The organism is Caballeronia calidae, assembly GCF_900044055.2.
GTDB classification, from domain to species: Bacteria; Pseudomonadota; Gammaproteobacteria; order Burkholderiales; family Burkholderiaceae; genus Caballeronia; species Caballeronia calidae.
The window spans coordinates 1-40,848 of the sequence record NZ_FCOX02000060.1 but is presented as its reverse complement, the minus strand read 5'-3'; the positions used below and the strand labels follow the sequence as shown (position 1 = coordinate 40,848).

Genomic DNA, 40,848 nt, shown 5'->3' with positions numbered 1-40,848 from the left:
GGTTTGCCGGTCGAGCCGGAGGTGTAGATCACGTAGGCGAGGTGACGGGAGTTCAGGTCCGGCACGATCGGATCGTGGTCGTGGTTGCTTTGGGCGGCGGCATCATGGAAGGACACCGGATCGAGGACCGGCAGATCGCCGGTATCGCCGAGCGCTTGCCGCCCGGGTGCATCGGCGATAAGGAGCACGGGCGCGGCATCGTCGAGGATGTGGGTGAGGCGCTCGCCCGGATAGGCCGGATCGAGCGGCACATAGGCGCCGCCCGCCTTGAGAATGGCCAGCAGCGCGACGATCAGCTCGTGGCTGCGCACCAAGCACAGGGCCACACGGGTCTCCGGGCGCACGCCCAGACCGATCAGGTGATGCGCAAGCCGGTTGGCGCGCGCATTGAGTTGCGCATAGGTGAGTGACACGTCTTCGAAGACGACTGCGGTTGCATCGGGCGTCCGTTGAACCTGCTGTTCGAACAGCTGATGGATGCACAGATGTTCGGGATAAGCCGCAGCCGTGTCGTTCCAGCGCTCGAGCAGCAGCGCTCGCTCGCCGGGCAAAAGGAGATCCATCCGATTCAGCGGCGCTTCCGGCGCGTCCAGAATCTCGCCGAGCAGATGCGTGAAGCGCCGCAAATGCGTCTCTACCGACTCGCGCGTATAGAGCGACGGATTGGCTTCGAACTGCAATTCAAGGCCACCGTCTTCTCCTTCGTCATGCACGATCAGCGACAGATCATCGGGCGTGCCGGCAAAACAGCGATTCGAAGCGATCCGGCAGCCCGCGAAATTCAGCGCACTGGTGAATTCGGGCATGATGTTCACGATAGGCCCGAACAGCAGCTCGCCCGCATCGAGGCGCCGTGCGTCACGGCGCATATCCTTGAACCGGTAGCGTTGGTGACGCAGCACGCGACGGCTCTGCCGGGCGACATGCTCGAGCAGATCCGTGATGCTTGAACCTTCACTCACGGCCAGCCGCAGCGGGAGGATATTGGACATCATGCCAGGTACGTTCCTGGCGACTCGTCCGACGCGGGCCGTAACGGGCAACCCGAGCACGACTTCCGGCTGATCGCTCATGCGCGCCACGAAGGCGGCCATGACAGCCGTGACGAACTGTGGCCCGGTGGCGTCGTTGCGCCGGGCGGTCTGGCGCAGGCGCATTGCGATTTCCGGCGACAGGCGCGTCTGCGCGGCCGCCGACACCGCATCGGACGAGGCATGCGACGCGCGCGCGGTCCGCTCGGCAAGGGTCGCCGGCTCGGGGCATCCCGCCAGATAGTCGCGCCAGAATTGCTGGTCCTTTTCGAGGGCAGGGGAAGCACGATAGGCCGCATCGTCTGCGATCAGATCAGACAGACGCCCCCAACCGGACGGCGCAGGCAGATGCCCGTCGATCAGCGCCGAATAGACGCTTGCGAGCCGCTGCGTGAATAGAAGGAAGGAAAACCCGTCGAACGCGACATGGTGGATGCGCTGGAACAGAAAGAACCTTTCCGAGGCGGCCTTGTACAGCAGGATTTCGAACAAGGGCCACTGATTCAGATGGATGGCAGTGCTCATCGCGGTTCTGACATGTGCCTCGACCGCCTGCAACGGATCGGCGGCGTCGCTGACATCGATAACCCGCAGCGTGAAGTCCACTGGCTCGTCCAGCACCTGGCGGGGCAATGCATGCGTATCGAGCAGCCGGACCTGCATCGCCTCCGTGTCCGAGATGGTCTGATGCAGCGCCGCTTGCAGGGCATCGACATCGAGCGGTCCGACGATCTCTGTCAACTGGGCCACGTTGAAGCGCGGATCACGCAAATCGACATGCTGCCGAAAGAAGATCCCCAATTGGGCGGGAAGGAGCGAAGGATTTTTCATGGGCCAGTTGAAACGCCTAAGTTGCGCAACAGGGCGAGAAATGGTTGACGGCCGACGACAGTCATCACCACACCGGACTAACAACGAAGCCAGTGTGACGCCGGTTTGTTAGCGGATAGTGAGGGCCACGGCGACGTCAGGACGCGCTACCACAGCAATGCCTGTTGGCAAGGGGAGGTTCATCGACCGGCCTGTTTCCCCGGCCGGTCGCGACGGTCATTGCGATACAGCGAACGACGACGGCAGTGACACAGGTGGACCACCATCGTGCTGCGCGCGGCGTTCGCGTCCGGTCGAATCGTGGAGCAGGCCGCGCCGGGGTTGATTGCTGCTACCGGTAGAGGGCATAGCGTGTCAATCCTCATATGAAGACGGGCGTCATGGAGTCGCTTACTTACGTGCTGGCTGTGCGGTTATTGCTCGACGGGGCACGGTGTGCAACGACTACGAGATCGAATCGGACACGAACCGCAAGGCGCGGCCGCAGTGTCTCGTGGCGAACCGCATCACAAAGCGGTGTCGTTCGAAGACATCGTTTCACTTCCTGCAATCTGTTCTTGGAAGGAGCCTTGGCCGAAGGCCCGTGAGCGTCGGGCGTTGCGACACACGCCGGTGGCCGAATTCGCTCCTGACGTTCATAGTAGGCGGTCGCCACGTGTTCCGCGAGAAGCGTGACTTCTGAACCGGCGGCTTTCGCTACAGGCAACGGCACTTAGATGTGCGTCGCATCGAGCGATGCGCGGCCGGGGAAGATTTCGAGTCCGAGGTGCGGAAAAACGCGAGCCTGGAAGCACAGTGCTTATGCATGCCGCATGTCGACGATGCTCGTGAGTGTCGGCCAAAACATGCGGTAACTTTATTTGATATGCGCGGCTTCGGATCATCGTCGCGACGCGGCGCATCTGCCGTTTCGACAAAACTCCGACAACGCACTTCGATCGGATGGCTTGCCACGCACCAACGCGCGGTTGGAAAAGAAGAGCCGGCAAACCAGCGGCTGATGTTAACTCGCCGCTAATGCTTGCGCGTCAGACTGCTCTACATGGCTGCCGTCCGGCCTGATGCACGCCGGCGTATCTGCCGGAACGCGCAACTTGCTTCAAGCGAAATCGTCACGGTGACGTGCCGACGAGAAAAGACGACAATCCGACGTAGCGATGAACCGGCCACGACCAGCGCCACGGATGTCCCTATCCACTCATAGCCGATCCTCGCAGGAGTCTTCATGACCGATGCCGCTGCGCGACCCCGAAGGGTTGCTCCGCTTTTCGCTTTGCTTCCGTTCCTGCGCCCTTATGCGGGACGCTGGGCGTGCGCGTTCCTGGCGCTCCTGACGTCGGCGGGTGCGACGCTGGCGATTCCGGTGGCGTTCAAGTACCTGATCGACCGCGGCTTCGCGAGCGGCAACCGCACGCATATCGATCGCTATTTCATCGCGCTTTTCGTCGTCTCGCTGATCTTCGCCGCCGCTGCCGCGCTGCGCTTCTATTGGGTGTCGTGGCTCGGCGAACGGGTCACGGCCGATTTACGGCGCGCCGTCTACGACCACGTGATGAAGATGAGCCCGCAATTCTTCGAGACCACGCAGACGGGCGAGGTGCTGTCGCGGCTCACGACCGACACGACGCTGATCCAGACCGTCGTGGGTACGAGCCTGTCGCTTGGACTCCGCAATATCCTGCTGATCGTCGGCGGCGTTGCGATGCTGTTCACGACGAGCGCGGAGCTGTCCAGCTACATCGTCGTTGCGCTGGTCGTGGTGGTCGCGCCCATCGTCATCATCGGACGGCGCGTGCGGCAACTTTCGCGCGCGAGCCAGGACAAGGTCGCGAGCGCAAGTGCGCTGGCGGGCGAAGTGCTCAATGCGATGCCGACCGTGCAGTCGTACACGCACGAGACCCATGAGGCGAATCGCTTTGGCGGGGCCGTGGAAGCGGCCTTCGATACGGCGCTCGCACGCATTCGGGCACGCGCCTTGATGACCGCAGTCGTGATCGTGTCCGTCTTCGCCGCCATCGTGTTCGTGCTCTGGCTCGGCGCTCAGGAAGTGCTGGCTCGCCACATGACAGCCGGCCAGCTCTCCCAGTTCATCCTGTATGCAGTTTTCACGGCGGGTGCCGTGGGAGCCGTCGCCGAAGTATGGGGCGATCTGCAGCGGGCTGCGGGCGCAACGGAACGGCTATTGCAAGTGCTGGCCGCGCGCTCACCCGTGGTGGAAGCCGAGTCGCCCGTCCCGTTGCCGGCGCGTGGGAACGGCATCCGGTTTCACGACGTAGGCTTCTCCTATCCGTCGCGTCCCGGCATCGCCGCGCTCTCCAGCTTTTCACTCGATGTGCGCCCGGGTGAACACGTCGCGCTGGTCGGGCCGTCGGGCGCGGGCAAGACCACGCTGTTTCAACTGCTGCTGAGGTTTTACGATCCGCAGTCCGGCGAGATACTGATCAACGGTGTGCGGACCGATCAGGTATCGCTAACCTCATTGCGCGAGGCGATCGGCGTCGTGCTGCAGGAATCGGTGATTTTTTCGGGCAGTGTGCTCGACAACATCCGCTACGGGATGCCCGACGCAACGCTCGCTCAAGTGCAACGCGCCGCGGAGATGGCTGCCGCCGCCGGCTTTATCGAGGAACTGCCGCAAGGTTACGAGACGTTTCTGGGCGAGCGGGGAGTGCGGCTCTCCGGCGGCCAACGTCAGCGCCTGGCGATCGCGCGCGCGATTCTCAAGAACCCGCCAATCCTTCTGCTCGACGAAGCGACGAGCGCGCTCGATGCCGCGAGCGAGCGGCTCGTACAGACCGCGCTGGACAACGCCGCGCTGAACCGCACTACGCTCGTCATTGCTCATCGCCTTGCCACTGTGCAGCGAGCGGACCGCATCGTCGTGCTGGATCACGGGCGCATTGTCGCGCAGGGGCGTCACGCAGAGCTTCTGCAGAGTTCCCCGCTTTATGCGCAGCTCGCGGCACTGCAGTTCGGAGAGATACCCTTGGCCACGACGGGCCCTGACGTCTTTCGCGATCAGATCGACTCTTTGCGAGCCGGTTCAGGAGCGTTGGGTTTGTGATGTGATGGACGGCTCCCGTTACATTCGGGTCTGCCGTCCATCGAATGAGCAAGGGCGCTTGCCAGGCCGGATGACCGAAGGACCATTCGATCCGAACCTCGCTCGTCGACTTGCTCATCGCTCCACTGCCATCCCCCGGAAGGTTTTGTCGCTGGTCGTTTTCTTCTTGTCGGGACCTTTCTTGCAGATGCGCTGTTCGTCGCCATCGTCGCTCAACAGATAGATCTTCCGCGTGCCTGCGATCTCGAACAGTCCCTCCGCATGAAAGGTGGACGGCTCGATGTCCTTCCAGTGGCTGGGCTTCGCGTGCGGCGAACCGTTCCACCTGAAGATGGAGAATCGCGATGCGGGATCTCCGGGCGTGCCTGCGTCGAACGGCCCCGCGACGATGAAATACTCGCCGTCGATGAGCTCGATACTCCGCACGCCCCGCTTGCCGAGATCGAGCCGGATCAGATCGCCGAATTCGGGTTTGGCGCCGCGTTCCAGGACGTCGGCCGGATTCTTGAGTTCGAGCACGAGCGCCTCGCGCCCCTTCCGACTGCCGCTCTTCGCCACGAGCGGGTTTCTGAAACCGATCAGCAAGCCGCCATTGCGAGTGGCGGCCAGTCCTTCGATGTTGAAGCCGTGATCTTCTTCCGCGCCCTTGCTCATTGCCCTTTTCAGTTCTTCGAAGCGGCTGTCCGAGGCAAGTGCGCTCAACAGCTTGTCGTATGGCTTCGTATCGAGTGGTACGACGGTGGGCACGGCGTCCTTCATGACGATACGCGTCGCGAACAAGTGCTGCCGCGTTGGGCGTGGCTCGCCGTTCTTCCCCGAGTGCGACGTTATCCAGTAGATCCGGTCGCCGATTCTCGCGGCGCCTTCGATATCCGCTTCGTCGTCCTTGCTGGCCGCGCCGTTGAGGTAATCGCCGATCTTGACTTCGTCGACGACGTCGGGCTTTCCGTACTGATAGACGACGAGCGAGTCGATATCGTCATCGCCCACAACGAAGTGGCCCGCCCCGATATCGACACCCGCCGATGCGTTGCAGATCCCGCGATAGGTCGTGACAGGCTCCGCGTGCGCGGGCGAAACGAGGGCATCGATCGTCCATGCGGCGCAGACAGCCGCAAGCCACGCCGACACGGCGCGCCACCCCTGCCGATCGAACCTGTGACGCGCACATAGGGATGATGTCCTGGCAACGTTCATGTCACTCACCCGATTCCCGTCGATTCGCATCCGTTTCATCGCGAGGCGCGCGACGCTCAACCAAGCGTATGTCAGGAAAGCAAAACGTCAACTCATTTCGCACGCGCTTCCTCACGGTATCCGATCATCGCCGGATTGATGAGAGCGATCTCTCGTGAAGGGAAAAACATGTATCGGCCCGTTGATCGTCGCGGCTGAACGGCAGCTCGTCTTCCGATTCATGACGCTTCCTTCGCGAGGTGCGTTGCTTGCGGCGATGAAGCATGGATGTGACAGCGGCGAACGTCAGGACAGTGCCATTGAGAAAGTCAGTCGAAGCGGAGGCCTGTCTGTCTTTATCGAACTTAAGCAGACGTACGAAAAAAGGATGAACTGTTCTGCGTCGCCATGGTCACGCAGATTCAGCGCCATGATGCAGTTCGCCGCCTTTCATTAAACGCTGCGCGATGTCGGCCGTTTGCAGAGCCTTGCGTTCAGTGGGCGAATGGGCCGCGAGATAACGGGCGACCGCAACAATGATATGGCGGCCTTCTACGGTATTGCCCCACACCGACAACTGCCGAGTACCTGCCTCGAGCATTTGATAGGCATGGAAGCCTGCATCTTCGCGGAGTGTCGCGAAGGCAAGCGTGGCGATCAGCGCTTCTGGCGAATGGCCGAGCGTGAGATGCCGAGCCACCAGTCGTGCCGCCAGATCGACCTGTCGCTGTCGGTCGAACGCGTCGAGCAAGGCGGTGCGGATCGTGTGCTCATCGACGGGAAGGTCGTCGAGTTCATCTTTGTCTTCACCCGGGATGCGGGCCGGCGGCACATTCAAATAACGGGCGAGGTAGAGCGCCATGGCTCCGTGCATGATCGCCCGCGCAGCCGTGACGTAACCATCGATGCCCGCGTCGCCGATCCGCCTGAGCATCTGGTGGAGCGCATTCGCATGAGTGAAGACATGGTGGGCCGTTTCCCAATCTGCGTGCTCATTGGCATTGCCGAAGCGGGCGACGCGCAGCGCTGCCCCAAAAGCGAGGGATTGCCCCAGATCGGTCGGAGCGGCGCCTGCGCGGATCGCCGCCTTGAGCGCGTCGACGATCTGTATCGGATCGTCTCCAAGCAGCGCTCGCGCGAGCGCCGCGTGGTTCGACCAGCCTTGAAAGCCGTGGCCGGCCGCGAATAGTTGCGACATCTGGCCCGCTGATTCGTCGCACAGCGCGACAAGATCGACGGGCTGACGCCACGCAGTCGACTCCTCGGCGCCACGGGCGGCCACCATCTGCGCGACGATCGTAGGCAACACGGTCGACGCATGCTCCCATCCGATGAGATCGAGACACTCGAACGCCTTGTTGATGAAGTCGAGCGCATGGCCGGTGTCGGCGAACGTCCGCTCCGTTGCGGCCGACAGCAGTGCTTCGGCGAGCACAGCCGGTGAGAGACCAGCGGCGATCGCTGTCATCAAAGTGCGTTCGGCCGCGTCGCGATGGCGCACATCGGTCCAAAGGCGCAGCCAGCGTTTGAGCGCGGCCGGCTCCGGCCGGCTTCCAAGGGGCGCACGTTCCCGCCGCGACGCTTCGCCGTCGCAGTCCATTGCCACATGACGCGCGCCGTGGAACAGCGCAAGATAGGCGTCCTCTTCCGGCAGCAGGGGCAAGAGATTGGCGAGGGCCGTCAATATCGTGAGACCGACACCCCAGCCATCACGGTTGTGGGCGCCGAACAGCGTCACCTGCTGCACGATTGCGGCCACCGGTACGCCCGCTGCGAGCTGACCCTGCACGGCCTTGGCAATGACGAGTGCGAGGTCATGTGCGAGGCCGTCCGCGAGCCGCTGATGCCAGTACGCCGCCGGATCGGCATGACTGAACGTGGTCGCCACCCAGATGTCGCCATCGCGCACCTCGACCGCGCAGTGGGGTACATCGTCGGCCCAGAGATCGAAGGTGCAGCCGCTTTCCAGGTCGAAGCGCGCGTGGTGCCAATGGCAGGTCAGGATGCCGTCCTCGACCGTCCCTCGCTCGAGCGGGAAGCCCATGTGCGGACAGCGATTGTCGAGGGCAAAGATGCGCCCGCGGTCGTAGACGATGAGGATCGGACGATGACCACCCTGCACGACCAGTCGTCCCTTCGCTTTCAGCGCTTCCAGGCTACCCGCGAGCACGTATTCCCGATCCGCTGCATCCATGCGCCTGCCCCGGTATGTGTCCTGTTCCGGACGTCGTAGGTCCGCCCGGTCCCTTCGAAATCTCAGCATACTCTTCAGTCTGGTCAGCAGCCTGCAAACCACCCGGCGCTTCAGGCGACGCAGTGCTGAGAACGGTAGGCCGTGTCGGCGGTGCCCCTTCAAAGCGTCGATCGCGGTGAGTCTCGGCGGCCGGTTATCTCGTCGTCGCTGGAACCAAAGACCGAATGCGCGCGCCGATGGGTGATTGTTCCAATGCCGAGCGACGTATCATATTGACGATGGCGCGGGTAAATTCCCGTGAGATTCCGACCCATGCATGTCGCATGCAACCGATCGTTGCTGATGGAACGCCTTTGGAGCGGGCTGTCATGACCACCAAGCCAAGCAAAGTAGGCCATCTCGAATCTGCTGCATCGCATCACGAGCAGGCAGCGCTATTTCATCGGGAGGCCTCGCAGTACTATGAAGCGGCCAAGAATTTCGAGCATGCCGCCTATCTGGCTGTGCTGGCGCACGGCCATGCGCAACATGCCATCGACGAGGTGCATGTCGCCGCGAAGCATGCGAGCGCACCCTCATCGGCGGGCTCCGTCGAGAGTGACCTGACGGCCGCGCAACATCATGCAGCGGCGTCGGCACTCCATACTCAGGCGGCACAACATCTGCGGCACGCGGTCAAACTTTTCGATGCCGATCGCAGCGCAGTGGCTCATGAGACGCAGTTGGCCCTCGCTCTGGCGTTACGCGCGCTGGTGCATGGCAACGAGGCGGCCAAGCAATTTGTTACGTCGCTGCGGGCAAAGGGCGCGTCCTGAAGCGCGTCGACGGTGCTTGCGCCCGTGATAGTCATACTTAGGAACGCATATTCAAAGTGCTACCGCTAGTTGCCAGTGTCGATGGAATGACGGCGGTCCTCCGCGGGCCGATGTTAGACTAACGGGCTTAATCCGGCCTCGTCATCGCGACGAAGGCAATCCTTCGCTATCGAATCGAGCGGCTATCTGTGCCCGTTGCATCGGGCACATTTTCAGGTCTGACGTTTCGTTCGCATCTTCACACGAGGAGGAGAGCTTAGATGGACGAGCAAGGCGCTCGTGGCCCTAATTTCACGGGAACATGTGCGCGCTGCGGCAACAAGGTATCGGGGGCGACTTCGTCCTGTCCCTATTGCGGTGCGCCTGCGCGGTTCGTGTTCGGCGATCATGCCGCAGAGAGGAAGCCCGGCATGGCAGCGCCGGCCCCAACGAGCGAGCGTGCCGACGCTTCGCAATACAAACCGCTGTGGCCGCGACAACCGACATCTTCTTTCGCGTCGAACGACTCCGTTTATCCAGATGACGAGGTGCGTCCGCCGTCGCCTCGCGCTGCCGGTCGTCCGCGTGCGAGAACGGGCGCGGTGCTCACGCTGATGACGGCCATCGTGCTCCTCGGCGGAGCGGTACTCTTCTGGCATGGGGATAAAAACACGCATGAACCGCAGGTGAGATCGATCGACGCGCGAGGGATCGTGACGTCGAACGAGGCGAGTCAGCCCAGCCAGCCCCCAACGACGCAACAGCCTCCGACGACCCAACAGACCCCGACGACGCAACAGCCCCCGACGGTTGCCCAGGGCTCGGACGCGACGACTTCGAGTGACAAGGAATCGGGCGACAAACGTCGCAAGTCGATGGCGCTTGCGCTTGCACGAGCGCGCGACGGTCTCGGCCAGAACAACTTGCATCTGGCCCGATCAGGTATCTATTGGGCGCTTTCGTTGCAGGCTGACAATCCCGAGGCGCTCCTGCTGAAGCAGGATTTGCTTTCGCGGGAAAAGGCGCGCAATGCGGCATTGATGGCGGCACGCGGTTGCGTCGTACAGGGGCGTGAGCAGTGTGCCTGGCAAAATGCCAATCGCGCGCTGTCGATCGATTCGAGCAGCAACGAAGCGAAGGGACTCATGGCGCGTTCGGTCGTCGATTCCGGCAAGGCGGTGAAGCCCGGTGGACCCATGCCGCGGTAGTTCCGCGAAAGTCGAAACGGCATTGGCAAGGCTGACGGGACTGCGCCTGCCTGCCGACCGCGCGGCGATGCATGCGGCCAGAAGCGCGATGAATGGCCTGTGTCGCCGGAAGACCGGCACAGGGGACCGCGCCAAAGCGGGGACTCGATGCGCGGCGCCCGCGCGCCAGCCTGATAGTCATGTGGCCCGCTTCGCGAACACGTCCTTGAACACGGGCATCGCCGAGAAGACGTTGGGCCATCCCGCGTAGAACGCCAACTGCGTCAGCGCCTCGGACGCTTCGTCCTTTGTGAGTCCATTGTCCATCGCGCGGTTCAGATGATAGGGAATCTGCGCAACCTGACCGTTTGCGACGAGCGCGCTCACCGTGATCAGACTGCGATCGCGAGGCGCCAGTCCCGGACGCAGCCAGAGATCGCGAAACAGCACATCGGTCGTATACTGGACGACGCCCGGAGCGACCGCGCCGAAACTATCCTCGACCATCTGCGCGCGCTGCCGCTCCGCTGCTTCGTTCAGCGGCAGCGGCGTTACATCGGCGGGGGCGACTCGATCCGATCCGATGCCGCGCTCATCGAAGATGCGTTTTGCAATGCCCGATGCGGCGGTTGCATTGGCCCATCCGGCATAGAAGGCCAGATGGGCGATCATCTCCGAGATCTCCGCTGGTTCCACGCCGTTATCGAGTGCGAGTCCGATATGAAACGGCATCTCGACGCTCTGATTGCGGGCGATCAGCACGGAAAGGGTCACGATGCTGCGGTCGCGCGGCGAGAGTTGCGGTCGCTTCCAGAGACCATCGAGCACCGTCTGCGCGGTGTATCGCTCGAAGGCGGGCGACACCGCTTTGAGATCGGCGAGGGACGGGGCGTCTTGCATGGTTGAGTTCCTTTGCGTTTGTGCGCAGGCAGACAAGAGAACGGTCGCTGCTGCCGCCGCAAACAGCCACGTCGAGCGGCTGCCTTTTTCGTTACGGCTGACGGTATTGCTCATCCGTGACTTGTTCCAGCCAATCGACGTTTTGGCCATCGAGCGCCTCCTGGAGTGCGATATGCGTCATGCCCGCGGTGGATGCGGCACCGTGCCAATGCTTGACGCCCGCCGGAATCGAGACGACATCGCCGGCGACGATCTCACGCCGCTCCTGGCCCCACTGCCGGATCCAGCCTGTTCCGGACATGACGATCAATGTTTGCCCCAGCGGATGCGTATGCCACGCCGTACGAGCACCGGGTTCGAACGTGACCATGCCACCCGACAGGCGCGAAGGCGATTTCGCCTGGAACAGCGGATCGATGCGCACCGAGCCGACGAAGCGCTGACTTCCGCCCGGCAGAGACGGCTGTGATCGCTCGTGCGCGATCGTTATGACGGGAGACTCACCGGCAACCGCCGATGCTGCCGGCGAGACGCAGAACGCCGCCGAGACGATGATGGCTGCGGAAAGCCTGATCATTTGTGCTCGCCGGTGCCGAGATACTGCTCGTCACTCACTTTCTCCAGCCAATCGACGTTCTTGCCGTCGAGCGCTTCCTGAATGGCGATATGCGTCATCGCGGTCGTCGATGTCGCGCCGTGCCAGTGCTTGTGGCCGGCCGGACACCAGATGACATCGCCTGCGCGTATCTCGACGCGCGGCTCGCCTTCGCATTGCGTCCAGCCGCATCCGGCCGTGACGAACAGCGTCTGCCCGAGCGGGTGCGTGTGCCACGCGGTGCGCGCGCCCGGCTCGAACGTGACGCTTGCGCACGATACGCGCGCGGGCGGCGGCGGAGCGTTCAGCGGATCGATCCGCACCGTCCCGGTGAACCATTCCTCAGGGCCTTTCATTGAAGGCTGCGAACCCGCGCGCTTCAGTTCCATGATTCTTCTTCCTCGGTCGATATATGTTGCTGGCGTGGTGCCATACGACGCTAATCTAACGCCTCGCCATTCACGCGACTAGATGGCAAACTCGGCATGCACTTATGCTGTGGAGCATGAATCGATGGAAGACTTCAATGATCTGGTGGCGTTCATGGCGGTCACGCGCGAGCGGAACTTCACGCGGGCTGCCGCGCAACTGGGCGTCTCTCAATCCGCGCTGAGCCGCACGGTGCGAGCCTTGGAGGAACGCATGGGGCTGCCGTTGCTTACGCGCACGACTCGCAGCGTTTCGCTGACCGATGCCGGCGAACGCCTGATCTCGTCGGTCGGTCCGCGGTTCGAGGAGATCGAGGCGGAGCTCGAATCCTTGCGGGCAATGACTGACCGGCCGGCAGGAACGGTGCGGATCACGACCACGGACTACGCCGCGAACACCTATGTCTGGCCGCGGGTGCAGGCCGTTCTTCGCGAGTATCCCGAGTTGAGAATCGAACTGGTGAACGACTATGGCTTGTCGGATATCGTGGCCGATCGGTACGACATCGGCGTGCGGCTCGGCGACCAGGTAGCTAAAGACATGGTCGCGGTGCGCATCGCACCGGATATGACGATGGCGATCGCAGGCTCCCCGGACTATCTGCAAACAAGACCGCGAGCCAAAGCTCCAGCGGATCTGACGCTTCACAATTGCATCAATCTTCGCCTGCCCACGCGGGACTCGCTGCTGCCGTGGGAGTTGAGCAAGGGGCGGCGCGAACTGCAGGTGCGCGTCGAAGGTCAGCTCACCTTCAATAATGTCTATCAGATGCTCGATGCGGCGCTCTGCGGCTTCGGACTCGCCTACATGCCAAAGGATCTCGCTGAGCCGCATGTCCAGGCTGGACGACTCGCCTGGGTGCTGGAAGACTGGTTTCCCACTTTCGTCGGACATCACGTCTACTACCCGAGTCGCCGTAAATCGTCGCGCGCAGTCGAACTCGTCGTGAATGCGCTGAAGCTGGGCTATCGACGCCGGGCGCAGTGACATTGAAAAACGCATGTCTTGCGCTTGCGGACAGCAGTTCGTGCACACCGAACAGACGCTGAACCAGCCTCCGTGTTGATCGCGGGCGACGAAGCCTTGATCAGCTTGTGCTTACGCTTCCGATAAGACAGCCGGCGGAGCCTCCCCAGCGCTGGGCACTTTGCGTCACTGACAAGGAAACCTGCCTGCGCTCATTTTCTCGAGCACACGGCGATAACCGCTAAAATTGCGGTTTTAGCCGGGAATACATGCATGTCTTTTGCCTCGCTTGGCCTGATCGGTCCGTTGCTGCGTAATCTACAGGACCTCAATTACCAGACACCGACGCCGGTGCAGGTCAAGGCGATTCCTGCTGTGCTCAGCGGCAAGGACGTCATGGCTGCGGCACAGACGGGCACTGGCAAAACGGCGGGTTTTGCGCTGCCGCTCTTGCAACGACTGGTGCAACACGGCCCGGCGGTGTCCAGCAACCGCGCGCGGGTTCTGGTGCTGGTGCCCACGCGTGAACTGGCTGAACAAGTACTGCAAAGCTTTATCGATTACGGCAAAGGCCTCGATTTACGCTTTCTGGCTGCCTACGGCGGTGTAAGCATCAACCCGCAGATGATGAAGTTGCGCAAAGGCGTGGATGTGCTCGTTGCCACGCCGGGCCGTTTGCTGGATCTCAATCGCCAGAACGCAGTGCAGTTCGATCAGGTACAAACGCTGGTGCTGGACGAAGCCGACCGCATGCTCGATCTGGGTTTTGCGCGCGAACTCAACGCCGTCTTTGCTGCCTTGCCCGCTCAGCGCCAGACCCTGCTGTTTTCCGCCACGTTCTCCGATGATATCCGCGCCATGGCTGCGAGCATTCTGCGCGGCGCGGTCAATATCAGCGTCAGCCCGCCCAATGTTATGGCCAGCAAGATCAGGCAATGGGTGGTGCCGGTGGATAAAAGGAACAAGCCTGATCTCTTCATGCACCTTGTGGCCGAGAACAACTGGAAGCATGCGCTGGTGTTCGTCAAAACCCGCAAGGGCGTGGATTACCTGGCGGCCATGCTGGATGAAGCGGGCTATGCGGTCGACACCATCCACGGCGACAAACCGCAACCCGCGCGCCTGCGTGCGCTGGAGCGCTTCAAGGCAGGCGAAGTACACATGCTGGTAGCCACCGATGTGGCTGCGCGCGGGCTGGATATCGACGACCTGCCGCTGGTGATCAACGTCGATCTGCCGATCGTGGCGCAAGACTATGTGCATCGTATTGGCCGTACCGGCCGCGCGGGCGCCAGCGGCGTGGCCGTGTCCTTCGTGTGTGCCGATGAAGCGCCGCAACTGGCCGCGATTGAAGCGCTGATCCGGCAAACGCTGCCCCGTGAAGAAGAGCCAGGTTTCGAAGCCGAACACCGCGTGCCGCAGACCAGCGCGACGGGTCAGCTCATCAAGAAACCCAAAAAGCCTAAAAAGCCCAAAGTGCCGCAAGCTGCGCCGAGCGCCACGCAGGTGCTCACCCAAAAGCCGCGTCCGCAAGGTGGCGAGAACAAACGCAGGCCTGCGGCGCAGCGCGATGTGGCCACAGGCAAAGGCACGACCTTGCCCGGCGGTAATCCATTCAGTGTGCAAAAGCCGGGCAGCAAATCCGCCGGCAAGGGCAAGCCAGTTGCGGGTTCACGTAAGCCGGCTGGCAAACCCGCTGGTGGCCGCGGCTAACGCTAATCCTGATCCGCGGGAATGAGCAATGGCGGCACTGGAACAGGCTGGAGGTTGGCGGCCCGCTGGCAGGCGCGGCGCGGCTTCACCGTACGTCAGGTCGGCTTTTGCCGGCGCGATAAATATGGAAGTCTTAACAATGCCGAGGGCCGACCGGACATTGAAATCGTGAAGTGAGCGTCCGGCCGAGGTCTTCTCTGGCGAATGAAGAGATCCTGGCCGGATTCAGCGCATTGCGCATCGATGACAAAGCCCTGAAAGAAGCCGACGCATCCCGCGGCATTAAGGAACTTCAGGAAAACACGGCTCGCGGCAGATCGAGCTGAACGCGTCAACCCAAATAAGGCATGCTCGTCTCAGTTTTTTGGTTTTTCTGCCGTAAACGAGCCATGTCAGATCGTCTTCGCCTGGGAGAAGGCTCAACGAGCGCATGCGTGTCGACCTCATCACCCTTTACCTGTTAGCAATCGGAACGCTCCTCGCCAGCAGCGCCCTGACGCTCTGGGAGCGCCGGTCGTATCCACGGCGCAGGCGCGAACTCGGCGTGCTCGCAGCAGGTTACGCTACGCTCGCGCTCGGCTGCGCCGCCGCCGCGATTCGGCATAGCGTGCCCGGCCTTCCCGGCGTCGTGGGCTCCGCGCTGGCGAATCTCATCATCGTCGGCGGGTACCTGCTGAACCTGCAAGGCGTCGCGCTCTTGAACGGACGCCGCTACGGCCGGATCTCTCTCGGCATCGTGTCGATGCTCGCACTCGCCTGGGCCATCGCGGGCAAGCGCGGCGAAGCGGTCATGTGGGCGTACCTCAGCGCCATCCCGATCTCCGTGGTGTGCGGACTGACCGCGCGCGAACTCCTCGGCACGCGCGATTCGAAATGGAAGCAGTCGCGCAACATCGCCGTGGCCGTAACGGGCGGTCACGCGCTCTTCTACGCGTTCAGGGTCACCATTCTGCCGTGGCTCGCGGCATCGTTCGGACCACATTTGCTGGCGATCATCGGCCAGGCGACGATGTACGAAGGGGTGCTCTATTCCGTCATCCTGCCGATGACGCTCCTGCGCCTCGCGCGCGACGAAGCCCACGCCGATCTGCGACGCGAATCGCAGACCGATTACCTCACCGGCTTGGGCAATCGCCGATGGTTTTTCGAAGAAGGCGCACGCGCCATCCGCGAAAACAACGCCTTTCCGCCAGTGTCCTGTCTCGCGCTCGATCTCGACCACTTCAAGGCGATCAATGACCGCTTCGGCCACGAAGCCGGCGATGAAGTGCTGAAGTCGTTCGCCAAGATTCTACGCAGCGTGCTCGGACGCGATGTGATCCTGGCGCGCATCGGTGGTGAAGAGTTTGCCGCGCTGCTGCCGGGGCACGAAAGCGCCCGCGCGAAAGACCTGGCCGAAGCCGTTGTTCGCCGATTCGCGCAGACGGTCACGCGCACGGCGGACGGCGTGGAGATCGAGGCAACGGTGAGCATCGGCATGGCGCGCTTCGGAACCGATGAAAACACGCTGGCAAAAGTGCTCGCCGCCGCGGATCGCGCGCTTTACGGCGCCAAATCGCGCGGTGGCAACCGGCTCGAGATCGCGCGAGCCGCAACGACCCGCGCGAATGCAGCGTCCGCACCGCATCAGTTGCCGGCCGATCATGCGCCGACGGCACGCGAATGCGGCCGCTGAGGCATACTCGCCCGGGCACCGGCGACTCAGGGCCGCGACGAATGGATGAGGTCGTCAGCCGGCCACGGCGTTCGGGGCGAGTCGGGATCGTGCAGCGAGACTGACTGACGCCGTGCCGGACGAGTCCTCGCCGCCGGCGATACGTCATCAGTGCGTTGCGGTCTTTACGTTCCACGTATGTGCTTTGATACGCAACGCGGACCCTTCTATCCGTGCGAGGAGCAGGAAGTTTCCGGTAATGTCCATCGTCCGGCCTTCCGCTACATTGATATTGCCGGCCCAGGTTCCGGATTCCCAGGCCACGCTTCCGTCCGATGTACAGAACCCGGGCTGGATTTCCAGGTGATTCCAAACCTTCGACGCCACTTCGGCCCATTCCTCGATGCCCTTTTTGCCGGTCACAACCTCGTGGTCTGCCGGAATGAGTATGGCGTCCTCGGCAAATAACGCGACCCATTGAGGCGTATCGTGCGAGTTGACGGTCTCCGCGAACCTACGGTTCAGGGTGACGAACGCTTCCTGGATATCCATGTTCGACCTCCGCGTGATAAGGCGCCGCGTGCGCAAAGTCGATGACGACGAGCGTAGAACGGGGCGCCACAGGCCCGGTACTTCGTTAGCGGCAGAGAACGGCGGGCTCCAACAGTAGTGGTGAAGTACCGGCGGACATGTCGCGGGCGGCGTTTTCCCCTGTTTATCGTGGCTTTCCGTTCTTCTTTACCGTTCACTGCGAATAGATCAACGCGTACCTTCAAGATTAGTACGCACCATGCAGCACATCAATCATCGACTCGATGCATCGGGAAGGATGGTGGTTTCCGACGGTCCGTAGCTGCGTGATCTGCCTATCCACTTTCGTCGCAGCTTTGCGGTCGCGGACAGCCCACCCGTCGCAGCGGGTCGACTGTTGCCGGCCCGGGCGGGTGGCAAGGGCGTGCAGCGAGCCTATACTTCTGTCACACGCGGCCCGATGGGTTCGGCCGCCACCTACGTGACCGGATGACAGATCGTCATGGCCATTCGTACGACGCGCGAAGCGCTATCTCGCATCTTCTACCAGCGCTGTTTCTGGCTGTTCGTCGTGCTGCTCACGCTCATTGGTGCAGTGTCGTTCGTGCCGGCGAGCGACAGCGGTCGCCTCGTACTGAACGTCATAAATATGTTCCTCGTGATTGCGACGGTGGCAGCAGTCGGGCGCACGACTCTGCCGTTCCTGATCACGCTGTTACTCGCCATTCCGGCTATGTGGTTTCAGTACCTCGGCCTGTGGCGCGACGACGACAACAGCCTTGCTGTGTCCTGGATGTTCAGCGCTGTACTGTATTCGCTCACTGTCGGATATCTTCTTCGCTACGTTTTCCAACCTAAGATCATGACACCGGACAAGCTGTTTGGCGCGGCGGCGGCGTATCTGTTGATCGGGGACCTCTGGGCGTACATCTACGCGAGCATCGGATACTTCTATCCGCAGTCGTACATGATCGTTGGACAGCCGGGTCGGCTCGTTTATGCCGATGCACTCTATTTCAGCCTGACCGTGCTAACGAGCACGGGCTTCGGCGACATCACGCCATTGACGCGCCCGGCACGCGGCATGTGCATGGTTGAACAGATCACCGGCAGCTTGTTCGTCGCTATCCTGATCGCGCGTCTCGCCGGCGTTTATCCCCCCCGAGACAGCTATACCGACGACACATCCCCGAAATGAGGACGCTTTGGGCTCCTCTACGCGACAGACATCTGCCGACGACCCCATCGATGTACGTTGACCTGCGGCTTACGAGGCGTAAGCCTCCATGCGTATCCGCGGATTGAAGCGTCGACCGTCTTCCGACGCTTTGTCCGCGCTCCGTTACCGGTAACGAATCAAGCAGACTGAGCAGATGCGTCGCATCGGCACCGCATTCGACGCGCCCCGGAAGGAGCGTGCTGCGATGAAGTCACGCCAGTGCCTCTCGATAAGAAAAACGAACGGAGACGACTCGATGTTCCGTAAAGGAATGCGGGTGAGAGCCGCGCTCGCGCTCGCAGGCGCAGGTCGCCGTCATGCCGGAACGGCGCTCGCATCGAAGCGTTGTTCCGTATTCACAGGCGAGCGCCGCGCGAAGCCCGCCACGAACAAACGTTCACACGACGGCCCGTTACCCGCGTCGCGGGCTAACCCCGCACGACCACGACGCTCGCCGCCATCTCCATGAAATACGCCAATCCCGGCGTGACGCGCTGCGCGTCCTTCGCTTCGTCGTCCCAGCGGCGCAGCGCGATAGCATCCCGCGCGTAGGGCTTCGCGAGGAAGGCTTGCGCGGCTTCATCGTCGAATATGCCGCCTTGCAATCGCAGGCTGCGCACCGAATCCGCCGATAGCCGCGCGTGATACGACGGATCGATCGCGCACAGGCAGCGCTTCGCATCGACATGCAGGCGAATCGGCTCCAGCACGGCGTCGGAGAAGAGCGGGCGCAGGAACGGCAGCGCGAAGTACTGATGCAGATCGTCGACGCCGCGTTCGGTCGGCGTCTCGCCCTGAACATTCAGCAGATGCCCGACGTCGTGCAGCAACGCCGCGACGATGAGTTCGCGGCTCGCGCCCGCCGCCTCGGCGAGCGTCGCGCACTGCAATGCGTGCTGAAGTTGAGTCACCGGCTCGCCGCTGTAGGCGATCGCGCCGTGCTTGTCGAAGAGATGCAGGATGTCGTCGAGTGAAAGGGCCATCGTAAGGAAACGGTCGAGCAGGTATGCTGAAAGCGTGAAAACGCGCGATTGTCGCCGTGTTTCGTGACGCGATGATGGCCATGCGCCGACGGATTCGATACCGATGCCCTTCCTTTTCAGCCGACGTCCCGAACTCGCCGGACTCGATCGCGCGTCACGCCGCGACGTGCGGCGCATCGCGTGGCATTTCGCGCAGCGGCACTGGACGCTGCACGCGCCTGCGTTCGCGTGGATCGTCTTCGTGCTGCTGCATACGCGCTATCACATCGTGCCGGACCGGCGCGAGTACCTGCTCATCACGGCCGTGATCTTCGTGCTGGCGGTCGTCAATATCCGGCTTCATATCGCGCGCTATCTGAAGCCGGCGCGCGCCATTTACGATCGGATCGGAAGCGCGGCCGCTCGCACGCTCATCGGTCGATGAATTGTTGTGTTGCGATGCCGCAATTCGCGAAGAGACCCCGTTTTTAGCGTGTTACGATGCTCGGCGACCCGTATCCACCGAACGCAAGAATGGCAACGCTATACGAAACGCTCGGCGTGGACGAGCACGCCACCGACGAAGAAATCAAACGCGCATACCGCAAGGCGGCGATGCGCTGCCACCCCGACCGCAACGCGGGCAACGAAGATGCCGCGCGCGCGAAGTTCCAGGAAATCAAGGAAGCCTACGCCATTCTTTCCGACCCCGCGCAGCGCGAGGTGTACGACCGCATCTATGCCGAAGAGATGCGCCGCTGGGAAGAGCACATGCGTCAGGAGGAAGCCGAACGCGAGGCGCGCGAAGCGAAGGAGCGCGAGGCACGCGAGGCGCTCTATGCCGAGCGCGTATCGCTCGCGATGCGTTTCGCGTCGCAAGGCTACAACCGCGATGTCGTGCTCGGCGTGCTGCTCGGCGCGCAATGCGACGAGCCCACGGCGCGGCAGATCGCGGACAGCGTGACTGCGCTGCACGAATCGCGTCAGGCGAAGGCGGAACAGCAGGAACGCGCGGACGAACGCGGCGCGAACAAGGAAGAAGAGAAGGAAGCCGCCACCGCCGACGCTGCGAATCCGCTCGGCGCAATGTGGTTTCAGTTCCTCAACAATCTGCGTTTCTAGTCGTTGACTGCTTTCGTGAGGAACGCCCTGTCTTTCGGCGGGGCGGCGAAAATCGTAGTCGAATCCCGAAGTCCAATCAAACCATCGAAGAGCGCGCCTGCATCAGGCCGCGAGCCGTTCGCCGCGCATCTTGCTTTGTCTCGGTGCGGGCGGAAAGACACACCAGTGTCCGTCGTCGTGACGGAAGAAGAACAGCGCCCGTGATACCGCGCCATTCAGCGCCTCGACACACACATAACGATGTCCGTCGGAACGCGTGCGGCTGAACTGCCTCACATGCACCGGTACGCTGCCCGGCGCGAGCCATTTTTCGACCTGATAACGAAGGGACCGCTCGTTCGCACATTTCATTTCAGTCTCCAGCACGCGGCATTCATGATCGGGTTAACGGCCAGACACGCCGATGTTTAAAGCCCCGATCAGTGAAACCCCTGCCGCAACGCATCACGTTCCTGACAAAGCACTTTAACTCTACGCTTCGAATCCAGAGCCGTGCCCGTTTTTGCGAAATAGCAACAGCGCGCTTTTACACGTCTTCCGCATGCTTTGTTCATGAAAACGCGTTACGCCGATGGACTCATCGTCATGCAACGTGATGCCCGGGTATGTGCGCGATCGGTCATATGAAAAGTCCGATGCGTACGCTACCCGTCACTTCATCTGAAGCGAACGCCGTGCCTACGTCGCGAAGATCAAAGCGGGCGCGCGAAGCTCAGTTCGTGGCCGTCGGGATCGGTGAGATGGAAGTAGCGCTCGTTCCAGGGCGCGTCGCGCGGCGCGAATTGCGGCTCGATGCCGTGCGCCAGCACTTTCCGGTAGAACGCGTCCACATCGGACACGTAGATGATGACGCGGCCCCAGAAGTTGATCGGGCCGTGCGTCTCGCTGGTGAGATTGAGATATGAACTGCCGAGCGCGAACGACGTGAACGCGTCATTCGCGCCGCCATACAGCATGCGAAAGCCGAGCGCTTCGTAGAAACGCACCGCGCGCGCCATGTCGTGTGTGGCGAGCGTGATCGCGCTCAGGCTTTCGACGTGCGCGTCGTGATCCGAAGGTTCCATGCGTTCGATCGTCATCCCGGATGATGGTGATGCGACACGAGCGACAGCACCGAAAGATCCGGATGCGTGCCATCGACGATGCTCTTGCCGATATGCCGCGCATCATCCACCGCGTCCGACGCGGTCTTGTAGGCATCGTCGCCGTCGGCGTGGAAATGCACCGCTTCGCCGGGCGTGTCCGCATTCGCGCCGGGCCTGCACACGTGACCGATATACACGTAGCGATCCACCTTGTTCGGCGCTGCGTGTTCGGGCGTGGGCTTCAGCTGGGGCAGCACGTGGATCTCGAATCCTTCGTAGTCGAAGACGTGCCATTGAGCGGGTTCGTCGGGCATGATCGCCTCCTTGGTGTCGTGTTCGCTCGTGCGTCAACGTTACTCCTGTTGACGCGATCAAGCTACCGCGGAGGCGCTCGTGCCCGACTCGCCGAACGCGAAGCGATGCGATGCGATCAGAACGCGAGCGTGGCCGTGGCCATCACGCTGGGCGTGCTCTTCAGCCGGCGCGTGCTGGCGACGCTCGGAATCCAGCGCACGCTCGCGGAAAGCGGGCGCTTGCCCGCGACGACGGTGTCGTACGTGACGATCGGGCCGAGCGACAGATCGTGCCCTTCGAAGCCGTCCAGACGGTCCGCGGTCGGCCCCGAGTCCTTGCCGAGCTGCTGAACCGTGCCCATCACGAGACCCACGCCCACGCCATTGGCGAACTTCTTCAGACCCATGACGTCGAGCGTGAAAAGCGGCGCGTTCTGATAGTCGGTCGCGGGGTTGCGCGTGTAGAACTGCAGTCCCGCCACGGCGTCGAATTCGAGGCCGTATTTCGGCACGTATTTCGTGTAGGCGACTTGCGGAACGAAGGTCCAGTTGTTCAGGCTCGTGTTGGCGAGCGAGTTCTTGTCGTAGCGGCCGGTGGGCGCCCAGAAGTTGAAGCTCAACGCGACGTGGTCCGTCTGCGAGAGATGGTAGCCCGCGACCACCGGCGTGATGTACAGGTCGAAGAGATTCGATGCGCTATCGGTCTGCGACGCGCCGACATATCGCGAGGAGAGATTCGCGGTCACTTCGGTCCACGCGTAGGGAAGCGTGATGCCCGAGGCGAAATCCCAGCCTCCCTTGCCGCCCCACACCTTGAGCATCGTGGCGAGCGTGAGCGCGATCTTTCCGTCGACGCCGACCGCGGTGGTGCCCGCGATGGGAACCTGCCGGCTGCCGCCGACGGAGCCGTCGATATAGATCTGCTGAAGACTCACGATCGTCACCGGTTCGGGCGGCACCACGCCGACATTCGGAAGCACGCTCGTTCCCGCGATGGGACGTCCGAGCGCGCCTTCGGTCGCGTGGGCGAAGGGCGCTTGCAGAGCGATGGCGGCGAGAAGCGCCATGCTCCAGACGAGCTGCGGCGATTTCGGCGGTTTCGCCAAAAGCGACGGAAGGGTATTCATGAAAGATGAGCGCACGTTCGAAGTGTTCATGGGTTTTGACGATTCGCAAGTTCAGAAAACGGTGATGCTTTCACGGAAGTACATTTGCCGGACAAAACAAAATGATGATTTTGTTTTGGCGAATAAATGTAATGGACGGAACCGGCTCGGCAAGGGGAACCGGTTATAACGAATTAATCGCCGGAATCGAACGGCGACCCTCGATCGACGGCCTTTCCGCGCCCATGGCCTGAGCGTCGGCAGTGCGTGCTCGTTATGGTTCGGCGGATTCGAAATCGACGATCGCGAATAAATAAATTTGCAGTCTCGGAAGTCTCGTTTGTTAAGAATGACTCTCTAATGGAAGTTTTCCTAATTCTAGTTGCGAAAGGAAATTGTCAATGTAATTTTGTTTGAATCAAAAGCGCAGGTCTCAATGCGAGTCGCGCGCCGAATAATTGCCGCTTATCAGGTTTCGTGCAGCGCGATGCCGTGGATCGCCAAAGTCCGCCGCTTTTCGGGGCGTCGGCGTGTGCACGAAATTGACATCGTCTTCACGCACGGTGGATACTTTTTGGCGCACTTGCGCGCTCTGCGCATCCGTCAGCCGTTTCTCCCTTCCGGGAGGCGCCGTGAAACCAGCCACGACACATCGCACGGTCCTCGCGCGCGCCATGCCGCGCGCGGCCGCGCTCGTCGGCGACATCACGGCGGGCACCGTCTCCACGCTCGTCATGCTGTGCTACGCGATGAGCCTCGGCACGCTCATCTTCAGCGCCGATCTCGCGCGCTACGCGGAACTCGGCGTGCCGACCGCGCTCGTGAGCTGCATCGTCACGGCGTTCGTGATCGCGCTGACGAGCTCGATGCGCATGAACATCGGCGGGCCGGACAGCAACGCGACGGCGTTTCTCGTCGGCGTCGCGGCGGGCGTCGCGAGCAGCGTGCGCGCGAACGGCGGCGCGCCCACGGTGATCCTGCTGACGGTGCTCGTCGCCATCGCGCTGTGCTCGCTCGTGACGGGGCTCATTCTCTTCGCGATCGGTTCATCGAAGCGCAGCCGCTCGCTGCAATTCCTGCCGTATCCGGTGATGGGCGGCTTTCTCGCGGGCACGGGCTATCTGCTGATCGCGGGCGCGTTTCGTGTGCTGACGGGCGTCGCGCTCGACTGGCACACGCTGCCGCGGCTCGTGCAGCTGAACTGGCTCGCGTGGCTGCCCGCGCTCTTCGTCGGCGCGCTCGCGACGATCCTCGCGCGCACCTGGCGGCATGCGGCCGCGTTGCCGATCACGCTCGCCATCGGCATCGCGCTCTTTTACGCGCTGTTGCGCATCGCGGGCATTTCGCCCGAAGACGCGCGCGACATGGGCCTCCTGCTTCAGCATGTGCCGATGCACGCGCTGCACATTCCCGAGCTGCATCTGCCGACATCGCTCGCGCGCGGCGAGATCGACTGGCGCGCGATCGTCGCGCATCTGCCCGAGACGCTCATCGTCACGTCGGTGTCGGCGATCACGATCATCATGAACTCGACCGCGATGGGCGCGGCGACGGGACAGGACATCGACCTCAATCGCGAGATGCGCGCGGCGGGCCTCGCGAATATCGCGAGCGGCCTCTTCGGCGGCATGGTCGGCTATCAGTCGTACAACCGCTCGATGCTCAACACGCGCGCCGGCGCGACGAGCCGCGCCGCGGGCGTGTTCGCCGCGCTCGCGTGTCTCTTCGTGCTGATCGCATCGCCCGATCTCGTCTCGCTCTTTCCGGTGCCGGTGCTCGTCGGCATGCAGATCTACATGGGCCTGCGGCTCATGATGGACTGGCTCGTCGGCGCGTATCGCAAGCTCTCGTGGCACGAATATCTGCTCGTGCCGCTGATTCTCGCGGTGATCGCGTTCTACGGCGTGATCGCGGGCGTCGTCGCGGGCGTGGTCGCGGCGTGCGTGACGTTCGCGCTGCTCTATGGCCGCGCGGGCTGCGTGCGCATGGAGTTCGACGGCCGCACGCGCACCTCGAACGTCGAGCGCAGCATCGAGGAGACGCGTTTTCTGCGCGATCGCGGCGACGAGCTCTGCGGCGTGTGTCTGCAAGGCTTCCTGTTCTTCGGCTCCGCGAACTCGATGCTGCAGCGCATCCGCGAGCGCATTCGTTCGCACGGACCGCGTCCGGTGCGCTATGTCGTGCTCGATTTCGCGTGGACCAACGGCATGGATGCATCGGTGTCGCTCGCGTTCGTGAAGCTGCGTCAGGCGTGCGCCGCGATCGGCGCGGACCTCGTGCTGACCGCGCTGCCGTACAACTCGCGCGCGCTGCTCGGGCGCACGGGCGCGCTCGCGCTCGGCATTCGCGAGTTCGATACGCTCGATGCGGGCCTCGAATGGGTCGAGGCGCAGCAGCTCGCCACATTGACGCGCGCGCTGACGCCGAGCGCGCCCTCCGGCGATTTTCGCGCGATCCTCGGGCCGCATTTCACGGCACACGCGCTGGACGGGCTGGGCGCTCTTCTCGAGGTGTGCGACATCGGCGCAGGCGAGGTGCTGTTTCGGCGCGGCGATGCGGGCGATGCGCTGTATATCGTCGAGGAGGGCCGCGTGACGGTTTCGCTGCCGCTCGCCGACGGGCGCTCGGTGCGGCTGCGCTCGTTCGGGCCGGGCACGATCATCGGCGAGATGGCGGTCTATACGAACGCGCCGCGCAGCGCGGATGTCGTCGCCGACGAGCCCGCGCGCCTGCGCCGTCTCACGCTCGCGGCATTGCGCAAGCTCGAGTTGGACGATCCGGTGACCGCGCAGGAATGGCATCGCTTCGTCGTGAAGATGATGGCTTCGCGGCTCGCCGTCGCGGACGAGGCGTTGCGCGCGGCGTCGTGAGCACGCGTCGTTTGTCGGGATGCGCGCCCCGGCGCCTCGGCTCGACGCTTGCTCGCGGCAAGCCCGAACGGTATGTTGGACGCGCGCGAACGGGAATGCGATCTGCTGTTGGCGCACGAAGCCGCACATCATCGAGGCCGACACCATGACCCATACTCTTCGCGCCGTGTTTGCGATGACGCTCGCCGTCGTCATGAGCGGCGCGCTCGCGCAAGGCGCGCCGCAATCCATCGCGATGCTCGACTGCACGCTCATCGACGACAACGCCGCCTACAACGACGCGGAGATAGATCGCATCCAGTCCGCGCGCCTCGCGATGGTGAGCGGCGCCTTGCGCGACGACCTGCGCGAGCGCGCGCTCTTTCAGGTCGCCGACAATGCGAAGGCGGGCGACCTGATCGCCGCGCTGCAACGCACGCAGGACATGAGCGCGTGCAACGGCTGCGAGTTGCGCGTGGCGAAGCAGATCGGTGCGTCGCGCGTCGGCGTGTGCTGGGTGCAGAAGATCAGCAATCTGATCCTCAACATGAATCTGCGCGTGGAAGATGCCGCGAGCGGCGCGATGCTCTTTCAGCGCTCGGTCGACATACGCGGCAACACGGATCTTTCGTGGAAACGCGGTGCGAAAGCGCTCGTCGATCTGCTCGCGAGCGATCCGTCCGCGACGCGTTGAGCGGGGCGACGCAGCATCCGATTCGCGGTGCCGCGTGAATTCGGGAATTTCTCCCGGCCGATGCCGTTGCCACGGCGGCGCCGATTGGGCTAAGTTGGACTTGCAGCGTGCGCAGGGCATTGCGCCGCGCGCACGCGCACGCGCACGCGAACTCGAATAATCGAAATGAACCGCTGGAGACGACCATGCAAGTCAGATTCAAGGCGGCGCGCATTGCCTGCGCGTCGGTCATCGCGCCATCGCTCGCACTTGCCGCCGCCTGTGCCGCGAACGTCGCGCACGCCGCCGCGCCGACCGCGTATGTGACGACCGAGAACGCCGGCGTCGCCGTCATCGATCTCGACAACCTGTCGCTCGCGAAGACCTGGGACGTCGGCAAGGACGGCCCGCGCGGTCTCTCGCTGAACAAGGACGGCACGCGTCTTTATGTGGCGAACAAGGCGACGGCCGATCTCTCGGAGTTCGATACATCGACGGGCAAGGTCGTGCGGCGCGCGAAGATCGGCAAGAATCCGGAGTTCGTGCGCGTGTTCGGCGGCTATGCGTATGTGACCTACGAGCCGGGCGAAAGCGGCGGGCCGCCGAAGCCGGGCGAGCCTGAAAAAGACGACGACGCCAACTCGCCGCCCGCGGAGATCGCCATCGTCGATCTGAAGACGATGAAGGTCACGCATTCGGTCAAGAGCGGTCACGAGACCGAGGGCGTCGAGTTCTCGCCCGACGGCAAGCTGATTCTCGTGACCAACGAGGGCGACGATACGGTGTCGGTGTATCGCGTGGGCACGGGCAAGCCGGTGCGCACGGTGAAGCTGTCGAAAGGCTCGCGTCCGCGCGGCATCAAGGTGTCCCCGAGCGGCAAGCAGTATGTCGTCACGCTGGAGAACGCGAACAAGTTCGTCGTGCTCGACGGAACCAGCCTGAAGCCGGTGAAGACCGTCGACACGAAGACGGGCCCCTACGGCGTGTCGTTCGATCCGTCGGGCAAGCGGCTGCTCGTGGCCGCATCGCGCGACAAGACGCTGCAGGTCTTCGATGGCTCGACTTACGAGCACATGCAGGATGTGCCCGTCGGACAGCGCTGCTGGCACTTCAGCTTCACGCCGGACGGCTCGAAGCTTTTGCTCGCGTGCGGACGCTCGAACGCGGTCTATGTGCTCGACGGCTCCGACTACAAGGAGGTCAAGCAGATCGGCGATCTGCCGCTCGCATGGGGCATCGTGACGTATCCGCCGAGTGCGGGATCGATCGTGGGACGCTGAACGGGCGACGGCCGCAACGCATGCGCGCGGTGAGGGGCCGCCGCGCGCATCGGCTGTGCATCACTTCCACGCGTAACGCATGCCCACCCACACGCCGCGCGGCGCGCCGACACCCAGAAACTGTTCGTTCACCGTGGCTCCGTTGTTGAACGTATGGTTCGGCCCGTCGAAGAAGTTCTCGCCGAGAATCGCGAAGTTCGCGTAGCGCTTGTTCAGCAGGTTCTTGACCGTCGCATAGACCTGCAATTGCTTCGTCACGTTGTAGGTCGTGTCCAGATCGATCAGGAAATAGCCCGCGACGCTGCCGTTCACGTCCTGATTGTTCTCGTCGCCGCGCGCGAAGATACTGCTGCGATACGTGAGATTCGCGCCGATGTTCCAGCGCGAGATCGGGTTGTAGTCGAGGCGCATCTTCACCGTATTCGCCGGAATGCCCGGAATGCGATCGCCGGAATGCACGGTGATGTTGCCATCGCCGTCCGCGCTCGAGTTGCTCGCGCTGCTTTCGGTCCATGTCGAGCGATACGTCGCGTTCACATAGCTGTAGCTCGCGGCGACGCCCACCGGTCCCCATTGCGTGCGGCCCGCGAGTTCGAAGCCCTGCCGCCGCGTCTTGCCGACGTTCTGGAAATAACCGAGCGTGCTGCCCGCGCCCTGGGCGCTGACGAACTGGATGTCGTTGTCGAGCGTCGTGCTGTAGGCCGCCGCGCTCCATGTCGTATGGTTGCCGACACGCCCGCGCGCGCCGATCTCGAATGTCTTCGAGATCACCGGCTGCAGATCCGGGTCCGCGATGAAGTCATTGGGCAGCGAGCACGGCGCCGCCGGGTCCGCGCATGCGAGCTCGATCGCGGTCGGCGAGCGCATGCCTTCGTTGTACGTCGCATAGGCCGTGAAGTACGGCGTCGGATTCCAGTTGAAGCCGATGGCTGGATTGAAGCGCGAGAACGTGTGATTGCCGTCGAGAAGAGGCTGCACGCCGCTCTCATCGCCGATGGTCGCCTTCGCCCAGTTATAGCGGCCCGCGAGCGTCATCGACCATTGCTCGGTGAAGGAGAACGTGTTCTCGAAGTAGATGCCCCAGTTCTCGTTGCGCGTCTTCGCGTCGGTCTGCGGCACGAACGGGCCGGTGCCGATGGTCGCGCGCGTATCGGTGAATTCCGCCGGCTGCGATGCCTGCGTGAAGTGTGAATTGGCGAAGTCCCCCGCCGCGCCGACGATCAACTGGTTGTCATGGCCGAACAGGTTGTTGAGCAGCGTGAGCTGCAGGCTCGCGCCATAGCTGTCCGTCACGATCACCGACTGATCGTTGAAGGCCTGCGTGAGTTCTTCGGCATCGTCGCCGTCAGGGTCGAAGTCTTCGTTGACGTTGCTGCTCACGTTCTTGTTGCGATAGTGCCGGTAGTACACGTTGCCGCTCAACTGCAGGTTCGGCGTGAAGTAGTGCTCGCCGTTGATCGTCAGATAGCCGACCTGATTCTCGTTCGTGTCGGGGAACGTATAGGCCTGGCGAAAGTTGTCCATGAACGAGCGCGGGATCGTCTGCGAGCCGTTCAGCGTGTTGTCGGCGCCGCCCATCGACACGGAGATTGTGGTATCGGCGTCGGTGTAGCGAAGCTTGCCGAACGCCTGACGGATGCGGCTCGAGTTGTGATCGGCCCAGCCGTTGTCGTTCGTGATGTTCGCGGTGAAGTAATAGTCGAGATGATCGCCGATCACGCCGCCCTGCTCGATCTGCGCGGCCTTGCGTCCCCATGAGCCGAAGCTCAGGTCCACATTGCCGCCGGGATTGCTGCGACCGTTCTTGGTCGTCACCGCGACGGCGCCGCCGAGCGTGTTGAGGCCGAAGGTCGGATTCGAGCCGGGAATGATCTGCATCGTCTGGATCGCGGCCTGCGGAATCAGGTCCCAGTTGACGACATCGCCGAAAGGCTCGTTGATGCGCACGCCGTCCATGAACACCGACAAGCCCTGCGGCGTGCCGAGCAGCGGCGACGCGGTGAAGCCGCGATAGTTGATGTCGGTCTGCCACGGATTGCCTTGCGCATCGTTGGTATCGACGCTCACGACATTCTTTTCGAGGTAGTTCGTGACCGTCGGCGAATGCTGCGCTTCGATCTCGCTGCCTTTGATCGTCTGCACGTTGGCGGGCACTTTCTCGAGCGGCGTGCCGACGCCGATGAGCGGCGTGGTGCCGACGACGATGATCGAAGGCAGCTCGGTATTCGGCGGCGCATCGGCCTGCGCGACGGATGCCGATGCGGGCGCGGGCGCTTCGGCGGTATCGGCTGCATCGGCGGGCGGCGTCTGCGCCCACGCGGCCACCGTGATGCTCGCGAATGCACTGCCGAAGAGAAGCCGCAAGCCTGCTCGGGGTTTGAACGGATGCGCGGGCGCGGGCTTGCGCGGCATGCTCTTCATCGTCGTCTCCAGTCTTTTTTCGATCCACGCGCAGAGCATGTTTCGTTCACTGAAAGCGTCGCATAAGAATGCGCGCGTGGACCGGGAGCTTTTCCCGATCGCGCAGGGAAGGGTTCCCAATCGCGTTCCATCCACTGCCGTGCGCGATGAAGCCGTGCGTAGAATGCATTCCGTGATGCCAACCGAATCCACGCCCTCTCTCGCGAAAGACGCTTCCCGACGCGCGCCGCGCTTGCCGGTGTGGCGCGATCTGGCCTGCGTGCTCGCGGTGACGTCGATCGCGGGCGCGCTCTTCGCCCGCTTCGACTTCAGCGAGTTCGCGTATCGCTGGACGCGCAGCGCCGAGCGCTTTCAGGTCGATGAACTGCCGCCGACGCTCGTCGTGCTCGCGATCGGTTTCGCGTGGTTCGCGTGGCGGCGCTATCGCGAGGCACAGTCGGAAGTGCGCAGGCGGCGCGCGCTGGAGGAAGAGGCGGAGCATCTGCTCGCGGAGAACCGGCGTCTCGCGAGTCAGGCGCTCGCCGCGCAGGAGACGGAGCGCCGCCATCTCGCGCGCGAATTGCACGACGAGCTCGGTCAGTACCTCAACGCGATGTCGCTCGATGCGGGGCGCATCCGCGATCTGTCGGCGGGACGCGAGGCGGAGATTCATCGGCTGTCGCTTGCGCTGATGCAAAGCGCGACGCATGTGTATCGCGAGATCGGCGGGATGATTCGCAAGCTGCGTCCGATCGGGCTCGACGAGTTCGGCTTGCCGACTGCGCTCGAACATTGCGTCGAGGGCTGGCGCGAGCGTCTGCCCGATGCGAGCTTCACGCTCGCCGTCGATGGCGACTTCGACAATCTCAGCGATGCGCTCAACATCACGCTTTACCGGCTCGTGCAGGAAGGGCTCACGAACGTGTCGAAGTTCGCGCGGGCTTCACGCGTGGAGATCTATCTGGCGCGCGCGCCGGAGGAAATCGTCGTGACGATGGCCGACGACGGCCCGGGCGTCGATCTGACACAGCCGCGCAAGGGGCTCGGCCTCATCGGCATGCGCGAGCGCGTGGAAGCGCTCGGCGGAGCGTTCGATATCGCGAGCGAGCCGGGCGCGGGCTTCCTGTTCTGCGCGCGCGTGCCGGCTCAGGCGGGGCTGCCGTTGCCGACGCCCGGACCGAACGACGCAAACGAAGCCTCGGCGGACGAAGCGAAATCGGCGAAGTGAAGGCCGAGGCGATTCGCGATCTGCGCGAGTTGCACGCCGTTGTCCGCGCCGAATTTCTGCCGGATCACCGATTGATGATTCGCCACCGTCTTCTGACTCAAGCCCAGTTTCTCCGCGATGCTCGGCAGCGTATAACCCTGCACGAGCAAGCGCAGCACTTCGAACTCGCGTGCGGATAGCTGCCGTCCCGGCGGGCCTTCCTGGATCGTCGCGCGCAACGCCAGCGCCTGCGATATATCCGGGCTCAGATAACACACGCGACGCGCGACGGAGCGCACCGCTTCGACGAGCACGTCGGGCGCGCTCGCCTTCGTGACATAGCCGCGCGCGCCGGCATCGAGCGCGCGGCGCACGAAGATCGCTTCTTCATGCACGCTGAAGATCAGCACATGCGCGTGCGGCTCGCGCGCGAGCATGCGCCGCATCGCCTCGATGCCGCTCGCGCCGGGCAAGGCGAGATCCATCACGACGACATCCGGCTGCAACGCGCAAAACTTCTGATACGCCTCGGCGGCATTCGCCGCTTCCCCCGCGACGCTCACGTCGGGACTCAGTTCGAGCAGACGCTTGTAGCCTTCGCGCACGACCGCGTGATCGTCGACGAGCAGCACGGAGATGTCGGCAGTCATGGCTGGTTTTCTCCTTCTTGTTCTGAACCATTACCGGAGGCTTCGGCCGCGATGCGCCGCGAGTTCGCATCGTTGCGAAAGAGGATGGGCTGTTCCTGCGGTGCCTGCCGTGCCGATGCCGCGCGCACCACTTCGATCACGCGCTCGTGATGCGGAGACTTGTCGCACACGGGGTCCGCGTTCGCGGGGTCTTGCGTGAGCAGATACGCCTGACACCGGCAGCCGCCCATGTCGATGGCTTTCTCGTCGCAACTGCGGCACGGCTCCTTCATCCAGCCGAAGCCGCGAAAGCGATTGAAGGCATCGCTTTCGTACCAGATGTCCTTGAGCGGCATCTCGGTGACGTTCGGAAACGTGAGGCCCGGCAGCGAGCGCGCGGTATGGCAGGGCAGCGCGGCGCCATCAGGCGCGATGCCGAGAAACACCGAGCCCCAGCCGTTCATGCAGCGCTTGGGTCTGCGCTCGTAGTAATCGGGCACGACGAAGAAGATCTTGCACTTGTCGCCGATCTCGTTGCGATAGCGCTCGACCACGGCCTCCGCTTCGTCGAGCTGCGCTTTCGTCGGCATGAGCTGTGCGCGGTTCGCGTGCGCCCAGCCGTAGTATTGCGTGTTCGCGAGTTCGAGATACTCGGCGCCCATCGCGAGCGCCATGTCGATGATGCGTCCGATATGCGGCAGGTTATAGCGATGCAGCACGCAGTTGAGCACCATCGGAAAGCCGTGCGCCTTGATGAGCGTCGCGACGCGCTTCTTGTAGTCGAAGGTCTTCGTGCTGGAGAGAAAGTCGTTGAGCTCCTGCGATGAATCCTGAAACGAGAGCTGGATGTGATCGAGCCCGGCCTCCTGCAACGCGCCGATGCGCTTCTCGGTGAGACCGATGCCCGACGTGATGAGGTTCGTATAGAAGCCGAGCTTGCGCGCTTCTGCGACGAGCGTTTCCAGATCGTCGCGCAGAAGCGGCTCGCCGCCCGAAAAGCCGAGCTGCGCCGCGCCCAATGCGCGCGCCTGACGCAGCACGTCGAGCCATTGATCGGTGTCGAGCTCGCGCGTGTGATCGGCGTAGTTCACCGGGTTGTAGCAGAACACGCAATGCAGCGGACAGCGATACGTCAATTCCGCGAGCAGCCACAGCGGCGGCGCGATGGGCGCGCCTTCGTGCTCGGGCTTTGCGATGGGTTCGGACAGATCGGTCATGACACTACTCCAGCCAGCCTCGCGCACGCGCGCCGGCGATGAACGCCCGCACGTCGTCGCCGAGATCGGTCGCGTTGAACGCCTGCTCCAGATCGGCGACGAGCGCGGGGATATCGCGCGTGCCGTCGCAGCGCAGGAGAATCTGCGCCGCGCTCTGATTGAGCTTCACCATGCCTTCAGGATAAAGCAGCACGTGCGCGTCCTGCGCCGGTTCCCATTGCAGGCGAAACAGGCGCTTCAGTTTCGGATGCAACGAATCGTCGGGCGCTTCGACTGCTTCCTGCTTTCGTTGAGTCGGGTTGCTGTCGCTCATTGCGGGAACGCCTTTTCGATCGAATCGAGCATCGTCCAGAGGATATCGAGCTTGAATTGCAGAATGTCGAGCGCGCGCTGCTGTTCCTCGCGCGTCCTGAAGTGCGCGAGCGTCACTTCGAGTCCATGCTCGACATCACGCTGCGCAAGCGACACGCGCGAGCGGAAATACGAAAGCCCTTCAGGCTCGATCCATTGGTAATGCTCGGGCCACGTCGCGAGACGATCCTTGTGGATCTGCGGCGCGAACATTTCCGTCAGCGACGAGCATACCGATTCCTGCCACGGCGCGCGCCGCGCGAAATTCACATAGGCATCGACGGCGAAGCGCACGCCCGGCGTCACGAGTTTCAGCGACCAGAGATCGTCGCGCGAGAGACCGACGGCATCGCCCAGACGCGCCCATGCCTCGATGCCGCCGGGCTGATCGCCATAGCCGTCGTGATCGAGAATGCGCAGCACCCAGCGGCGGCGCGTGTCGCGATCGGGACAGTTCGACATCACCGCCGCATCCTTCAGCGGAATATTGATCTGATAGTAGAAGCGGTTCGCGACCCAGCCGCGTATCTGCTCTCTCGAACAGCCGCCGCTGTTCATCTTCACGTTGAACGGATGATGGATGTGATACGCCGTGCCCTTCGCGCGCAACTGCGCTTCGAATTCCTCGCGCGTCCACGCGGGGCCGGCGTCCTGCACCTTCGTGAAGACGGGGCCTGTGGTGGGATTCAGCATCGGATCGAACATCGAACGGTCTCCAGTGCGAATGTCATAGCTCGAAGGTCATGCCGTCGTGCGCGACCTCGATGCCGTGCTCGGACAGAATGCGTCTTTCGGGTCCATCCTCGATGAGGATCGGATTCGTATTGTTGATGTGGATCAGCACCTTTCGCACGCCCGCGCGACGGATCGAATCGAGCACGTCGATCATGCCGCCCGCGCCGCTCTGCGCGAGATGGCCCATGTCCTTGCCGGTCTTTTTCGTGAGGCCGAGGCGGATCATTTCGTCGTCGGTCCATACGGTGCCGTCGACGAGCAGAAGGTCCGCTTCGCGCATCGCATCGAGCACATGCGGCTCGAGTGCGCCGAGCCCCGGCGCATAGAACGCGCGCTTGCCCGTCGCGGTGTTCGTGAACATGAGGCCGATGTTGTCGCCCACTTCAGGCGCTTCGCGATGCGGCGAATACGGCGGCGCCTTGCTCGACAGCGGCAACGCGTCGATGGTCACGCGCGGCAGTTCGGGCACGGAGAACGCGGCGCCATCGAGCGCGATGCGCCTGTGCTCCACGCCGCAGTAATGCGCAAGAATCGACGTGATGGGAAAGCCGGTGGACAGGTCCTGCCACACGGCGTCGGTCGTATAGAGCGGCAAGGGCGTGCCGCGTTCGCGCAGCATCAGAAGACCGGTGACGTGATCGATCTGCGCATCCATCGTGACGACGGCGGCGATGCCCGTGTCGCGCACGCGGCGCGCGGGCTGCAAGTCCGGATTCGCCGCGATCTGCGCGAGTATGTCCGGCGATGCGTTGACGAGCAGCCAGTCCTCGCCATTATCGGTAACGGCAATCGACGATTGCGTGCGCGCGCGCGCCGCGATGGTGCCGCGCCGCACGCCGTCGCAATTGCGGCAATTGCAGTTCCATTGCGGAAAGCCGCCGCCCGCCGATGAACCGAGCACGCGAATTTTCAAGGCCACATCCTCCGTAAAAGACCGTCGCGGTCGATCAGTTGATGCTTCATCGCGCCGAGAAAATGCAGCACGATCAGCGCGGCCATGATCCACGCGATCGTCCCGTGGATGCCGAAGAAGATTTCACGCAGATGCTTGTCGTCCGAGCCCCATTGCGGCAGCGCGAGACCCCAGAACTTCGTGCCGTACTTGTTGAACGACGAGCCGAGATAACCGGTGAGCGGCATTCCCACCATGCCTACGTATAAAAGAGCCTGCGTAATGCTCGCGGCGGCGCGTTGCCACGTTCGCATCGGCGGCAGAGGCGGCCGGCCGTAAGCCAGGCGTACCAGGATGCGGAGCAGCACCAGCAGGAAAACGGTGATTCCAAGCGACTTGTGGAAGTTGATGAGGTCCGACTTGAACGGCAGCCCGCGCGGCAGGCCCACCATGTAGAAGCCGATGCACAACATCGAGATGATCGCGATGGCGATGACCCAGTGCAGCGCGATCAGCGGGCGCGCGTAACGGTCGCTTCCGGCATCGATGCGGCCGTCGCGCGACGTTGCGGATGTCCGCGCGGTGCTCATGGCGTATCTCCCGTGAAAATGGTTTTCGTTCCCGATGCTACACGGGTTCATTTTTCTCGTCTGGCTAGACATTGGCGATCAGCAATTCCCCCCGTCCGTCGACCGCCAGGTCGCCTGCGTAGCGGCGCGGCAACACATGGCCCGCGAGGGTCGCGAAGGGCGCGATCTCGTGCGCGAGCATGCGCGTGAAGAGCCGCCAGAAGACGTCGAAGCCGTGGCCGCCTTCGGTGAACGTCGGTGGGATGCGAGATGGCGTTTCTGCCATGTTCATCAGTAAAACGGTGCCGCGCCGCATGCCGTAGCCCAGGTGTGCACCGGCATTCCCGCCGATGCAGACCGAGCCCGCGACGAGCCGCGACGCGGCGAAATCGCCCGCATCGCCCGCGACGAGCACGGTGCCGCGCCGCATGCGGTCCGCGAGGCGCGCGCCGGCATTACCGTGGATCGTGAGCGTGCCGCCCGTCATGCCTTCCATGTCGCCGGGCAGCGCGCTCGCGGCGAAATCGCCCGCATTGCCGTGAATCGCCATGCGTCCGCCCTGCATTTCGCACGCGGCGAAAACGCCCGCATCGCCATGTATGTGCAACTCGCCGCCGGACATCTTCATGCCCGCATGGTCGCCCGCGTTGCCGTGCACCGTGAGCGTGCCTTCGGTCATGTTCGCGCCGATGCGATCGAGCCATGGCACATCGCCTTCGATGGTGAGCGATGGGGCATCGGATTGCGTGAGCGCGATATCGAAGAGATCGCCGAGCGCGCAGGTTTCTCCCGCGCCTTGCAGCACGGTGCGGGGTAAATCGGAAGCCGAAACTTCAGCGAGCGCGGCAGGCAGTAATTTCGACCCGTCGAAGCGAAAGCCCGGCGAACTTTTTACGCGCAATTCGATGGCGTTCATGCGCGGCTCCCGTCGATATCCTTCGACAGTTCGTGCAGCTTGAAGTGATACGGCCCGAGCTTGCCGCCGTAATTGCCCGCCGATATGCGCAGCACGCCGCCCGCGCGTCCGATCTCCGTCGCGGCGGCGATGCCTGCTGTCATCGCGGCGCCGACATCGGCGTCGGTGAGGCCGTCGATCACGATTTCGAGCACGCACGCGATATCCGGCGTCAGCTCGCTCTTCTTCGACAGGCCGACGAGCGTCGGGCAGAAGGCATCGTTGGTCGATGCCGTCGCGCCCGCGTACTTCGAGCCGATCTTCGATCCCGAGCGCACGACGCCGCCCGGAAACGGCGTGATGATGTTCGGCAGCCGATGCATCGCGGCGACGGCGGATTCGGCCGCATGCAATGCGCTGTCGATATCGCGCGCAAGGAAGAGCAGATTGCCGCCGCCGACCGCCTTGACCGTGCCGGTGTATTCCTCGCAGACGAACTCGCCGTCCATCACGGGCACGCGCCAGTAACGCGTGCCGTCGAGCACTTTCGATATCTGATAGCCGTCGCCGAAGAAGCGCAGGCCCGCGCCGAGCGGCGCGTTGTCGGAGAGCGGCGCGCGCGTGTTCGCGGGGTCGATGCCGCCGTACACCGCTGTCGTCGGGCACGTGAGCACGCATTGGCCGACGCGCCGCGCGATCTGCTTCGCCAGTTCCTTCGACGATACCGCGAAGATCAGCACCGCGACGCCGGGCCTGCCATCGGGCGTTTCGTCGGCGGAAAGATCGCGTTCGACGCCCGCCTCGCAGCCGCAATCGATCACGGATGTCGCGAAGCCCGTCAGCGAATTGGCCGCATGACGCGCCCATGTCGATGTATGCGCGGTGATGACGAGGCGCGTCGCCTTCATCGGGAAGGCTTCGGCGAAGGTGTCGTCGATCTGCGTATCGTTGATGCGCATGTGCGTCAGCTCCCGCTCGCCGCGAAGCACGCGACGGGCAAGAGCCGCCCGCCGTTGCAGCACGCGCAGATTTCGTCGTCGCCGATCGCGATGTTCTCGAAGCGCGTCGCGAGATTCTTCTGCGCATAGTCGCGCACGCGCATTTCGATCGCGCGGTCGTACTCGGGGCTGACGAAATGAATGCCGCCGGTGGGCGTGGCGAGCAGCGTGCCGTCGCGCGCGATCAGCTGGCCATCCTTGAACACATAAGCGGGCGATGTGAACATGCGCTCGCGGTCGGCATCGTCGCGATACACGGCGATATCCGCCGCCGCGCCCGCGCCGAGATGGCCGCGGTCTTTCAGGCCGAGCAGCTTCGCGGGGCCGGCGCGCGTGATGATCGCGATGTCGTACAGCGAGAATTCGCGCGTGATGCCGCCGAGCGCGCTCGCGGTTTTCGCATCGGCGTGAAGCTTGTCGAGCTGCTCGTCGCGGAAGGATTTGTCCATCAGCAGGCGGATCAGATGCGGATAGCTCGTGAAGGGCGCGCCGTTCGGATGATCGGTGGTCATCGACACGCGCCACGGATCGTCGACGAGCAGAAAGATCTCCAGCCCGATGATCCATTGCAGCGCATTCACGAAGCTCTGCTCGCGATACTTGAACGGCACGACGCCGCAGCCCGCATCGCATTCGATATCGCCGAGCACCCATTTGCGCGGGTTGGCCATGGGCGCGTTCTTGAACTGCATCATCGTGTCGCCGGATGCGGTGACCGTCTGGCCGAAGATGATCTGGCCGACATCGATGGTCACGTTCTTGCGCGCATTCACCGCTTCGGCGATCGCCCGCGCGCCCGACGAGAACTTGCGCGGGCCTTCGGTGCCGTAGCTGTGGAACTGGATATGCGTCAGATGAATGGGCAGGCCTTCGGCCGTGTCCATCGTCCTGATCGTCGATTCGATGTTGCCCGGCACGCCGAGGTTGCTTGCGTGAACATGCAGCGGATGCGGCACGCGCAAGTCGGTCAGCGCGCGCGTGAGCGTCTTCAATACGTCGCGCGGCGTGATGCCGTAATGCACGTGCTTCTCGTCGACATCGAGCGAGCGTTGATTGAACTTGAAGGCCGAGATGCCGCCGGGATTCACGACCTTCACGCCGAGCGCCTTGTGCGCGTTGATGGTCCAGCCGACGTAATCGCGCAGGCGCTCGAAGTCTTCGTTCGCGGCGAGCATCTGCAGGAAGAGTTCGTCGTTGCCCATCATCACGTAGGCGCCGTGATCGATGATCGGCGTGTCGCCCATTTCCAGATGTGCGTGGCGCGCGTTCGACGCGATCATCGCGGGCTCGAACGCGGCGGTGTAGCCCATTTCCGCATAGCGATAGCCGGCCGCGAGCGTGCCCGGCGCGCATACACCGCACGAGGGCAGGCGCATATAGCGGCCTTCGTTGGGGCGATCGGGCACGGCCCGCGGATCGTCGCGATGATCTTCGGGCAGCAGCAGGCGCGACAGGTTCGTCTTGCCGCCGCCGATGTGCGAGTGCAGGTCGATGCCGCCCGCCATCACGATCATGCCGCTGGCGTCGAAGTCGCGTTCGGGCGCGATGCTTTCGCCTTGCGCGTCATCGACGATGCGGCCATCGCGAATATAGATGTCGCGCTTCTCGCCGTCGACGCCGTTCGCCGGATCGTAGAGCGTGCCGCCCTTCAGCCGCGTGAGGCTCATTGCGGCCTCCTTGCCTGCGTGAGCTGCGACGCGATCGAGGCGACGGTCGGCAGGCCCGCATCGCGCGCGGCGGTGAGCGGCGCGACCACCGAGGTATCGACGCGAAAGAGATGCCCGCCGCTGTCGATGCCCGGCGTCGCGACGGGAATGAACACGGTCGGCGCGTGGCGCGCGGGTATCGTCATCGATGGATGGCCGAGGATGATCGCGGGCACGTTGTCATCGAGCGATGCGGGCAACGGCTCGGGCGCGAAGCTCGACACCCAGAGGAGCGCATCGATTTCGCCGCGCTTGAGAAGCGCTTCCGTGCGATAGCGATGCGCGTCGTGATCGAGCGGCATGCCGTATGCGACGCGCGTGCGCACGGGAAAGCCGGAGAGCCACGTGATCGCCTGATTGACGGACGCGGCGCCATCGTCGCCGGTGAGGGCGAGCGCGCCTGCGCGGGCGGTGCGATTGATCGCCTTGACGATGCGCTGCAGCGCTTCGATCGCGAGCGCCGCGTGTTGTGTCGGCAGCGTCGAAGGCTCGTAGATGAACGCGGTGTATTGCGCTTTGCCGATGCGCTCCGTCAGCGCGACGAGTTCTTCGACCGGAATCGGCCGGCCGCCTTCGACGTGCGCGGACCAGAGCGCGAGCGTATCGAAGGGATCGGTGTTTTGCAGCATCGACTCGGTGCGCGCGTTCGCGGCTTTATCGATGTCACATCCGACGAATACGATGCTTGCGTCGCGGTCTTTGTCGATGGCGCGTTCGTAGAAGCGCGGATAGCGCCGCGATGGCTCGCACGCGAACACGACGACGAGATCGGCGCGCGAGCGCACTTCGGAGAGCGTCGTGAAGAGCGCGCCGCGGTCTTGCATTACGCTATTGCTGTCGGCGAGCGAGTCGCCGTGCAGATGATCGAGGATGGCGCCGCAATGCGCGGCGAGCTCATAGAGCGCGCGTGCGCCGGCCACGTCGGTCGCGAGTCCGCCGAAAAGCGGCCGCCGAGCGTTCGACAGGATCGCCCCGGCTTGCGAGAGCGCCGACGCGAGATCGGTGGGTTGCGCGTTGATCGTCGGTGCTTGCCTGGTGTCGTTGGGACTGACGCGGGCAAGCGCCTCCGCCAGGCGCGGGCAGGCGGTGTGCGGTGCTGCGAGGCGCTGATCGGCGCTCGGCACGAGCGTGATGTCGTCGCATAGCAGGGGGCAGAACGGACAGGTCCAAGGATTCGAGGCCGCGGGCTGTGCGTTCGATATCGTGGGGGAATCGTGCATGGTGTGCACTGGAGCAAGGTTTATGCCTTTTTTCGCTTTCGCGGATTTGTGTTTTTGCGTGGGCGGGGTAGTCGCTGTCGGGTGGGGCGTGAAATCCTGTTTTCGCGTCGGTCTATTAGCGTTGCCCCTATGCGGGGCGGCAGTCACTTTCTTTGCTGCTGCAAAGAAAGTAACCAAAGAAACAGCTATCCCCATCCAAAGTACTTCCAGCCGGCCCCGGCACAGAAGCACTCTCGTGGCCCGGCAGTAGCGAGTGCCCTCAAAGGTCCAATCGGGCTTGGATCGCGCACGGTCTGACAAGCTAGTTGTTTAAGGGCGCTGGTTCAGCACCAAATAGCTCCGGCACAGCGCTACGCGCTGCCGTTGGGTATGCAA

36 protein-coding genes are annotated in these 40,848 nt (G+C 63.4%); 13 read left to right on the top strand and 23 right to left on the bottom strand.

The window, feature by feature from the left end:
- The coding region (locus AWB78_RS33650; RefSeq protein WP_157697697.1) for a condensation domain-containing protein at positions 1-1,862 on the bottom strand (1,862 nt) is incomplete at its 3' end.
- Positions 1,863-3,087: 1,225 nt separating this feature from the next.
- Here AWB78_RS33650 and AWB78_RS33645 point away from each other — a divergent pair.
- Positions 3,088-4,926: an ABC transporter transmembrane domain-containing protein gene (locus tag AWB78_RS33645; protein WP_062610943.1), complete on the top strand. Its 1,839-nt coding sequence runs from the start codon at positions 3,088-3,090 to the stop codon at positions 4,924-4,926.
- Positions 4,927-5,040: 114 nt separating this feature from the next.
- Here AWB78_RS33645 and AWB78_RS33640 read toward each other — a convergent pair whose 3' ends face one another.
- Together AWB78_RS33640 and AWB78_RS33635 are read right to left on the bottom strand one after the other, a co-directional pair.
- Entirely contained in the window at positions 5,041-6,057 is a 1,017-nt protein-coding gene (locus AWB78_RS33640) for a DUF3616 domain-containing protein (protein WP_062610942.1), read from the bottom strand.
- A gap of 457 nt (positions 6,058-6,514) precedes the next feature.
- Positions 6,515-8,296: a Rieske (2Fe-2S) protein gene (locus AWB78_RS33635; RefSeq protein WP_062610941.1), complete on the bottom strand. Its 1,782-nt coding sequence runs from the start codon at positions 8,294-8,296 to the stop codon at positions 6,515-6,517.
- A 368-nt stretch (positions 8,297-8,664) separates the two neighbouring features.
- On the opposite strand from AWB78_RS33635, the gene AWB78_RS33630 reads away from it, so the two are divergent.
- Complete coding sequence (locus AWB78_RS33630; RefSeq protein WP_062610940.1) at positions 8,665-9,111, top strand: hypothetical protein; 447 nt, start codon at positions 8,665-8,667, stop codon at positions 9,109-9,111.
- A 260-nt stretch (positions 9,112-9,371) separates the two neighbouring features.
- Entirely contained in the window at positions 9,372-10,298 is a 927-nt protein-coding gene (locus tag AWB78_RS33625) for a hypothetical protein (RefSeq protein WP_157697696.1), read from the top strand.
- A gap of 177 nt (positions 10,299-10,475) precedes the next feature.
- Here AWB78_RS33625 and AWB78_RS33620 read toward each other — a convergent pair whose 3' ends face one another.
- From AWB78_RS33620 to AWB78_RS33610, 3 genes are all read right to left on the bottom strand, one after another.
- Positions 10,476-11,177, bottom strand: coding sequence for a carboxymuconolactone decarboxylase family protein (locus tag AWB78_RS33620; protein WP_096031887.1), 702 nt, complete (start codon positions 11,175-11,177; stop codon positions 10,476-10,478).
- Between the two features lie 91 nt (positions 11,178-11,268).
- Entirely contained in the window at positions 11,269-11,754 is a 486-nt protein-coding gene (locus tag AWB78_RS33615; RefSeq protein ID WP_062610950.1) for a (R)-mandelonitrile lyase, read from the bottom strand.
- Positions 11,751-12,161 carry a (R)-mandelonitrile lyase gene (locus tag AWB78_RS33610; protein WP_062610937.1) on the bottom strand — a complete coding sequence of 137 codons (411 nt, stop codon included), beginning with the start codon at positions 12,159-12,161 and terminating at the stop codon, positions 11,751-11,753. The genes AWB78_RS33615 and AWB78_RS33610 overlap by 4 nt, the downstream gene beginning before the upstream one ends.
- Before the next feature lie 124 nt (positions 12,162-12,285).
- Between AWB78_RS33610 and AWB78_RS33605 the strand changes: the two genes are divergently transcribed.
- From AWB78_RS33605 to AWB78_RS33595, 3 genes are all read left to right on the top strand, one after another.
- Positions 12,286-13,188, top strand: coding sequence for a LysR family transcriptional regulator (locus AWB78_RS33605; protein ID WP_062610936.1), 903 nt, complete (start codon positions 12,286-12,288; stop codon positions 13,186-13,188).
- A 252-nt stretch (positions 13,189-13,440) separates the two neighbouring features.
- The gene (locus tag AWB78_RS33600) at positions 13,441-14,880 is read left to right on the top strand and encodes a DEAD/DEAH box helicase (protein ID WP_062610935.1); all 1,440 of its coding nucleotides are present in this window, start codon (positions 13,441-13,443) and stop codon (positions 14,878-14,880) included.
- A gap of 430 nt (positions 14,881-15,310) precedes the next feature.
- The gene (locus tag AWB78_RS33595; RefSeq protein WP_232477982.1) at positions 15,311-16,555 is read left to right on the top strand and encodes a GGDEF domain-containing protein; all 1,245 of its coding nucleotides are present in this window, start codon (positions 15,311-15,313) and stop codon (positions 16,553-16,555) included.
- A gap of 147 nt (positions 16,556-16,702) precedes the next feature.
- Here AWB78_RS33595 and AWB78_RS33590 read toward each other — a convergent pair whose 3' ends face one another.
- Positions 16,703-17,086 carry a YybH family protein gene (locus AWB78_RS33590; RefSeq protein WP_062610934.1) on the bottom strand — a complete coding sequence of 128 codons (384 nt, stop codon included), beginning with the start codon at positions 17,084-17,086 and terminating at the stop codon, positions 16,703-16,705.
- Between the two features lie 481 nt (positions 17,087-17,567).
- Here AWB78_RS33590 and AWB78_RS33585 point away from each other — a divergent pair, with 481 nt between their 5' ends.
- A complete protein-coding gene (locus tag AWB78_RS33585; protein WP_062610933.1) occupies positions 17,568-18,263 on the top strand; it encodes a potassium channel family protein in 696 nt (231 codons plus the stop codon).
- A 449-nt stretch (positions 18,264-18,712) separates the two neighbouring features.
- Here the strand turns inward: AWB78_RS33585 and AWB78_RS33580 are convergent, their stop codons facing one another.
- Entirely contained in the window at positions 18,713-19,267 is a 555-nt protein-coding gene (locus AWB78_RS33580) for a phosphonate degradation HD-domain oxygenase (RefSeq protein ID WP_062610932.1), read from the bottom strand.
- A gap of 103 nt (positions 19,268-19,370) precedes the next feature.
- Here AWB78_RS33580 and AWB78_RS33575 point away from each other — a divergent pair, with 103 nt between their 5' ends.
- Positions 19,371-19,691 carry a hypothetical protein gene (locus tag AWB78_RS33575; protein WP_062610931.1) on the top strand — a complete coding sequence of 107 codons (321 nt, stop codon included), beginning with the start codon at positions 19,371-19,373 and terminating at the stop codon, positions 19,689-19,691.
- A gap of 89 nt (positions 19,692-19,780) precedes the next feature.
- The gene (locus AWB78_RS33570; RefSeq protein WP_062610930.1) at positions 19,781-20,368 is read left to right on the top strand and encodes a J domain-containing protein; all 588 of its coding nucleotides are present in this window, start codon (positions 19,781-19,783) and stop codon (positions 20,366-20,368) included.
- Between the two features lie 102 nt (positions 20,369-20,470).
- Here the strand turns inward: AWB78_RS33570 and AWB78_RS33565 are convergent, their stop codons facing one another.
- The 4 genes from AWB78_RS33565 to AWB78_RS33550 all read right to left on the bottom strand — a co-directional run bounded on the left by AWB78_RS33565 (position 20,471) and on the right by AWB78_RS33550 (position 22,813).
- Positions 20,471-20,719: a hypothetical protein gene (locus AWB78_RS33565; protein ID WP_062610929.1), complete on the bottom strand. Its 249-nt coding sequence runs from the start codon at positions 20,717-20,719 to the stop codon at positions 20,471-20,473.
- Between the two features lie 341 nt (positions 20,720-21,060).
- On the bottom strand, positions 21,061-21,432 hold the full coding sequence (locus AWB78_RS33560; protein ID WP_374729506.1) for a VOC family protein: 372 nt from the start codon (positions 21,430-21,432) through the stop codon (positions 21,061-21,063).
- Positions 21,433-21,443: 11 nt separating this feature from the next.
- Positions 21,444-21,767: a hypothetical protein gene (locus tag AWB78_RS33555; protein WP_062610927.1), complete on the bottom strand. Its 324-nt coding sequence runs from the start codon at positions 21,765-21,767 to the stop codon at positions 21,444-21,446.
- Between the two features lie 116 nt (positions 21,768-21,883).
- Positions 21,884-22,813 carry a SphA family protein gene (locus AWB78_RS33550; protein ID WP_062610949.1) on the bottom strand — a complete coding sequence of 310 codons (930 nt, stop codon included), beginning with the start codon at positions 22,811-22,813 and terminating at the stop codon, positions 21,884-21,886.
- Between the two features lie 713 nt (positions 22,814-23,526).
- Here AWB78_RS33550 and AWB78_RS33545 point away from each other — a divergent pair.
- From AWB78_RS33545 to AWB78_RS33535, 3 genes are all read left to right on the top strand, one after another.
- The gene (locus AWB78_RS33545) at positions 23,527-25,722 is read left to right on the top strand and encodes a SulP family inorganic anion transporter (protein WP_096031885.1); all 2,196 of its coding nucleotides are present in this window, start codon (positions 23,527-23,529) and stop codon (positions 25,720-25,722) included.
- 145 nt (positions 25,723-25,867) lie between these two features.
- Positions 25,868-26,395, top strand: coding sequence for a DUF3280 domain-containing protein (locus AWB78_RS33540; RefSeq protein ID WP_232477981.1), 528 nt, complete (start codon positions 25,868-25,870; stop codon positions 26,393-26,395).
- Between the two features lie 185 nt (positions 26,396-26,580).
- Positions 26,581-27,654 carry a beta-propeller fold lactonase family protein gene (locus AWB78_RS33535; RefSeq protein WP_062610947.1) on the top strand — a complete coding sequence of 358 codons (1,074 nt, stop codon included), beginning with the start codon at positions 26,581-26,583 and terminating at the stop codon, positions 27,652-27,654.
- Positions 27,655-27,714: 60 nt separating this feature from the next.
- Here the strand turns inward: AWB78_RS33535 and AWB78_RS33530 are convergent, their stop codons facing one another.
- Positions 27,715-30,075 carry a TonB-dependent receptor gene (locus AWB78_RS33530; RefSeq protein WP_062610925.1) on the bottom strand — a complete coding sequence of 787 codons (2,361 nt, stop codon included), beginning with the start codon at positions 30,073-30,075 and terminating at the stop codon, positions 27,715-27,717.
- Between the two features lie 175 nt (positions 30,076-30,250).
- Between AWB78_RS33530 and AWB78_RS33525 the strand changes: the two genes are divergently transcribed.
- Positions 30,251-31,282 carry an ATP-binding protein gene (locus AWB78_RS33525; RefSeq protein ID WP_062610946.1) on the top strand — a complete coding sequence of 344 codons (1,032 nt, stop codon included), beginning with the start codon at positions 30,251-30,253 and terminating at the stop codon, positions 31,280-31,282.
- On the opposite strand, the gene AWB78_RS33520 is transcribed toward AWB78_RS33525, so the two are convergent.
- From AWB78_RS33520 to AWB78_RS33475, 10 genes are all read right to left on the bottom strand, one after another.
- The gene (locus AWB78_RS33520) at positions 31,201-31,911 is read right to left on the bottom strand and encodes a response regulator (protein WP_062610924.1); all 711 of its coding nucleotides are present in this window, start codon (positions 31,909-31,911) and stop codon (positions 31,201-31,203) included. The genes AWB78_RS33525 and AWB78_RS33520 overlap by 82 nt on opposite strands.
- Positions 31,908-33,107: a pyrroloquinoline quinone biosynthesis protein PqqE gene (gene pqqE / locus AWB78_RS33515; RefSeq protein WP_062610923.1), complete on the bottom strand. Its 1,200-nt coding sequence runs from the start codon at positions 33,105-33,107 to the stop codon at positions 31,908-31,910. Before pqqE ends, AWB78_RS33520 begins: the two co-directional genes overlap by 4 nt.
- A gap of 4 nt (positions 33,108-33,111) precedes the next feature.
- Positions 33,112-33,420 carry a pyrroloquinoline quinone biosynthesis peptide chaperone PqqD gene (pqqD, locus tag AWB78_RS33510; RefSeq protein WP_232477980.1) on the bottom strand — a complete coding sequence of 103 codons (309 nt, stop codon included), beginning with the start codon at positions 33,418-33,420 and terminating at the stop codon, positions 33,112-33,114.
- Positions 33,417-34,163, bottom strand: a complete 747-nt coding sequence (gene pqqC / locus AWB78_RS33505) for a pyrroloquinoline-quinone synthase PqqC (RefSeq protein ID WP_062610922.1) — start codon at positions 34,161-34,163, stop codon at positions 33,417-33,419. The genes pqqD and pqqC overlap by 4 nt, the downstream gene beginning before the upstream one ends.
- A gap of 22 nt (positions 34,164-34,185) precedes the next feature.
- The gene (pqqB, locus tag AWB78_RS33500; protein ID WP_062610921.1) at positions 34,186-35,106 is read right to left on the bottom strand and encodes a pyrroloquinoline quinone biosynthesis protein PqqB; all 921 of its coding nucleotides are present in this window, start codon (positions 35,104-35,106) and stop codon (positions 34,186-34,188) included.
- Entirely contained in the window at positions 35,103-35,675 is a 573-nt protein-coding gene (locus tag AWB78_RS33495) for a cytochrome b (protein WP_062610920.1), read from the bottom strand. Before AWB78_RS33495 ends, pqqB begins: the two co-directional genes overlap by 4 nt.
- Before the next feature lie 64 nt (positions 35,676-35,739).
- The gene (locus tag AWB78_RS33490) at positions 35,740-36,570 is read right to left on the bottom strand and encodes a formylmethanofuran dehydrogenase subunit C (protein ID WP_062610919.1); all 831 of its coding nucleotides are present in this window, start codon (positions 36,568-36,570) and stop codon (positions 35,740-35,742) included.
- Positions 36,567-37,508, bottom strand: coding sequence for a formylmethanofuran--tetrahydromethanopterin N-formyltransferase (gene fhcD, locus AWB78_RS33485; protein ID WP_062610944.1), 942 nt, complete (start codon positions 37,506-37,508; stop codon positions 36,567-36,569). The genes AWB78_RS33490 and fhcD overlap by 4 nt, the downstream gene beginning before the upstream one ends.
- A 5-nt stretch (positions 37,509-37,513) precedes the next feature.
- Positions 37,514-39,214: a formylmethanofuran dehydrogenase subunit A gene (locus AWB78_RS33480; protein WP_062610918.1), complete on the bottom strand. Its 1,701-nt coding sequence runs from the start codon at positions 39,212-39,214 to the stop codon at positions 37,514-37,516.
- Complete coding sequence (locus AWB78_RS33475) at positions 39,211-40,473, bottom strand: molybdopterin-binding domain-containing protein (RefSeq protein WP_062610917.1); 1,263 nt, start codon at positions 40,471-40,473, stop codon at positions 39,211-39,213. Before AWB78_RS33475 ends, AWB78_RS33480 begins: the two co-directional genes overlap by 4 nt.
- Positions 40,474-40,848 lie beyond the last annotated feature (375 nt).

What these genes read in the sequence shown, in the direction of transcription:
- AWB78_RS33645 (WP_062610943.1), top strand. Translation starts at nt 3,088, where the DNA reads ATGACCGATGCCGCTGCGCGACCCCGAAGGGTTGCTCCGCTTTTCGCT.
- AWB78_RS33565 (WP_062610929.1), bottom strand. Translation starts at nt 20,719, where the DNA reads ATGAAATGTGCGAACGAGCGGTCCCTTCGTTATCAGGTCGAAAAATGG.
- AWB78_RS33610 (WP_062610937.1), bottom strand. Translation starts at nt 12,161, where the DNA reads ATGGAACTGAAGCGCGCGGGTTCGCAGCCTTCAATGAAAGGCCCTGAG.
- AWB78_RS33605 (WP_062610936.1), top strand. Translation starts at nt 12,286, where the DNA reads ATGGAAGACTTCAATGATCTGGTGGCGTTCATGGCGGTCACGCGCGAG.
- AWB78_RS33545 (WP_096031885.1), top strand. Translation starts at nt 23,527, where the DNA reads ATGCCGCGCGCGGCCGCGCTCGTCGGCGACATCACGGCGGGCACCGTC.
- AWB78_RS33590 (WP_062610934.1), bottom strand. Translation starts at nt 17,086, where the DNA reads ATGGATATCCAGGAAGCGTTCGTCACCCTGAACCGTAGGTTCGCGGAG.
- pqqD (WP_232477980.1), bottom strand. Translation starts at nt 33,420, where the DNA reads ATGAGCGACAGCAACCCGACTCAACGAAAGCAGGAAGCAGTCGAAGCG.
- AWB78_RS33575 (WP_062610931.1), top strand. Translation starts at nt 19,371, where the DNA reads ATGCCCTTCCTTTTCAGCCGACGTCCCGAACTCGCCGGACTCGATCGC.
- AWB78_RS33635 (WP_062610941.1), bottom strand. Translation starts at nt 8,296, where the DNA reads ATGGATGCAGCGGATCGGGAATACGTGCTCGCGGGTAGCCTGGAAGCG.
- AWB78_RS33595 (WP_232477982.1), top strand. Translation starts at nt 15,311, where the DNA reads ATGCGTGTCGACCTCATCACCCTTTACCTGTTAGCAATCGGAACGCTC.
- pqqE (WP_062610923.1), bottom strand. Translation starts at nt 33,107, where the DNA reads ATGACCGATCTGTCCGAACCCATCGCAAAGCCCGAGCACGAAGGCGCG.
- AWB78_RS33490 (WP_062610919.1), bottom strand. Translation starts at nt 36,570, where the DNA reads ATGAACGCCATCGAATTGCGCGTAAAAAGTTCGCCGGGCTTTCGCTTC.
- AWB78_RS33535 (WP_062610947.1), top strand. Translation starts at nt 26,581, where the DNA reads ATGCAAGTCAGATTCAAGGCGGCGCGCATTGCCTGCGCGTCGGTCATC.
- AWB78_RS33540 (WP_232477981.1), top strand. Translation starts at nt 25,868, where the DNA reads ATGACCCATACTCTTCGCGCCGTGTTTGCGATGACGCTCGCCGTCGTC.
- AWB78_RS33475 (WP_062610917.1), bottom strand. Translation starts at nt 40,473, where the DNA reads ATGCACGATTCCCCCACGATATCGAACGCACAGCCCGCGGCCTCGAAT.
- AWB78_RS33600 (WP_062610935.1), top strand. Translation starts at nt 13,441, where the DNA reads ATGTCTTTTGCCTCGCTTGGCCTGATCGGTCCGTTGCTGCGTAATCTA.
- pqqC (WP_062610922.1), bottom strand. Translation starts at nt 34,163, where the DNA reads ATGTTCGATCCGATGCTGAATCCCACCACAGGCCCCGTCTTCACGAAG.
- AWB78_RS33620 (WP_096031887.1), bottom strand. Translation starts at nt 11,177, where the DNA reads ATGCAAGACGCCCCGTCCCTCGCCGATCTCAAAGCGGTGTCGCCCGCC.
- AWB78_RS33550 (WP_062610949.1), bottom strand. Translation starts at nt 22,813, where the DNA reads ATGGCGCTTCTCGCCGCCATCGCTCTGCAAGCGCCCTTCGCCCACGCG.
- AWB78_RS33560 (WP_374729506.1), bottom strand. Translation starts at nt 21,432, where the DNA reads ATGGAACCTTCGGATCACGACGCGCACGTCGAAAGCCTGAGCGCGATC.
- AWB78_RS33615 (WP_062610950.1), bottom strand. Translation starts at nt 11,754, where the DNA reads ATGATCAGGCTTTCCGCAGCCATCATCGTCTCGGCGGCGTTCTGCGTC.
- AWB78_RS33555 (WP_062610927.1), bottom strand. Translation starts at nt 21,767, where the DNA reads ATGCCCGACGAACCCGCTCAATGGCACGTCTTCGACTACGAAGGATTC.
- AWB78_RS33630 (WP_062610940.1), top strand. Translation starts at nt 8,665, where the DNA reads ATGACCACCAAGCCAAGCAAAGTAGGCCATCTCGAATCTGCTGCATCG.
- AWB78_RS33585 (WP_062610933.1), top strand. Translation starts at nt 17,568, where the DNA reads ATGGCCATTCGTACGACGCGCGAAGCGCTATCTCGCATCTTCTACCAG.
- AWB78_RS33520 (WP_062610924.1), bottom strand. Translation starts at nt 31,911, where the DNA reads ATGACTGCCGACATCTCCGTGCTGCTCGTCGACGATCACGCGGTCGTG.
- AWB78_RS33625 (WP_157697696.1), top strand. Translation starts at nt 9,372, where the DNA reads ATGGACGAGCAAGGCGCTCGTGGCCCTAATTTCACGGGAACATGTGCG.
- fhcD (WP_062610944.1), bottom strand. Translation starts at nt 37,508, where the DNA reads ATGCGCATCAACGATACGCAGATCGACGACACCTTCGCCGAAGCCTTC.
- AWB78_RS33530 (WP_062610925.1), bottom strand. Translation starts at nt 30,075, where the DNA reads ATGAAGAGCATGCCGCGCAAGCCCGCGCCCGCGCATCCGTTCAAACCC.
- AWB78_RS33570 (WP_062610930.1), top strand. Translation starts at nt 19,781, where the DNA reads ATGGCAACGCTATACGAAACGCTCGGCGTGGACGAGCACGCCACCGAC.
- AWB78_RS33480 (WP_062610918.1), bottom strand. Translation starts at nt 39,214, where the DNA reads ATGAGCCTCACGCGGCTGAAGGGCGGCACGCTCTACGATCCGGCGAAC.
- AWB78_RS33495 (WP_062610920.1), bottom strand. Translation starts at nt 35,675, where the DNA reads ATGAGCACCGCGCGGACATCCGCAACGTCGCGCGACGGCCGCATCGAT.
- AWB78_RS33580 (WP_062610932.1), bottom strand. Translation starts at nt 19,267, where the DNA reads ATGGCCCTTTCACTCGACGACATCCTGCATCTCTTCGACAAGCACGGC.
- AWB78_RS33525 (WP_062610946.1), top strand. Translation starts at nt 30,251, where the DNA reads ATGCCAACCGAATCCACGCCCTCTCTCGCGAAAGACGCTTCCCGACGC.